Genomic DNA, 50,982 nt, shown 5'->3' with positions numbered 1-50,982 from the left:
TAGCGAAACAACGATGAGGTTAACAGAGCGTGCAGCGGGTTAACAGCCCTCGTAACTCTTTTTGTTAGAGCTTTTTAGTGGCCGAAGAACACCGACGAACGGTCGTTGGCGGCCGGCGCGACCACGCGCTCGCCCGATTGCGACGTCGCGGCAGCGTTCGAGCCGTAGCCCGTCGCATCGCCCTGCGCGGCGGCGATCTTGGCCTGTGCGGCCTGGATGTTTTCCGGGTAGTTCAGCCAGTCGTTCGGGTTGTAGCCGGCCTTTTCGAGCTGGACCAGTTCGGCACGCACTTGAGCGCGCGTCAGCGGCTGCTGGTTCGACTGGGCGAACGACACGACCGGGGCGGCCACCAGAGCGGCCAGCGCAACTGCCTTGATCAGCGATTTCATGATGCATTACCTCCAGATTTGTTTTGTCAGGCGCTTCGGACACGTGGGTCGTTGCGCATGAGTTGAATTCTAGGAGGCGCGACTATCAGGGTAAATACCTAAAACGCGAATTCACTGTTGACGGAATCCATACAATCGCCGCCGATTTGGCCGAATCATCAGATGATTATGGTCGCGAGCAAATCGAATCCCGTCTGGTCTGCTGCGTCGGCGCATCGCCGTCAGCGCCCGCCGTCCGCGTCGGCCGACGCCATCAGCCGGTCGAACAGCAACGCCTTCAGCCGGATCGCGGCGTCGGCGTCGATCTCGCCGAAGGCCGCGTGGTGCAGCGTCAGCGCCGGCGCGGCCGGATCGGCATGAACCGCGCGCACCGTGCCGTCGAGCGCCAGCAGCGCAACGCGCCCGCCCGCCGCATACGGCAGCTGCACGCGCAGCGCTTCGCCGACGCGCGCGATCGTCCGGTCGACGGCGATCGACAGTCCGCTCAGGCTGAGGTCGCGCACGATGCCGATGCCTTGCACACCGTCCGTGCCGTCCGCGCAGCACGCAGCGATCCGCACCGGCACGCGCGGTTCCGCACGGGTGCGCAGCCGGTCGACGAAACCGGGCGGCGACAGCGTGATGAACGGCGTCGTGCCGGTTGCCTGCACCGATTCGACCGTCGCCGCGAAGCGCGACACCGCGGCACGGCCGATCGCCACCGCCTCGACGTCGTCGCCGCGCGCGAATTCGAGCGCGACGCCCTGCTGCGGCTCGACGAACAGCGCGCCCGACGCGCCGACGCCGACCAGCCGGCAGCGCTGCAACGCGCGCGTCGCGCCGACCCGGCGGCGAATTCCGATCGCCGCGCCGGGCGACAGCCCCAGATGCGTCGCGGGCGGCATCGCACCGGCCGCGCGCGGCTCGGCTTCGGCCGCCTCGCGCCGGCGCACCGGCCGGAAATGCTCGAACAGGAACGCGTGCCGGGCCGGATCGTCCAGCGTCGCGCCGGCCGGCAGCAAGGCAGCGCCGCCGGCGTCGTAGAGGTCGAAGCCGAGCGGTGTGCCGGCGGCGAAATCGTCGCGGGCGAGCGCGACATAGTCGGATGAACTGCGCATCGGTGAGAGGCGGCGCGGCCGCGCGGGCTGTCGTGACAACTTGATTACGGCAGCCGCGCGTAAAACCTGAACGTACCCTTTTACTGCGCGCCGCTGCCGGCGCCCGTGTCGGGCGCGACCGGTGCAGGTGCCGGCGCGGGCGGCTGGGCAGGCGATGCCGGCGCGACAGGGGGCGTAAAGCTCGGCGCGGCGCCGCTGCCCGCGTTGCCGCCGCTCGACTGGCCGGTGCCGACAGCCGGCGGCGTCACCGGTTGAGGTGGCAGCTGCAGCTGCAGCTGCAGCTGCGGCTGCGAAGCCGCGCCCGACAGCGCCGCCGCCGAGGCCGCCACTTCGGACGCCGGCACCCATTCCTCGACGATGCCGCCGGACGCGGCGTCCGGTGCCGAAGCCGCTACCGCCGACGCAGCCGACGCGGCACCGGCCTCGGCCTCGTCGACCTTGCGCGGCGCCCGTTCCGCCCTGACCGCCGGCGGCGCCTTTTTCTCGTCGCGGCCGAACCACGCGTCGAACAGGTCCGTCGCGCGCTCGCGCAGCGACTCGAACCATCCCGGCGACGGCTCGGTATCGAATTTCGCTTTCGTGTCGACGAGCCGTGCGCGCTGCGCGCGCTGGAAGAAATCGCCGACGATCGGCAGCGCGCTGTGCGCGCCCTGCCCCCAGTAGTCGCTGCGCAAGGTCACGCGGCCGTCGTCGAAACCGACCCACGCGCCGGCCACGAGCCCGGGCTGCATCAGGATGAACCAGCCGTCCGCATTGTCCTGCGTCGTGCCCGTCTTGCCGGCGACGTCGCCGCGAATGCCGAAGCGCGTGCGGATGCTCGAGCCGGTGCCGCGCGTAACGACGTCGCGCATCACGCTGAGCAGCGTCTTGTCCGTTTCGGCGTCGAGTGCGCGCTCGGGCGGCGCCGGCGCGAATTCGGCGAGCACCTCGCCCTGACGGTTCTCGATGCGCGTGACCATCTGCGGCTCGACGTACAGCCCGCCGTTCGCGATGGTCGCGTACGACGCGACCATCTCCTTCAGCGTTACCGGGCTCGTGCCGAGCGCGAGCGACGGCACGCGTTCGAGCGGGCTTTCGCGCACGCCCATGTCGCGCGCGAGCCGCGCGACGGCTGCGGGACCGACCTTTTCCATCACCTGCGCGGTGATCCGGTTGCGCGACAGCGCGACCGCGTCGCGCAGCGTCATCGGCTTGCCGGTCGGCGGCACGTCGTCGTTCGGCCGCCAGATCTCGCCGCCCTTCAGCGGGATCTCGACCGGCTGGTCGATGAAGGTGTCGTCCGGCTTCATGCCGCCCGCGAACGCGGCGCCGTAGACGAACGCCTTGAACGTCGAGCCCGGCTGGCGCCGCGCCTGCACCACATGGTCGAACGGCTCGCTCGTGAAATCGCGGCTGCCGACCCACGCGCGGATCTGCCCGTCGCGCGGATCGATCGCGACGAAGCCGGCCTGCACGTCGGTCTTCGTCTTGCACAGCGCGCGCATGAAGCCGCGATCGGCCGCGAGCTGCTTCATCGCGGCCGCATCGTCCTTGCCGGCGTCCTGCGCAGCCTTGTATTCCGGCGACTCGCGCATGAAGGTGCGGAATACTTCGTTGTCGGTGCCGCAGCCGTCGCGGCCGCTCCACGCATTGTTCGCGATGCCCTGCAGCTGGTTCGCCTGCTGCATCAGCGCCTGCGTCGCCATCTGCTGCAGCCGCGCGTCGATCGTGGTGCGCACGATCAGGCCGTCCGAATAGATGTTGTAGTCGTTGCGATCGGCCCATGCGATCAGCCACTTGCGCAGTTGCTGCGCGAAATGCGGCGCGGGGCCCGGCGGCTCCTTCTGGCGCTCGAAATCGACGCGCAGCGGCCGGCGCTGCAGCTGCGCGAACTGCGCCGGCGACAGCTTGCCGTACTTCACCATCTGGCCGAGCACCGTATTGCGCCGCTGCAGCGCGCGCTCGGGGTTCAGCACCGGGTTGTAGTAGCTGTTGCCCTTCAGCATCCCGACGAGCGTCGCGCTGTCGAGCACGTCGAGTTCGTCGGCCGACTTGTCGAAGTAGGTGCGCGCGGCCATCTCGACGCCGTATGCGTTGTACAGGAACGGCACCGTGTTCAGGTAGGTCTCGAGGATCTGGTCCTTGCTGTAGACGGCCTCGATCTTCAGTGCGGTGATCGCTTCCTTCAGCTTGCGCGTCAGCGTCGGCGCGCGGCCGATCTCGTCCGGATACAGGTTGCGCGCAAGCTGCTGCGTGATCGTCGAGCCGCCCTGGCGCGTACCCGAGAACGTATGCAACGCGGCCGACGCGGTGCGCTTCCAGTCGAGGCCGTGGTGCTGGTAGAAGCGATGGTCCTCGGTCGCGATCAGCGCGTCGACCATGTGCGGCGAGATCTGCTTGAGCGGCACCCACTCGCGGTTCGACGGCTTGAATTCGGCGAGCAGCTTGCCGTCGGCGGACAGCACCTGCGCGGGCTGGTCGACGCGCGCCTTGCGAATGTCGCCGATGCTCGGCGTGAACGGCACCAGCGCCAGCACGTACAGCAGGAACAGCGACGGCACGGCGGCGACCGCGAGCAGCGCGCCGCGACGCGTCGGATGACGCAGATGGTGCCAGGCAACGGCCAGCACACGCTTGACGGGCACGGCGGCGGCAGCCGCGACGGGTTGGGCGCGCGCGACCCATTTGGCAAGAAGGTCACGCACTGACGACACGTTTCGGCGATTCACGCGGTTGGGGCAGCTTGCTGAAAAGGCTGCATCGTACCAAAACTCGCGCGGCGCACGGCCCGGCGGCGGCTCGGCGCCGGCGCTCAGCGCACGAGGAAGCCGTAGGTCAGCGGATCGCGCTCGTCGACGATCCAGTTCGCAAAGCCGCAGATATACGCGCTGCCCTCCACTTCCGGGATCACGGCCGGGATATCGCCGACGGTCGTTTCGCGCAGCACGCGCCCCTTGAAGATCGTGCCGACGATCGACTCGTTGACCAGCGTATCGCCGGCCGCGAGCAGGCCGCGCTGGTACAACTGCGCGACGCGGCCGCCGGTTCCGGAGCCGGTCGGCGAGCGGTCGACCTCGCGGTCCGCGAACACGCAGCAGTTCGCCTGCGTCGAGCCCGGGTGGCGCGGCGCATTCGCGATGATCGTCCCGTAGATGTGGTTGATTTCCGGAATCTCCGGATGCACGACCGGATACGCGGCATTCGCGGCGGCCTTCACTTCCGCGCCGAAGCGGATCAGCCGCTCGACCGACGATTCGCGCACCGGCAGGTCGAACGGCGCGCCGTCGACGTAGAAATAAAACGCGCCGCCATACGCGATATCGCCCGTCACCGTGCCGAACGACGGCGTGTCGACCGACACGTCGCGCCGCCAGATGAACGACGGCACGTTGACGAAGCGCACCGAGCCCGCGTGATCGCCGTCCCATTCGACGAACGCCTCGATGAAGCCGCACGGCGCGTCGATGCCGACCCGCGTCTCGGGCGTCGTGCGCTGCACCCAGCCGAGCGCGACCGCAGCCGTCGCGAGCGCGATCACGCCGTGCCCGCAATGGTCGCTGTAGCCCTCGTTGTGCACGAAGATCACGCCGAAATCGGCGGACGGCGAGACGGGGTCCGTCAGGTAGCCGCCGTACATGTCGGCATGGCCGCGCGGTTCGAACATCAGTGCGCGGCGGATCTCGTCGGCGTTGTCCTTGAGCCACGCGCGGCGCTGCACGATCGTGTCGCCCGGCAGGCGCGGCAGCCCGCTCGTGACGATGCGGAATGCTTCGCCGCCGGTGTGGACTTCGACGGTGGAAAGGGATCGGGAAATTTTCATCGGCGTTCGCGAGCGTGAAGACGAAGGACGGAGGCTGGTGCGTCGTGCTGCGCCAGCGGCCCATTGCGGATTACGTGGATGGCCCCGGGCACGCCCTTCGGATTGGTTCTGAACAGGACCAATGTAGGACACCTGTGGTTGTCACGCAAGCAATTTCAAAATATTTCCCGGGATTCTGGTCCCTACAGAAACCAGAGCGCGCGCCCGTCACTTCGGCGCAATGTCGCGCCGCACCCGGCGGATATGCTGCTCGACGTAAAACGCCGCGGCATCGGCGTCGCCCGACACGATCGCCTCGTAGATCAGCCGGTGCTCGGACACGTAGAGCCGCACGCGGCCCGCGTCGTAGATGCCGTCGTCCTTCAGCCGCTTCCACAGCGGCTGGTCCATCGTCCTGGCGACTTCGTCCGCGATCTTCACGATCAGCGCATCGCCGGTCATCAGCGCGAGCTGCCGGTGAAACAGCCGGTCGCTCTCGTTCCACAACGCGCGCTGCTGCGGGTCGTCGACGTCGGTGATGGTTTCCATCTGCGCGAGATAGCTTTCGGCGACGGGGTCCGCGCGGCCGTGCGAGGCCGCGAGGCGCGCGATCGCGGGCTCGAGGATCAGCCGCACGTCGAGCGTCGACGTCGGGCTGAAGTCGGCTTCGGATGCGTCGCGCATGTCGCCGCGCTGCGCAAGCACGTCGAGCGGCGCCGATACGACATAGGTGCCCGAATTGCGCTTCGTGAACACGAGGCCCTCGTTCTGCAACGCGCCGAGCGCTTCGCGCACGGCCGGCCGGCCGACCTGGAACAGCGCGGCCAGCTCGCGCTCGGACGGCAGCCGCGCATCGGCCGCATAGCGCCCCGCGCGAATCTCGTCGCGGATCCTTTCGGCGACCTGCTCGTAGATTTGCAGCGGCCTGAAGCCGCCTTCCAGTGATTCGGGACGCGCAGACATCATGCGTGGCTCCTGCCGTTCGTGGGCGTGGATTGAAACGGGTTCGCACTATACCGGAGTTGTGCCGGCGCCGGCCCGCAGGCGCGGCATTCTGGACAGATATTAGAACCAAAAGCGGCGACGCGCTTTATTTTCTGGCTTGCCGGCGAGCGGGCAACTGGTATAGATTCGATCCAGACTGCCACGTGTCGCGTAATCGGCGGTCCAGCCGCGGGCGCACGACGCGCCCGTCGTCCACGCTCACCGACGCCACCGACGCACACGATGACCGCCCTTGCCCAGACTCCCGTTTTCGATGCGGCCGACACGGCCGCGCTGCTCGACTATCGCGCGCTGCTCGTCACGCTCGGGCAAACCGTCGCCGACTACGCGGCGGGCGAGATCGTCAGCCCCGAGCGTCTGGTCGTGCCGCTGCAGGCCGGCGGCGTGATGCTGTCGATGCCGTCGAGCGCGCGCGATCTCGCGATCCACAAGCTCGTCAACGTGTGTCCCGGCAACGGCGCACGCGGGCTGCCGACGATACTCGGCCAGGTGATCGCCTGCGACGCGACCACCGGCGAGATGCGCTTCGTGCTCGACGGCCCGACCGTCACCGGCCGCCGCACCGCGGCCGTCACCGCGCTCGGCATCCAGGCGCTGCACGGCGCCGCGCCGCGCGACATCCTGCTGATCGGCACCGGCAAGCAGGCCGCCAATCACGCGGAAGCGCTCGCGACGATCTTTCCCGATGCGCGCCTGCACGTGCGCGGCGCGCGCGCCGAAAGCGCGGCCGCCTTCTGCGACGCGCATCGCGCGCACACGCCGCGGCTCGTTCCGCTCGACGGCGACGCGATTCCCGACGCGATCGACGTCGTCGTCACGCTGACGACGAGCCGCACCCCCGTCTATCGCGACGCGGCGCGCGAAGGGCGGCTGGTGGTCGGCGTCGGCGCGTTCACGGCGGACGCCGCCGAAATCGACGCGAATACCGTGCGCCAGAGCCGGCTCGTCGTCGACGACCCGGCCGGCGCGCGCCACGAGGCCGGCGACCTGATCCTCGCGCAGGTCGACTGGCAGCAGGTCGCCTCGCTCGCCGACGTGCTGAACGGCAGGTTCGTGCGCGGCGGCCCGCTGCTGTTCAAGAGCGTCGGCTGCGCGGCGTGGGACCTTGCCGCGTGCCGCACCGCGCGCGACGCGCTCGCCGCACGCCGGGCGGGTTAACGTTCACGGCGCGGCCCGCGAAACCGGCCGTTTTCGCGCACTGCACCATCGGTCCCGCCATGCGCGCGCGCCTGCGGCCCGCATGCGCCCACGCCGATTTATCGCACGCGTTGTAGGAAAACCCCTACAACGCGACGATCCGGCCTACGCAAACTTCCAATTCGGCCGATTTTCTTTTTGGCGGCGCAGCACGATACTGGCCCCATGAATGCCAGCCCGTCGCCCGCCGCACTCCGGGTGTTCCTCGTCGACCACGCCGCCCCCGTGCGGCGCAGGATCGCGCTGCTTGTCGGCGCGATCCGCGGTGTCGTGGTGGTGGGCGAAGCGGAGGACGGCCAGGGCGCGTGGGCGCATATCCACGACAGCCGGGCCGAGGTGGTGATCGTCGACCTGCGCCTTGCGGACGGCAGCGGCCTGGAGCTGATCGGGATGCTGTCGAAGGCCACGCCGCGCATCGTGACGATCGTGCTGACCAACCATTCCGCCCCGGCATTCAGAGAGGCATGCGCGACGGCCGGGGCGGACTACTTCTTCGACAAGACCGCCGAGTTCGACGCCGCATGCCGCGTGATCGAATCCCTGGTGCATGCGCGCATGCATCACCCCTGACCGTGCCGGAGTGACCCATGTCAACAGCCACCGCCAGCGTCGCAGACGCGCTCGTCGCCCCGAGGCCGCGCGCGCCGATTCACGCGGTCGCGCGCGCCGACGCGCCCACCTATCCCGCTGCGCGCTGCTCGGGCTGCGCGATGCGTTCGATATGCCTGCCGCCGCACCTGACGGCGGCCGAGTACGGCCGGCTCGACGCGATCATCTGCGCGACCCGGCACGTTCGCCAGGGCGATGCGCTGTTCCGCACCGACGATCCGTTCCACAGCATCTACGCGGTGCGGGCCGGTTCGTTCAAGACGGTGATGATGCATCGCGACGGCCGCGAGCACGTGACCGGCTTCCAGATCGCCGGCGAAACGCTCGGGATGGACGGCATCGGCAGCGGCCAGCACTGCTGCGACGCGATCGCGCTCGAGGACAGCGTCGTGTGCATCATCCCGTTCGGCGCGCTCGAAGCGGCCTGCCGCGAGATCAAGCCGATGCAGCACTTCCTGTATCAGATGCTGAGCAGCGAGATCGTCCGCGAGTCGAGCCAGATGCTGCTGCTCGGCACGATGTCGGCCGAGCAGCGCGTCGCGCATTTCCTGCTGAATCTGTCGTCGCGCTTCGAGGCGCGCGGCTATTCGGCATCGGAATTCAACCTGCGGATGACGCGCGAGGAAATCGGCTGCTACCTCGGGATGAAGCTCGAAACCGTCAGCCGGATGTTCTCGCGGTTCCACCGCGATGCGCTCGTCGAAACGCGCGGCAAGCGCGTGCGGATCATCGACGCGCAGGCGCTCGCGCTGGTCTGACGCGATCTCGTGCGGGTGCGTGACAGGCACGCGCCCGCACGACGCCTGTTCCATCCCGTTTCCTTCAACGCATCGCGCTCACGCCGCCCGCCGCACCGCCGGCCGGCGCCGCGCGTGTCGGCGCGCTCGCGCCTTCGTGCGCCTGCCATTCGATCAGTTCGCGTTCCGCGGCCGCGAACGCGCGCCGCACCGTTTCGCACGCGTCGTCGCCGCTGCAATGCGGCAGCGGCTTCAGTTCGTCGCTGCGCGTGATCAGATCGAGCCGCACGTCGTAGGCGCGCGTGCCGCCGGGCATCCTGCGCGCCTCGATCGCCAGATGGCATCCGCTGATCAGCGCGCGAAACCGCTCGATGCCGACCAGCCGGGTCGCCGCCTCGGCTTCCAGCTCGGCCGAGCCGGCGAATCCGAGATAGACGATCTGCATGCCCACGCCCATGTTGTGTCTCTCCTGACGGGGCCGCCATCGCGTCGACCACCTTCTGTCCATCCCCGCCTGACGGCGTAGCCGATCATCGCGTCCCGCCGCGGCGCCGCGCCCGCTCGCCCACTACCGTCGCGGGCGCTTCGTGCCGCCCTTCAGACGTTGAACGCCTGCGACATCTTCAGCTCGATCCACGTCATCCCGGCCCGCAAGCCTTCGATCATCGCCTCGTGCTCGGTCGGATAGGCGTGGCTGTGCTCGAACGTATGGTGGAAGCGCGCCGCGCCCGTGCCATGTTCGACCGACACGCGGCAGCGGAACTCGCCCGATTCGCACGGCCGCGTCTCGACTTCGACCGACCAGTCGCGCTCGTGTATGTTGCCCTGCAGTGTCATGCGTCCTCCTGCGGTATCAGCCGCCGAGCCGGAAGTGGCCGCTGTGCAGCAGCACCGGCCGGCCGCCGATTTCCTCGAGCATGCGTCGCGCCATCGCCTCGATCGCCGGCCGGTGCGCGGTGAACGCATTCAGCAGGTCCCGTTCGAGCAGCGACGCCGCGCCGAAATGATCCTCGAGCGCTTCTGCCGTGACCGCGCACTGCACGCAGCGATCGTCGACCAGCGCCGAAAAGGCGACGACCAGATCGCGCGCGCAGTACTCGGGCGGCTCCGGTGGAAATAAAATCTGCATCTGTGCGCCTGTCAGCGTAGTGACTCAGCCATGACGAGAGCATAGTGGCGCGCGCCGCCGCACGCTTGACCCACGTCAACCGGGTCGCCGTGCCGACGCCGGATCCGGCAACGGGCCGCCATCAGCCCGCGTCCGGCTCGATCGTCGCGCCGCGTTCCGCGAGCAGTTCGCGCAGCACGCTGCGATGACAGCGGCTCTCGTCGTCGCAGTAGCAGCCGACCGACAGCGCAGTCGTGGCCGACAGCGCCGCCAGCAGGTCGAGCACCTTCGCCGCGTCGCCCTGCGCCATCTCCGCGCGGAAATGACGCTTGAACGCGCGCCATTCGGCGTCGGTTTCGGCGGCCTGCGCCTGGGCGACCAGTTCGGCGCTCGGCGACAGCGTCGGCAGCCACACGTCGTAGTAGTCGCGCGATGCGAATTCGGCTTTCGGCACGCCGCGCGGCGGCCGCCGCACCGTGCCGATCCGCAGCCCCTCGCCGGCCTTGCGCGGCGAACCGAGGCGGACGATTCGTATGCTCATGCGGCTCCTTCAGCGTGTATGCGATCTTCTTATCGTACTGCTGCGCGGCTGCGGCGTGCGGGGCCCGCGAAAAGAAAAAACCGGCTGCCCCCATCGGGAACAGCCGGTTCCGGCGATGCCGTCGCGCGCCTGCGCGGATCAGACGCCGCTCTTCAGCACCTTGCCGATCGCGTCCGCGACGATGCCGACGTTCGAATCGTTCAGGCCCGCGACGCACATCCGACCCGAGCGCAGGATATACACGCCGTGCACTTCGCGCAGCGCGTCGACCTGCGACTCCGTCAGCCCCGTGTACGTGAACATGCCGCGCTGCTTCACGTAGCGCGTGAGCGCTTCGCCGCTGACGTGGTCGCGCAGGCCGTCGTGGATCGCCTGGCGCATCCGCGCGATGCGGCGGCACATCGCCGACAGCTCTTCTTCCCACTGCTTGCGCAGCGCGGGCGTATTGAGCACGGCCGCCACGACCTTTGCGCCGTAGGTCTGCGGATTGCTGTAGTTCGAGCGCACCGCGCCGGCCAGCTGGCCGAGCACGCGATCGACCGCGGCCGCATCCTCGCAGACGACGCTCAGGCCGCCGACGCGCTCGCCGTACAGCGAGAAGTTCTTCGAGAACGAGTTCGCGACCAGCGCCGGTACACCGCGACGGGCCAGTTCGCGCACCGCGAACGCGTCCGCGTCGAGGCCTGCGCCGAAGCCCTGGTACGCCATGTCGACGAACGGCAGCAGCCCGCGCGCCTCGATCACGTCGATCAGCTTTTCCCACTGACCTTCGTCGAGATCGACGCCGGTCGGGTTGTGGCAGCACGCGTGCAGCAGCACGATGCTGCGCGCCGGCAGCGCGTCGATCGCCGCGAGCATCGCGTCGAACTTCAAGCCGCCCGTCTTCTCGTCGTAATACGGGTACGTATTCACGGTGAAGCCTGCGCGCTCGAAGATGAAGCGGTGGTTTTCCCAGCTCGGATCGCTGAGCCACACCTGCGAATCCGGGAAGTAGCGCTTCAGGAAATCGGCGCCGACCTTCAGCGCGCCCGAGCCGCCGAGCGTCTGCACGGTCGCGATGCGGCCGGCCGCGCGCGCCGGGTGATCCGCGCCGAACACGAGCGCCTGCACGGCGTCGCGATACGCGGCCAGGCCGATCATCGGCAGGTACGGCTTCGGGCCGAGGTCGCGCTGCAGCGCCGTTTCGGCTTCACGGACGGCGCCCATCACGGGAATCCGGCCTTCGGCGTCGAAATAGATGCCGATGCTCAGGTTGACCTTCTGATCGCGCGGATCTTTCTGGAAGTTCTCGTTGAGCGTCAGGATCGGGTCGCCCGGGTACGCATCGATATGTTCGAACATGGCTATGTCGGTCTCGGTTGGAATAGATGATTGCTGGCAGCCAGCGTCAGCGCGCGGATGCGCCGCCGCCCATCGCGTAGCCGGCATTCCTCTGACGGAAGCGATACCCGATCGCGAGCACCGCGAGCCAAACGGGGATCAGGTACACCGACAGGCGGAGATCCGGCGTCAGGTACATCACGACGAGAATGCCGGCCATGAACGCCAGACACAGGTAATTCGTGAAAGGATAGCCCAGACTGCGGAAGGAAGTCTCCTCCCCCGCTGCACGCTTGGCCTGGCGGAATTTCAGGTGGATCAGGCTGATCATCGCCCAGTTGATGATCAGCGCCGACACGACGAGGCCCATCAGCACCTCGAACGCCTTGCCCGGCATGAAGTAGTTGACCAGCACGCACACGCCGGTCGCGAGCGCCGACGCGCCGAGCGCGGCGAGCGGAATGCCGCGCTTGTTGACCGAGCACAGCACCTTCGGCGCGTTGCCCTGCTGCGCGAGGCCGAACAGCATCCGGCTGTTGCAGTACACGCCGCTGTTGTACACCGACAGCGCGGCCGTCAGCACCACGACGTTCAGCACGTTCGCGACGAGGTTGCTGCTCAGTGCGTGGAAGATCAGCACGAACGGGCTGCCGCCGGACACGACCTTCTCCCACGGGTACAGCGACAGCAGCACGGCGAGCGCGCCGATATAGAAAATCAGGATCCGGTAGATCACCTGGTTGGTCGCGCGCGGGATGCTGCGCTTCGGATCGTCGGCCTCGGCCGCCGTGATGCCGACCAGCTCCAGCCCGCCGAACGAGAACATGATCGCCGCCATCGACATCACGAGGCCCGACACGCCGTTCGGGAAGAAGCCGCCGTGCTGCCACAGGTTCGCGACGCTGGCGTCCGGCCCCGCATGGCCGCTCGCGAGCAGCCAGCCGCCGAAGCCGATCATCCCGACGATCGCCGCGACCTTGACGATCGAGAACCAGAATTCCGTCTCGCCGTACGACTTCACGCTGGTCAGGTTGATCAGGTTGATGACGACGAAGAACACGAGCGCCGACACCCAGGTCGGCACGCCCGGCCACCAGTACTGCACGTAGATCCCGACGGCCGACAGCTCGGCCATGCTGACGAGGATGTACAGCACCCAGTAGTTCCAGCCGGACAGGAAGCCGGTGAAATGGCCGAAGTATTTGTCGGCGAAATAGCTGAACGAGCCCGCGACCGGCTCGTCGACGACCATCTCGCCGAGCTGGCGCATGATGAAGAACGCGACGATGCCGGCCACCGCATAGCCGAGCAGCACCGACGGGCCGGCCATCTTGATCGTCTGCGCGATGCCGAGGAACAGCCCCGTGCCGAGCGCGCCGCCCAGCGCAATCAGCTGGATGTGCCGGTTCTTCAGCCCGCGCTTCAGGCCGTCGCCGCCCTTCTCGTTTCCAGAAACCATGTCTTCTCCACTCTGTCCGCCTCCGCCGCCGGAAGCGGTGCGCCTTCGGTGTGCCGGGCGCTGTTTTGCTGTGCCGGCAGCCGTTCGTGGAGCCGCCGGGTTGGGGACTGCAATCTTCGCGTGGCGGCGCCCGATTCCTGCCGGCATGCCCGCCAGACCGGCCGCCGACCGTCGCCCGCAGCCGCGTTGCTGCGGTCGCACACGAAAATCCGGCGTCAGTTTAGCGTCGCGACGACGAAATCGGGTTTCGTAACCCGTTCATGCAAACCCTACATTATGAGATAAGATTGCACCCAGGAGACAGATGAGGAAACAAAAATGCCTGAACCGGTTCTCGACCGCATCGATCGGAGCTTACTGGCCCTGCTGCAGGAGAACGGCCGCGCGTCGAACCTCGAACTGGCGAAGGCTGTCGGCCTGTCGCCGGCGCAGACGCTGCGACGCCACCGCCGGCTCGAGGAAATCGGCGCGATCCGCCGCTATGAAACGCGGTTGTGCCCCGACACGCTCGGCTTCGGCGTCACCGCCTTCGTGCACGTGACGATGGAGCGCGGGCATATCCGCGACCTGTCGAAATTCCAGAAACTCGTGTCGGATCTCGCGCAGATCCAGGAGTGCTTTTCGGTGACGGGCGACATCGACTATGTGCTGAAGGTCGTCGCGCACGATCTGAAAGGGCTGTCGAAATTCCTGCTCGAAACGCTGATGCGCATTCCCGGCGTGAGCGGCGTGCATTCGAGCGTATGTCTCGACGAGATCAAGTGCACGAGTGCGATGCCGGTTGCGGAGTGATTCGTCGGCTCGCCGATCCCGCGTGAGGCTGCGAGCGCGTAGATGGCAGGCAAGCGCCGCACTGGGGGCCTGTGCATTGCTGCGTACCGGTTACGGGCACGCGCCTGCGCGCCGCCGCCGATATCCGTCGTTGCCTAGCGCGCCTCGAACGCGCTGATCAACAACGCCCCCGCCGCGATCACCGCACAGCCGGCCGCGCGGCGCGGCGTCAGCCGCTCGCCGAGATACACGCGCGCGATCAGCGCCGCGAACACGACGCTCGTTTCGCGCAGCGCCGACACCGGCCCCATCGGCGCGCGGCCCATCGCCCAGATCACGATCCCGTATGCGAGCGCCGCGAAGACGCCGCCGCACGCGGCCTTCGCCGTTTCCCCGAAGTCCTGCGTCAGCCGCAGCGGCCCCGCGCGCAGCCGGTAATACGCGGCCATCAGCACGCCGGTGAGCACGAACATCCACGCGGTGTAGCCGACCGTATCGCCGCTCTCCCGAACGCCGATCCCGTCGACCACGCTGTAGGCCGCGATCGACACGCCGGTCGCGAACGCGGTCGGCAGCACCTGCGTCATCCGGTGCGCTGCGCCGCGCCCGCGTTCCAGCCCGATCGCGAGGATGCCCGCGCAGATCAGCATCAGCCCGGCCTGCGCACCGAGATTCAGCCGCTCGCCCGCGAACGCCGCCGCACCGAGCGTAACCAGCAGCGGCGCACTCCCGCGCGCGACCGGATACGCGACGCTCAGGTCGCCGTGCTCGTACGCGCGCACCAGCAACAACGTATAGACGACGTGCAGCACCGCCGACGCAACCGCGTACGGCCAGCTCGCCGGCGCGATCGGCGCGGCGGCCGGCAGGAACAGCAGCGCGAACAGCCCGATCGCGATCTGCAGCACCGTGGCCGAACGCAGCCGGTCGCCGCTGCTGCGGACCAGCGCGTTCCACGACGCATGCAGGAACGCCGCGCACAGCACGGCAAACAGAACGGGGATCGGCACGCTGAACACTCCCTGACGGTCGAAGGCCGCGCAATCCGCACGACGGGCGTTCATCGTAGGAATGCGTCACGCAATTGTCAAAAAAGCGCCGTGCACCGCGCCGTCCGCGCACCGGCTCGCCGCGCGCCGACGCCCGCCCGGTAGCGAATGCAGCGCAATGAACGGACGCAGCGCGCAATGTGTCGCTGCGATGGCATCCGGGTCATTTCTTTCCATAGCCTTTCATGCGAAAAGACCCCGTAATGAAATCGATACCGCGGCGCAATGACCGCGAAACCACTCCGTCCCCATATCTTCATACCAGGCTGTTTCAATGCGCGTGCTTTCTGTCGAGCCCGCGCCGAACCGACACGGCGACGAGGCCGGTCCCCACCATCGAAATCCAACCTGGAGTGTTGCGATGTTCCGTCAAGCCTTGCTCGTCACCGCCTGTGCCGGCGCAGCCCTCGCGCTGTTCGCCTGCGGCGGCAGCGACGATCCCACGCCGACGCCCACGGTGTCCTCGCAGGACGCGCTGCAGACCGCCACGCCGATCAAGCACGTCGTCGTGATCTACGGCGAGAACGTGTCGTTCGACCACTACTTCGGCACCTATCCGAATGCGACGAACCCGTCGGGCGAACCGGCGTTCACCGCCAAGTCCGGCACGCCGACGGTCAACGGCCTGACGGGCACGCTGCTCACCGCGAACCCGAACTTCACGAACACGGCCAACGGCACCGACGCCGCGAACCCGTTCCGCCTCGACCGCACGCAGGCCGCGACGGCCGACCAGAACCACGCGTACACGGCCGAACAGCAGGCCGAGGACAACGGCCTCGCCGACCTGTTCCCGAAATACACCGGCAAGGGCTCGTCCGGCGGCGCCGGCGCGTTCGGCACGAAGGGCCAGGTGATGGGCTACTTCGACGGCAACACCGTGACCGCGCTGTGGAATTACGCGCAGCGCTTCGCGATGAGCGACAACGCATACACGACGGTCTACGGCCCGTCGACGCCGGGCGCGCTGAACGTCGTGTCGGGCCAGACCAACGGGATGCAGATCGTCAAGACGTCCGCGCAGCCGTCGACGCTCGCGAAGAGCTCGTACTACATCAACGACGGCCAGGGCGGCTACACGATGATCAACGACGTCGACCCCGGCTACGACGTCTGTTCGAGCACGACCGACCAGGCGATGATGAGCGGCAAGAACATCGGCGACCTGCTGAACAGCGCGAAGATCACGTGGGGCGGCTTCATGGGCGGCTTCAACCTGTCGACGACGAACAGCAACGGCACGACGGGCTGCAGCCGCAGCACGGTCGCGACCGCCGTGAATGCCGCGACGGCCGACTACATCCCGCACCACAACTGGTTCCAGTACTACGCGTCGACCGCGAACCCGCAGCACACGCGCCCGAGCTCGACCGCGGCGATCGGCTCGAGCTTCGAGGCCGACGGCAAGACCGCCGAGCCCGCGAACCACCAGTACGACACCGACGACTTCTTCGCGGCCGTGAAGGCCGGCAACTTCCCGTCGGTCAGCTTCCTGAAGGCGCCGGCCGCACAGGACGCGCACGCGGGCTATTCGGATCCGCTCGACGAGCAGGCGTTCGTGACGAAGGTCGTCAACTTCCTGCAGCAGCAGCCGGATTGGCAGAACACGGCCGTGATCGTCACCTATGACGACTCGGACGGCTGGTACGACCACGCGTACACGACGCCGACCCGCGCGTCGTCCGACGCGGTCGACCAGGTGAACGGCAACGGCAAGTGCGGTTCGGGCGGCACCACCGGCGTGAACGGCGCGACCGTCAACGGCCGCTGCGGCCCCGGCGTGCGCATTCCGCTCGTCGTGATCTCGCCGTACGCGAAGCAGAACTACGTCGACCATACGCTGGTCGACCAGGCGTCCGTCGTGCGCTTCATCGAGGACAACTGGCTCGGCGGCCAGCGCATCGGCGGCGGTTCGTTCGATGCGACCGCAGGCGACCTGCGCGGCTTGTTCGACTTCTCGTCGAAGCCGAACACGACGCCGCTGTATCTCGATCCGACGCAGGGCACCGTGCTGAGCTCGGCGCCGTCGATCTGACCGGCAACACGTAACGACAGGCCGGCGCGGCGTGCGCCGGCCGTTTCCATTTCAACGCGCCGCTTCGCGCGGCACCCGATTTCCGAGCGACGACAGCATGACAGCCCGCCCCGCGTTCCCGTCCCCCGATGCCTCCGGCCGCATCGCGCCGCGTTCCCCTGCCCGCTTCGTGCGCCGTGCGGCGTTCGTCGCCGGCGCCGCGGTGCTCGGCTACGGCGCGTTCGCGATCGCGTTTCCCGCGCGCACGCCGGCGGCGATCGGCGACGTCGTCGCCGACTGGACCGGCGCAAACGCGCATCCGGTCGTGTTGCAGCGGCCGGCCGCGCAGCCGCTGTCCGCGGTCGCGCAGCTCGGGCGCGCGCTGTTCGACGATCCGTCGCTGTCGGCATCGGGCCGGCAGTCGTGCGCGTCGTGCCACAGCCCCACCCACGCGTACGGGCCGCCGAACGCGCTCGACGTGCAGCCGGGCGGCCTCGCGATGACGCAGCAGGGTTACCGCCCGCCGCCGTCGCTGATGTACCTGTACCGCCAGCCGAACTTCAGCATCGGCCCCGACGCCGGCGAAAACGACGCGGCGCCGAGCATCGCGCAGCAGGCCGCGTCGGCGGCCGGCGTCGTGAAGGCGCAGAAGGTGGCCGGCACGGCCGCCGCGCCGCAACTCGTGCCGCAGGGCGGGATGTTCTGGGACGGTCGCGCCGACACGCTGCAGCAGCAGGCGTTCGGCCCGCTGCTGAATCCGGTCGAGATGGCGAACACGAGCATCGACGCGGTCGCGCGCAAGCTGTCGCAATCGGCGCATCGCGCGCAGTTCATCCAGCTGTTCGGGCCGCGCGTGTTCGACAGCCCGCAGCTCGCGGTGTCGGAGGCGATGTTCGCGATCGCGCGTTATCAGGTCGAGGACACGTCGTTTCATCCGTACAACAGCAAGTACGATCGCTGGCTCGAAGGCCGCGCGCGCCTGACGCAGGCCGAGCTGCGCGGGCTGCGGCTCTTCAACGATCCGGACAAGGCGAATTGCGCGGGCTGCCACCTGTCGAAGCCCGGCAAGGACGGCCTGCCGCCGATGTTTACCGATTATCAGTACGAGGCGCTCGGCGCGCCGCGCAACCGGCAGCTCGCGCAGAACCGCAACCCGGCGTTCTACGATCTCGGCGTGTGCGGACCGTTCCGGCAGGATCTGAAGGACCAGACGCAGTATTGCGGGATGTTCCTCACGCCGACGCTGCGCAACGCGGCGACGCGCCACGCGTTCTTCCACAACGGCGTGTTCCATACGCTCGACCAGGTGATGGCGTTCTACAACGAGCGCAATACCGCGCCGCAGAAGTTCTATCCGCGCGGGCCGGACGGCAGGATCGACGCATACGACGACATTCCGGCGAAGTATCGCGCGAACGTCGACACGACCGATGCGCCGTTCGATCGCAAGCCCGGCGATGCACCCGCGATGTCGGCGCAGGACATCAAGGATATCGAAGCGTTCCTGAACACGCTGACCGACGAGCCCGTGCACTGAGCGTCGCACCGCCCGCCGCGCGATGCGCGCGGGCGGCTGCGCACGCGGATGCGGAGCAACGGCGGTGACGGCTCCGCGCGCGGGCGCAAGGAACCGGACCGCCGCCTCCCCCTCGTTTTCCCTGATCCCTTTCACCTTGACGCCTTCGCGCCGATGGATAAAACTTCGCCCATCGCAAGTGTGATCACAGATCGCAGATCAAACCCAGGAGACTCCCGCCTTGGCGCCTCGTATCGTCCCGCCCGCATTGAAAGCCATCGAACAGGAAACGATGGCCGACAAGGTCTACCAGCAATTGCGCGAAGCACTGATGAGCGGCCGTTTCGCGCCCGGCCAGGCGCTGAGCCTGCGCAGCGTCGCGGAAGCCGTCGGCTCGTCGACGATGCCCGTGCGCGCCGCCCTCACCCGGCTGCGCGCCGAGCGTGCGCTCGTGGACGGCCCGAACCGCGCGCTCGTCGTGCCGCCGATGACGCTCGACACGCTCGACGAACTGCGCGAGGTGCGCATCGCACTCGAAGGCTGCATCGCCGAGCGGGCGTGCGCGCGGATGACCGAAGCGCAGATCGCCGCCGTACGCAAGACCTGCGAAACGATGCAGGCACACGCTGAAGCGGGCCGGTCCCGCGCCTATCTGCAAAGCAACTTCGCGTTTCACAGCGCGATCTATGCGCACGGCGCAAGCGAAAGCACGCTGGCGATCGTCGAGAACCTGTGGATGCGCGTCGGGCCGTTCCTGAACATGGTCGCGCTCGACGTGCCGCACATGCGGCGCTCGATGGACGCGCACCGCGCCATCGTCGACGCGCTCGAACGGCGCGACGGCGCGGGCGTGCGCGCCGGCATCGCGCTCGACATCGGCGGCGCCGCGCACGATCTCGCCGAAACGCTGCGGGCCGAACAGACGCCGCGCCGCGCGAACGCGAAACCGTAGCGCACGGCCCGCGCGCGTGCGCGAACGACGCCGAATCCGACCACATCAACGATGGAGACAACCCGGCATGACCGCTTCCGATCTGCTCAAACCCTATAACGGCCTGCGCGTCCTCGTGACGGGCGGCGCATCGGGCATCGGCCTCGAAATCGCCGACGCGTTCGCGCAATGCGATGCGCGCGTGCATGTCTGCGACGCGTCGCCAGCGGCGATCGCCGCGCTGGCCGACCGGCCGTCGCGTGCGGCCATCGGCGCGACGCTGGCCGACGTATCCGATCCGGCCGCCGTCGAACGCGTGTTCTCGGACGTCGCCGCGACGCTCGGCGGGCTCGACGTGCTGGTCAACAACGCGGGCATCGCAGGCCCGACCGGCGGCATCGACGAGATCGATCCGGTGCAGTGGGAACAGACGGTCGCAATCAACCTCAACGCGCAATTCCAGTTCGCGCGGCGCGCGGTGCCGCTGCTGCGCGAGTCGAAGCCCGGCGGCGCGATCATCGCGCTGTCGTCGGTCGCGGGCCGGCTCGGCTATGCGTACCGCACGCCGTATGCGGCAACCAAATGGGCCGTCGTCGGCCTCGTGAAAAGCCTGGCGATCGAACTGGGCCCGCTCGGCATCCGCGTGAATGCGATCCAGCCCGGCATCGTGCGCGGCCCGCGCATGCGCCGCGTGATCGAGGCGCGCGCACAGCAGCTCGGCATCGGCTACGACGAGATGGAGAAGCGCTATCTCGAGAAGATCTCGCTGCGCCGCATGACCGATCCCGCCGAGATCGCGGCGACCGCGTTGTTCCTGTGCTCGCCGGGCGGGCATGGCATCACCGGGCAGGCGATTTCCGTGTGCGGCAACGTCGAAGTGCTGTGACGCGTCCCGCGTCGTTCATCGAAAGGAACTCCTCCGTGGCAAACGTTCGCAAAGTCATCATCACCTGCGCGCCGACCGGCGCGATCCACACGCCGTCGATGTCGCCGTACCTGCCCGTGACGCCGCACCAGATCGAGACGGCCGCCGTCGCGGCCGCGCAGGCCGGCGCCGCGATCCTGCACCTGCACGCGCGCAATCCGTCGGACGGCAAGCCGACGCAGGATCCGGCCGTGTTCGCCGAATTCCTGCCGCGCATCAAGGCGCAGACCGACGCGGTGATCAACCTGACGTCGGGCGGCAGTCCGCACATGAGCGTCGACGAACGGCTGCAGCCCGCACTGCATTTCCAGCCGGAAATCGCGTCGCTGAACATGGGCTCGATGAATTTCGGGCTCTACCCGATGCTCGAGCGCTTTCGCGAACTGAAGCATCCGTGGGAACGCGAGCATCTCGAGAAGAGCCGCGACCTCGTGTTCAAGAACACCTTCGCGGACATCGAGACGATCCTCACGCGCTGCGGTGCGAACGGCACGCGTTTCGAGTTCGAGTGCTACGACATTTCGCATCTGTACAACCTTGCGCATTTCGTCGATCGCGGGCTCGCGAAGCCGCCGTTCTTCGTGCAAAGCGTGTTCGGCCTGCTCGGCGGGATCGGCGCGCATCCGGAAGACCTGATGCACATGCGTCGCACGGCCGACCGCCTGTTCGGCGACGACTACGTGTGGTCGATCCTCGGCGCGGGCCGCAACCAGATTCCGCTGGCGACGATCGGCGCCGCGCAGGGCGCGAACGTGCGCGTCGGGCTCGAGGATTCGCTGTGGATCGCGCCCGGCCGGCTCGCCGAATCGAGCGCCGCACAGGTGCTGAAGATGCGGCAGGTGCTCGAAGGCCTGTCGCTGGAGATCGCGACGCCGGCCGAGGCCCGCGCGATGCTCGCGCTCAAGGGCGGCGACGCGGTGAATTTCTGAGCGCCGGGATACGCCCCCACACCCGAACCGCAAGCGCAGAGACACGGCGCCGGCCCGAGCCGGCCGGCGCCAGGACGCCCATCATCGCCCCGCTCCCGTCGAGCGCCGCCGGCGCGCGGCTCCGTCGTCTGCCCATCCGCTGCGCGTGGCGCGGCGGCATTTGTCGAACGCGGCGCACCGTGCTTGCCGTGCGCGCCGGTTCGCCCTTACCGGAGTCGTCCGCATGTCCACTCATCACGCCCAGGCCTTGCCTTCCGCCGTCGGCGACGCGAGCGCGTCGCTGAACCGGCTGCTGTTCCGCAAACTCATGCCGCTGCTGATCGCCGCCTATGTGATCAGCTTCCTCGACCGCACCAATATCGCGTTCGCGAAGCACTCGATGGGCGTCGATCTCGGCATCTCGTCGGCCGCATACGGGCTCGGCGCGGGGCTGTTCTTCCTGACCTATGCGCTGTGCGAAATCCCGAGCAACCTGATCATGCACCGCGTCGGCGCGCGCTTCTGGATCACGCGGATCATGATCACGTGGGGCGCGCTGTCGGTCGCGATGGCGTTCGTGCGCGGCGAGACCTCGTTCTACGTGATGCGCCTGCTGCTCGGCGTCGCCGAAGCCGGCCTGTTTCCGGGCGTGATGCTGTACCTGACCTACTGGTTCGGCCGCGAGGAGCGCGCGCGGGCGACCGGCTATTTCCTGCTCGGCGTGTGCATCGCGAACATCGTCGGCGGGCCGCTGGCCGGCGCACTGATCGAACTCGACGGCACGCTCGGCTTCCACGGCTGGCAATGGCTGTTCGTCGTCGAAGGGATTCCCGCCATCCTGCTCGCGTTCGTCGTGTGGACGCGCCTGCCCGACCGGCCGAGCGCCGCGCCGTGGCTCGCGCCCGAGACCGGGCGCGCGCTCGAGCGCACGCTGGCCGCCGAGCAGGACGCGGGTATCGCCGCGCACGGCGGACACGCGTTCGGCGCGGCACTGCGCGATCCGCAGATCTGGCTCGCAATCTTCGTGTACTTCTGCCATCAACTGACGATCTATACGGTGATCTTCTTCCTGCCCGGCATCATCGGCGCGTCGGGGCGCGTGTCGCCGTTCGCCGTCGGGCTGCTGACCGCGCTGCCGTGGCTGGCCGCCGCACTCGGCGCCGCGACGCTGCCGCGCTTCGCGCGCGCGTCGCGCCATGCGCGCCGGCTGCTGTGCGCGGGGCTCGTCGTGATGGCGGCCGGGATGGTCGGCGCCGCGCATGCGTCGCCGGTGGCGGGCCTCGTCTGCGTATGCGCGGCCGCGTCGATGTTCTTCGTCGTGCAATCGATCGTGTTCACGTTTCCCGCGTCGCGTCTGGCGGGCAGCGCGCTGGCCGGCGGCCTCGGTCTCGTGAATACCTGCGGCCTGCTCGGCGGCTTCGTCGGTCCGACCGTCGTCGGCGCGATCGAGCAGGCGACCGGCAATGCGAAGAACGGGCTGACGCTGCTCGCGGCGGCGCTGCTGGTGGCCGCGTTCGCGAGCCTCGCGCTGCGTCACGGCCACGAGCGAGTCGAGGCACGGGCGCGCGGCTGACGCCCGCGTGCGCCGCTCCGGCGCGATGCAGGCACTGAACCGGCCTGCATCGCGCCGGTTGCGTCAGAACAGGTACATCCCCGCGACGAACACGACGCCGGAGAACAACAGCGTCGTCACGCAGTACCCCATGATGTCGCGCACGCCGAGCCCCGCGATCGCGAGCGCGGGCAGCGCCCAGAACGGTTGCGCCATGTTGGTCCACGCCTCGCCGTAGGCGATCGCCATCGCGGCCTTGCCGAGATCCGCGCCGAGCGCCTGCGCAGCCGGCATCACGAACGGCCCCTGCACGACCCAGTGACCGCCGCCCGACGGCACCGCGAAATTGATCACGGCCGAGCTGAGGAACGCGAGCAGCGGAAACGTGTGGACGTTCGCGATATCGACGAACCATTTCGTGATCACGCCCGCCAGTCCCGAGTGATCCATCAGCGCCTGGATACCCGCGTAGAACGGAAACTGGATCATGATTCCCGACGCGCCGCGCGCCGCGCCGGCCACCGCGCGCGCATAGGCCATCGGCGTGCGATGCAGCAGGATGCCGGCCGCGAGGAACGCGAGGTTCACGGTATCGATGTCGAGTGCGAAGCCCTTCTGCACGAACTTCAGCACGAGGAATGCCGCGCACAGCACCGCGACGAGGATCGACAGCAGGCGGCTCTCCTCCATCCGCTCCGCGAGCGTCGCGTCGGGCCCGAGCTTGCGCTCGACGCTCGGCGGCTCGGCCAGCAGCGCCGGATCGACGCTGACGACATCGCCGGGCTTCGGCATCATCATCCGCGCCAGAAACGGCAGCATCACGATCAGGCCGATCGTGATGAACGCGTTGTAGCCGGTGAAGATCGTCTCCGACACGGGAATCAGGCCGATGGTCTTCTCCATCGGGTTGCCCTTGGTCGCCGCGACAAGCGGCACCGAACCGGACAGGCCGCCGTGCCAGCTCAGGAAGCCCATGTACGCGGAGGCGACGAGCAGGCGGTAGTCGCTGCCCGCGACACGGCGCGCGACCTCGCGCGCGAGCATCGCGCCGAGCACGAGGCCGAAGCCCCAGTTGATCGCGCACGCGAGCGCACCGACGAACGCGACCAGCATCACGCCCTGCGCCGGCGTGCGTGCCGCGCTTGCCAGCGCGACCAACAGACGCTTGACGGGCGGCGAACTCGCGAGCGCATGGCCCGTGACCAGAATCATCACCATCTGCATCGAGAACGCGAGCAGGTTCCAGAAGCCCGAGCCCCACATCGTCGTGAGCTGCACGGGCGTGTTCGGCGTCAGGCCGAACGCCAGCGCGAACGTCACGATCGTCAGCAGGATCGCGAAAATCAACGGGTCGGGCAGCACGCGGTGGACCACCTGCGTGAAAAAGCCGGAAATTCTCTGAATCAACTTGTGCTCCTCGTTTCCTGATAGGGACGTCCGCGCGTGTCGTTGTGGATGGAAGCGCGGGTCGCGCGGATTCTTGCACAGAACCGGCAAATCCGCTTCGGCGGGAACGAGGAGACATTGGGAAGGCGACCGCGCAGTCTTGCGCGCTGCCGTATGCGCGTGTGTCGCGTCGGCCCGCGCGACGTGCCGCGTGTGACGACGCTGCGGCCGGCCTCGCGCACTGCGTGTCCGAGCCGGCCTGCACGCCGCGCTACCGCGTCGCCGCGGCGTGCTCGCCTATCACTCCGATCGCCTGCGCGCGGCGCCGGCGCTCCGCCAGCCGCTCCGCCCACCGGTACGCGACGAGCGACCCGGCCACCGCCAGCAGCATCGGCACGAGGCAGTCGTGATTCGCGCGCGTGAATTCGAGCAGCAGCACGACGGCGGTGATCGGCATCTGCATCGACGCCGCGAGAAACGCGCTTGCACCGATCAGCGCGCAGCCGCCGATCGACGGGCCCGGCCATACGACGCTCCACAGCCCGCCGAGCACGATGCCGAGCAGCGCGCCGTTCGCGAGGCCGGGCGTCAGCAGCCCGCCCTCCGCGCCCGCGCGCAGGCTGGTCGCCTCGATCAGCACCTTCAGCGCGAGCAGCACGGCCGCGAGACCGATCGTCAGCGTGCCGTCGAAACCGAGCGATGCCGGCCCCTTGCCGTTGCCGAGCAGTTGCGGAAACCGCATCGCGAGCCAGCCGATCATCGCGAAATTGAGCAGCGCGAGCACGGGCAGCCGCCAGTCCTTCCGTGCATGTCCGCGCGCGTGGCTCGTGAGCCGCACGAAGCCGTACGCGGCGAAGCCGAACAGCGGGCCGCAGACGATCGACCACACGACGAGCGGCGTGCTCGATACGAACGGCGGCACCGTGTACTGGTGTTCGTTGCCGAGGCCGATCCACGCGACCGCCGCGGCGATCGCCGACGTCACGATCGCGACGATCAGCGCGCGCAGCTCGAAGCTGCCGAGCAGCACTTCGAGCACGAAGATCGCGCCGCCGAGCGGCACGTTGTAGACGGCCGCGAGCCCCGCACCGGCGCCGCACGCGACCATCAGCCGGCAGTCGCCGGACGTGAGCCCCGCGCGATGCGCGAAGCGGCCCGCGAGCAGCGCGCCGATCTCGCGCGGTGCGACTTCGCGGCCGAGCGGCGAGCCGAGCGCGACGGTGACGATCTGCAGCAGCGCATGCACGGTCGTGCTGACGAACGGCATGCGCGGATCGGCCGCGCGGACCGCGCGGCGAATGCTGACGAGCGGCCGTCCGTAGCGGTAGAGCAGCCACCAGCCGCCGCCGGCCACGATCCCGCAGACGACCAGCACCGCGAGCCGGCGCAGCGGATCGGCGTCGGTCACGCCGCTGAGGAAGCTTTGGTTGCCGATCACGTGCGCGACGCTGTAGCCGTACGCGACATGCTGGATCGCATGCAGCAGCAACGCCAGCAGCATGCCACCGAGGCCCGCGCCGACGCCGGTCAGGATCGTGACGGCGGCGATCCGCGCGAACGGGCTGACTGGCGGCGCAGAGGACGTGACGGCGGACGGGAGATCGGGGCGCATGGGATCGGCGGCTTCGGCATGAAAACGCGGCGTGCCACGTGCGCGCCGTCATCAGGCCCGTATCGTAGACGCCGGTCGATCATGCAACAAACGTATTTTTCGAATCGACTCATGCATTTTCAAGATAAATCGCCCCGCTTCCGCCGTCAGACCGGATATGTGACGCGTTCCGGCTCGCGCTGCATGATCACGTTCCCGCCGCGAATCGACAGCGCGGCCTTCGCCTGCCGGCGCACCGCCTCGTAGTCGCTGTCCGCGTCGAGCACGACGAGATTCGCCGGGCGCCCGACCGCGATGCCGTAGCGCTCGCCGAGATGCAGCGCCGTCGCGCTGTGGTCGGTCACGAAATCGAGGCAGCGCTGCAGGTCCTGGTAGCCCATCATGTGGCAGATATGCAGGCCCGCATCGAGCACGCGCAGGATGTTGCCGTTGCCGAGCGGATACCACGGATCCTTGATCGAATCCTGCCCGAAGCACACGTTGATGCCCGCGCGGTCGAGTTCCGCGACGCGCGTGACGCCGCGCCGCTTCGGAAACGTGTCGAAGCGCCCCTGTAGATGGATGCTCTCGGTCGGACACGAGATGAAATTCAGCCCCGCGCGCTTCAACAGCCGGAACAGCTTCGAGCAGTACGCGTTGTCGTACGAGCCCATCGCCGTCGTGTGGCTCGCCGTCACGCGCGCGCCCATCCCGCGCACGCGGGTTTCCTCCGCAAGCACTTCGAGAAAGCGCGAATGCGGATCGTCGGTCTCGTCGCAATGTACGTCGACGAGACAGCCCGTGCGCTCCGCGAGATCCATCAGGAAGCGGATCGAACTGACGCCCTGCTCGCGCGTGTTCTCGAAATGCGGAATCCCGCCGACGACGTCCGCGCCCATCTCGATCGCCTGCTCCATCAATGCGCGGCCGCCATCGAACGACTCGATGCCCTCCTGCGGAAACGCGACGATCTGCAGATCGATCAGCCCGCGCGCCTCGTCCTTCACCTCGAGCATCGCCTTCAGCGCGGCGAGCGACGGATCGGTGACGTCGACGTGCGTGCGCACGTGCTGGATGCCGTGATCGCGCAGCATCGCGATCGCCGCATGCGCGCGCGCCTTCGTGTCGTCGTGCGTGATGGTCGCCTTGCGCTCGGCCCAGCGCTCGATCCCCTCGAACAGCGTGCCGCTCATGTTCCAGGCCGGTTCGCCGGCCGTCAGCACCGCGTCGAGGTGAATGTGCGGCTCGACGAGCGGCGCGATCGCGAGACGGCCGCCTGCATCGAGATCGCCGGCGCCGACGGATGCGACCGGCGCGGGCTGCGCGTCGATCCGCGCGATCGTGCCGGCGTCGATGCCGATCGTAAACAGGCCGTCGCGGCCGCGCAGGCGTGCGTTGTACAGATTCATGCGGAAGCCCCCTCGTGACATGCGTGGCAACGGCCGCGCGCCCGGGCGGCGGCCGTTCGATTCGATGAATACGGCAGGAAAAACGGTCGGGAAATATCGGCGCGCAACGCGCGCTGCGTCACGACCAGCCTTCGAAGGTCAGGCCGGTTTCGGCCGCGGCTTCTTCGGGCGTCACGTCGCGCACATGCTGGCCGAACGTCCACACATGCAGCTCCGGATCGCGCGCGCGGTACGTGCGGTCGCCGTAGAACTGGTCGGCCGGCTCCTGCAGGATATCCGCGCCGGCCTGCCGCGCGCGCTCGCAATGCGCATCGATGTCGCTCGCGAGCTGCACGTGCACGCTCTGCGTGTTGCGGCCGCCGGCTTCCACCGGGCTCGCGACGAAGTCGGCCCAGTAGCCGCCGATCATCACGACGCCGCCCGCATGCGTGAGTTCGGCGTGCGTGACCTGCCCGTCGGCGGTGTAGACGACGATGCCGCGACCGAAGCCGAATGCGCGCTCGAGCCATTCGAGCGCGGCACGCGGATCGCGGTAATAGACGGCGGGACTGATCGGCGGAAGGGGCGCTGGCGTAGGCATCGTCTGTCTCCGGTCGTTGGGACGCACGCCCCATTCTCCGCGCGTCGGCGACGCCGGGCAACCGTCGGCCGTCGATTCGCACCTGTTGCAGCAATACGACAACGAAGCGGCGCCGATCGCGTGCGGTGACGCCCAAAACGCCGATAGTCAGCGTGCGCAACGCGACATGTCAGTTTTGTGAATGACTCTTGTTCGATCTGGAAAGGTTCGCTCGCACGCGTCCGTGGCATCCCGGACGATCCGCATTCCTATACTTGCGCCGAACTTTTCGTTTCCGGTTCCACACGCAGGAGTCTTCCCATGAAAAAAACCTTCGTTGCGGGCGCATCCATCGCCGCGCTGTTCGCCCCGCTCGCCCATGCACAAAGCTCGGTCACGCTGTACGGCCTGATCGATGCCGGCATCGTCTATACCAACAACGCCAACGGCGCGTCGCTGTGGCGCCTGAACAGCGGCACCGTCAACGGCAGCCGCATCGGCTTTCGCGGCACCGAGGATCTCGGCGGCGGCCTGAAGGCGCTGTTCGTGCTCGAGAACGGCTTCAACCTGAACAACGGCGGGCTCGGTCAGGACGGCAAGCTGTTCGGCCGCCATGCGTATGTCGGCCTGAGCCACAACGACTACGGCACGGTGACGCTCGGCCGCCAGTACGACACGATGGTCGACTTCGTCGCGCCGCTGTCCGCGACGTCGGGCGACTTCGGCGATACGAGCTTCGCGCACCCGTTCGACAACGACAACCTGAACCACTCGCTGCGCATCAACAACGCGGTCAAGTACACGAGCAACACGATCGCGGGCTTCAAGGTCGGCGCGATGTATGCGTTCTCGAACGCGACGAACTTCGGCGCCAACCGCGCATACAGCGTCGCGGCAAGCTATACGAACGGCCCGCTGAAACTGGCCGGCGCATACCTGCAGATGAACGGCACCAAGGGCACGACCAGCGCGAGCCCGGGCGCGACCGACGCGGTCGAGGCGAAAAGCCTGAACCAGGGCGGCTGGTCGATCGGCTCGGACCGCATGCGCACGTACGGCGGCGGCGCCAGCTACGTGTTCGGGCCGGCAACCGTCGGCTTCGTCTATACGCGCTCGCAGTACGACAACACGGGCTCGTTCGGCTCGACCGGCCAGATCGCGTTCAACAACTACGACGTGAACCTGCGCTATGCGGTGACGCCGGCCTTCAGCGTCGGCGCGGCCTATGTGTATACCGACGCCAGCGTGTCGAACCCCGACAGCAAGCACGGCACTGATCCGAAGTGGCATCAGGTCGACCTGCAGGCCGTCTACAAACTGTCGCGCCGCACCGACGTCTATGCGGAAGCGATCTACCAGCACGCGTCGGGACGCGGCTACCAGGCGTTCATCGACGGCTCGGGCGGCGCATCGAGCACCGCGAACCAGGTCGTCGGCACGATCGGCATGCGTACGCGCTTCTGATCCGCATCGCGCCGCGCCGGCCGGCGGCCGGCGAGCCCTCGTCTTTGCCAACGGGAACGGGGGCGCGCCGGGCGCGCGACGCGGCGCGAATGTTGTGCCATCTGGAAGGCTGCGTGCCTGGAATCGGGGTTTTTACGCGTGCCCCCGCTGCGTAGACTGGCATCGACGGTTCAGATCGCACCTCGATGGTCATCCCGGACCGCCATCCCAGTCCACAGGAGAACATCGTGAAATCGCTCGTCGTCACCGCCGCCGCTGCCGTCCTGCTTGCCGCACCGGTCCTGTCGTTCGCCCAGTCGGCGAAGTCGCCCGTCACGCGCGCGCAGGTGCTGCAGGAGCTGTACGACCTCGAATCGGTCGGCTACAACCCGTCGCTCGGCGACGCAGGCAACTACCCGGACGACATCATGGCCGCGCAGCAACGCCTTGAAGCGAAGCGCCTGGCCGAACGCAAGGCCGCGCAAGCCGCATACGGTCCGGCCGGCACGCCGGCGACCGAATCGGGCACGGCCGCGCATCCGGCGCTTTGAACGCATCGTGCGTCGCGCCGCCGCGGGCGGCGCCTGCAAAGCGATCGCCGGGCGATGCACGTCCGGCGCTTGCGTTTCCGTTGTCGGCTATTTCTGCATGCGGCGCTCGACGCGCCGCGTTCGCCGTCACGCGGCCTGCCGTTCCCGGCCGATCGTGTTCAGCATCTCGACGTCGTGCGCGATCATCGCCGGCACCTGCGCGCGCAGCAGCTCGACCCAGGTGCGCACCTTCGCGTCGATGAAGCGGCGCGACGGATACAGCGCATACACGTTCATCTTCTGCAGGATGTGTTCCGGCAGCACGCGCACGAGCGATCCGTCGCGCAGCGCGTCGATCGCCGAATACAGCGGCAGCATGCCGATCCCGATCCCGTCGCGGATCGCGAGCGCGAGCGATTCGGCCGTATTGGTCTGCACCGGCCCCGCGACATGAATCTGCTCGACGCCGCCCGGCCCTTCGAGCACCCATTCGTGCGTCGGGAACGCCGGCGTGCAGAGCGTCAGGCACGCGTGCGCGCCGAGGTCCTGCGGACGAGCCGGCGCGCCGTGCCGCTTCACATAGTCCGGCGACGCGCACAGGATGCTGAAGGTCGAGCCGAGCAGGTGCGACACGAGTTCCGAGTCGGGCAGCGACGACGCGGTCACGACCGCCGTGTCGCTGGTGCCGTCGAACAGGTCGGGCATCCGCTGCGACAGCGACAGCTCGATCGACACGTCCGGATACTGCGCGTGGTAGCGCGTCAGCGCCGGCAGCACATAGTGATGGCCGACGCTGGCGAAGCTGTGCATGCGCAGCACGCCGGCCGGCCGCTCGTGCGCACAGCTTGCCTCCTCTTCCGCGCGGTCGACGTCGGCGAGGATCTGCCGGCAGCGCCGCAGATAGCTCTCGCCGGCCGACGTCAGCGCGAGACGGCGCGTCGAACGATTCATCAGACGGGTGCGCAGGCGCGCCTCGAGTTCCGACACCGCGCGCGACATCGCGCCCGTCGTCGAATTCAGCGATTGCGCGGCCGCGGTGAAACTGCCCGTCTCGACGACGCGCGTAAACACCCGCATGTTTTGTAGGGTATCCATTCCTGTTCACGACCTGTAGCGGAGCCGCCATTTTCCTCCAACGGATGCGACAGATTGTTACCCGGCGTGCAACTATCGTTTCCCCGCAGCTGCGTTAATGCGCGCCCGCCGCACTCCTACAATCGGCGCCTCACCAGTCGAACGGGCCCGTTCGGACGGGCCGCGGCACCTGCCGGGCACCGGATGCGCCCCCTCTTTTCATGAAGCCACCCTCAGCGATCGAGCGATCTTCCATCGAACCGGCCCGATGGAGGACCTGGCTCGATCCGCTCGGCGACGCCGCGCGCGACTGGGCCGCCAGCGACGGGCTGATCTGGCTGCACCTCGCGAAAACGGTGTTCGCGGCGCTGCTCGCGATGGGCATCGCGATGCGGCTCGAGATGTCGCAGCCGCGCACCGCGATGACCACCGTGTTCGTGCTGATGCAGCCGCTGTCGGGGATGGTGTTCGCGAAGAGCTTCTATCGCGTGCTCGGCACCGCCGCCGGCCTCGTCGCCGCGCTTGCGCTCGGCGGGCTGTTCGCGCAGCAGCCCGAGCTTTACATGGCCGGCATCACGCTGTGGATCGGCTGCTGCATCGCGCTCGCGGTGCGCAACCGCCACTTCCGCTGGTACGGCTTCGTGCTGGCCGGCTACACGGCCGCGCTGATCGGCCTGCCTGCGGTGATGTCGCCGCAGACGCTGTTCCAGTCCGCGCTCACGCGCGCCGCGGAAGTCGCGCTCGGCATCGCGTGTTCGGGCGCGGTCAGCGCGCTGATCCTGCCGCTCAGTTCCGCGAAGGCGCTGATGCGCTCGCTGAGCGCGCGCCACGCGAATTTCGCGGCCTTCGCGACCGGCGCGCTCGCTGGCGATCTCGCGCGCGGCGATTTCGAGCGGCGCTTCGCCGATTTCGTCGACGAGATCGTCGGCTTCGAGGCCAATCGCGCGTTCGCGTCGTTCGAGGATCCGCACATTCGCGCGCGCAGCCGCCGGCTCGCGCGGCTGAACAGCGAATTCATGAACGCGTGCACACGGCTGCATGCGCTGCACCAGCTCGTCAAGCGACTGCGCGCCGGTCGCGCGGATGCGGTGCTCGACGCGCTCGCGCCGCATGTCGACGCACTCTCGCAGCGGCTGGCCGCGCTGCGCGACGAACGGCAGCGCGGCATCGCATCGACCACCGGCGCGCTGCTCGAACTGCGCCGCTTTCACGGCGCGTTGCCGAAGGCCGCGCGCGCGTCGCGGCGCGAGCTCGAGGCGCATGCGGCCGGCGGCGTGCTCGATTTCGACACGGCGATCGAGCTGATGTACCGCTTCATCGGCGAATACCTCGGCTATGCCGACACCTACGCGTCGCTCGACCAGGACGACCATGCGTTCGAGCGCTCGGTCACGCACTACAAGGTCAAGACCAATGCGTTCTTCGTCGGCTTCACGTTCCTGCGCACGATCGTCGCGGTCGGCGCGATGAGCTGCTTCTGGATCGCGTCCGAATGGCCGAGCGGCTCGCTCGCCGTGATCGCCGCCGCAATCGCGTGCGCGCTCAGCTCGACCTCGCCGCGCGCGCCGAAGTTCGTCGCGCAGATGGCCGTCGGCGCGGCGTTCGCGACCGCCGTCGGCTATCTCTACCTGTGCTACGTGTATCCGAACATCGACGGCTTCCCGCTGCTGTGCGCGACGCTCGCGCCGGTGCTCGGCTTCGGCGCGTTTCTCGCGATGCGGCCGGGCATGTCCGGCTACGGGATCGGCTTCGCGGTGTTCTTCTGCCTGCTCGCGGGCCCCGACAACGTGATCGCGTATACGCCCGAGGTGCTGATCAACAACGGCCTGGCGGTGGTCGTCGCGATGCTCGTGTGCGCGATCGTGTTCGCGGTGGTGTTTCCGACCCATATGCCGTGGCTGACGGGCCGCATCGCGCACGACCTGCGCCGCCAGGTGACGCTCGCCTGCGAAGACGCTCCGGAAGGCCTCGCGCAGCGCTTCCAGTCGAGCACGCACGACCTGATGGCGCAGCTGCGCACGCTGCTGGTGCGGCGCACGCGGCAGCATCGCGACGCGCTGCGCTGGATGCTCGCGACGCTCGAGGTCGGCCACGCAGTGATCGACCTGCGCGACGAGCTGCATGCGTTCAGCGAAGCGAAACCGCCGCAGACGCTGCGCTGGACCGAATCGATCGACGCGGTGCTGCATGAATTGCCGCGCTTCTTCGACGACCCGACACCGACCCGTCATGCGCGCACGCTGAAATCGGTGAACCTCGCGATCCGCGCCGCGCAGCACGCGCTGCAGGCGTGGTACGCGGTGCCCGACGCGCGCCGCCGGATGCAGCGCATCGTCGGCTGCCTGCACTTCGTGCGCAGCGCGCTGCTCGACAAGGACGCGCCGTTCAACCGGCATCGCCGTTGAGCCTCGATGCGCACGCAACGTCATCCTTGTTCCAGATGCAAATAAGCTCTCCAGCCCGGGCGATTAATCTTTAAGCAGTGCGATCCTATAGTTTCCTCACTGCCAGCAAGACTGGCGATCACCCAGGAGAAGTCAAAATGAAGCCGCTGCACCTCGCCCTCGTTGCCCTGTCGCTCACCGCCGCTGTCGCCCACGCACAGCCGGCGCAGGCCGACGCCGTCCAGCAACAGGCGAACCGTGCCGAAGCCGTGAAGGCCGCAGGCCGCGTCGATCGCTCGCAATCGAACCAGGAAGACCCGAATGCGTGCGTCGGCCCGGTCAGCTTCTGCAACGTCTACTTCGGCAGCTGAGCATGACGCCGCGTGACGGCCAGCCCGCCGCACCCGCTTCGCATGTGCGGGCGTCCGGCGGGCCGATCGAGCGCCGCCCGCATCATGCCCGTCGCGAATGCGCGCAGGATTCGCGGCATGCCGGTCGCCGTGCCCGGCCCGTTCGGCGTCCGGCACAGGCGCACCATCGATCGACGTGAGCCGACGCCGGCTCACCACGCTTTCGCATCACCCACCCCGCCCCGGCCGCCAGCCGACTTCGCGCAACGCATCCATCAAACGTGCGTGACCCAGCCCTTCGACGCGCGCACCGCGCGACACCACATCGCCGCCCGCGACGAGCGCATTCACGATCGCTTCCTCGACCGCTTCGGCCGCTGCCGCGAACAGCACGGAAATATGGTCGTTGTTGACCATCTTCACGTCGGTCGTCGGTGCGCCCTTGCTGCCGTAGTTGGCCGCCGGCAGCCCGTCGTTGCCCGTGGCGAACGCGAGAAACAGGTCGCCGCTCGAATCCTCGGTGCCGCCGCCGACCCGCGCGAGCCCGACGCTCGCCCGCTGCGCGAGCCGCGTGCATTGATGCGGCAGCAGCGGCGCATCGGTCGCGAGCGTGACGACGATCGACCCCATCCCGGCCTCGCCCTTCGCGTCCGGCGCACGGAACGGCGAATGCACGTGCCGCAGCACTTCGCCGACCGGGTAGCCGGCCACGCGCAGCATTTCGCGCACGCCGTAGTTCGCCTGCACCAGCGCGCCGACCGTCCAGCCGCCCGCGTCGGCCGCGAGCACGCGCGAGGCGGTGCCGATGCCGCCCTTGAACTCGTGGCAGATCATCCCGGTGCCGCCGCCGACGCCGCCTTCGGCGACCGGCCCCGACTGCGCGGCCGCCAGCGCCTGCCGCACGTGCGACGCATTCACGTGCTGCCCCCAGATATCGTTCAGCAGTCCGTCGTAGGTTTCCATCACGACCGGCATGCACCAGTACACGCGATCGCGCGCCGCGTCGCGTTCGGCCGCGATCAGCGCGTCGCGCACGACGCCGACGCTGTGCGTGTTCGTATAGGCGATCGGCGTCGTCAGCAGGCCGGCCTCGCGAATCCATTCGAGCCCGGTCGCATCGCCGTTGCCGTTCAGTACGTGTACGCCCGCGAAGCACGGCGCATCGTGCGCGGCGCCCGCGCGCGGCTCGATGACCGTCACGCCGGTGCGAACCGACGCGTCGCCGTTCTCGACATTCAGCGTGCAGTGTCCGACCCGCACGCCCGGGACGTCCGTGATCGCGTTGAAGCGGCCCGGCGTGCCGAGTCCGATGCGGATGCCGAGGTCTCTCGTGCGCATGATGCCAATCCTCCAGTCTTTCGGTTGTTCAATCGTGTGTCGATGCGGCCGGCGCTCAGAGCGCGCGGAACGCGTCGCTGTGGCGCGCCCACGCCGCGTACATCGCGAGCGCGGCGACCAGCAGCCCGGCGATGATGATCAGGTCGGTCGACTTGGTCGCCGTCGCCAGCGTCGTGTACAGCGTATAGGCGGCGCCCGCCACCGCGACGAGCGGCGTCACCGGCCAGAACGGCATCCGGTAATGATGCTCGACGTCGCGGCGCACGAGCCGGCTCGCGAGCGCGGCCAGCCCGACGACGAGATAGATCAGCAGCAGCAGGTCGACCGTGAACGCGGTCAGCTCGTCGAGGCTCGACACGAACACGAGGCCCGCCGACGGCACCGCGAGCGTCAGCGTCGCGAGCCACGGCGACTCGAAGCGCGGATGGATCGTCGAGAACGCGCGGTTGCAGGTGCGCGACCACAGTGCGTGGCGGCCGCTGCTGTACAGCAGGCGCCCCATCGTGATCACGATCGCGATGATCGCATTGAACACCGACAGGAAGATCCCGCCGCTGACGATGCGCGACACGACCGGATTGCTGAGCGAGCGCACCACGTAGCCGATCGGGTCCGCGCTCTTCGACATCTCCGTCAGCGACGGCGCGCCCAGCACGATCGCGGTCAGCGGCACCAGTTCGACGACGAGGATCACGAGCAGCGAATACAGGACCGCCTTTGCGACGTTGCGATTGCCGCCGCGCAGGTCTTCGGCGAGATACGCAGCCGAGCCGAAGCCGTTGTAGCAGAAGATCGCCGTGCCGATCGCGGGCACGATCGCCGCGAGCGTCGCCGGCACCAGCGCATTGCCGCTCGCGACCACCGGTGCGACCAGCACGTCGGCGCCGCGATGCGGCGAGCCGAAACCGAGCCCTGCGATCAGCATCAGCACGCCGATCTCGACGGCGAGGAATGCGCCGGTGATCCACGCATTGGTCTTGATGTTCAGCATGCCGAGCACGTAGCTGAGCAGCACGATCGTCAGCGCGACCGTCTGGTTGCCGAAGTGCGTGCCGAGCGCGTTGTTCAAATACGGTGCAGCGCCGCTCGCGAGCACGGCCGGGATGAACACGCTGACGGCCAGCACCGCGATGAAGGTCAGGTAGCCGGGCAGCGTGCCGAACACGCGCTTGGCCATCACGTATTCGCCGCCCGCGCTGCGGTGCGCGGCGCACAGTTCCGCATAGCAGAGCGCGAAGGCGAACGCGAGCACGCCGCCGAGCGCGAACGACAGCACCGCGCCGCTGCCGGCCTGCTGGATCGCGAACGGCGCGATCACGAAGATCGAGCTCGCGGGCGTCACGCCCGACACGGTGATCATCACCGCGTCGCGCACGCCGAGCGTCTGCGACAACGCGCGCGGCGCGTCCTGCGTTGCAGGCGCCGCTTGCACGGTGCCTGTCGATTCCGACATCATCGCCATTTCGTTCTCCTGTGTCCCGCTATGCTGCTTTTTTTGGAACGCCCATACTCGGGCCCGTCTGATTGCGTGGCAGTCTAGGAAGCCAATTTCAGGACCGCTATTCCCCCTTCGTGTTACGCCCTTCCGGTGGTGGTATGGATCGTCTGTTTTCCGAAGTCGCGATGCACCAGGCGCTTGGCCGCGTGATCGATCATCTTGGCCAGCCGCGCTTCTGGCGTTTCCTGGTGCTGCTGCTCAACGAAATGGTGCCGTTCGACAACGCGCTCGCGACCTCGATCGGCCGCGACGGCGTGCCGCTCGTGCTCGACGAATACGATGCGGGCGGCACCGACGATGTATCGCCGGTGCCGCTTTACCTGAACGGGTTATATCTGCTCGATCCGTTCCTGCAGGCCGCGCACGACGGGCTCGCCGACGGCTGCTACCGGCTCGAGGAAGTCGCGCCCGACCTGTTCCGGCAGAGCGAGTATTTCCTCAGCTACTTCCGCGACGCGGTCGGCGACGACGAGATCCAGATCCTGCTGCGGCCGAACCCGGACACGCTGCTGTCGCTGTCGCTCGGCGCAGGCGCCCGGTTCGACGTGGAGCCGCTCGGCAAGCTGACGGCCGCGATGCCGTGGGTGCTCGCGGCGATCCGGCAGCACTGGCGACTGACCGGCGACGCCGCGCGCGCGACGCCCGACGACGATCTCGGCGCGCGCGTCGAACGGGCGCTCGCGCGGTTCGGCGCGGGCCTGCTGACCGATCGCGAGATGGCGATCGCGCGGATGGTGCTGCGCGGCAATTCGTCGAAGGCGATTGCGGAACGGCTGGCGATTTCTCCGGAGACGGTGAAGGTGCATCGGCGGCATCTGTATGCGAAGCTCGGGATTTCTTCGCAGCCGGAGCTGTTTTCGCGATTTATCCAGGCGCTGGGGGAGGATGCGGCGGGATAGGCGCGTGCGTGTCGCCGCGCGGTTTCGGCGTGCGGTCGCGCGCGGCGCAACCGGGCGGATCGTGCGGGTCGGTCGATGCCGGCCGGCGTTCGCCGGCCCGCGTTCCGCTCACTTCGCGAGCAGCCGCGCTTCGAGGTAGTCGACCACCCGCTGCTGCGCGTCCTCGCGCGCGGCCGGCTCGGTGCCCTCGATCGGGATCACGCCCGCCCGCGTCGTGAACGTCGGCACCGCATGCACCGGCATGTTCGGCCAGTCGAAGTCGTGATACGCGCCCGGATACGCATGGAACGTCGCGTCCGTGCCCGGCGCGACCGAATCGAACAGCGTCTTGCATGCGGCGAACGGCGACCATACGTCGTCCTCGCCGATCAGCACCAGCAGCGGCACCGTGCTCTGCCACACCGCGCCCTGCGCCTTCACGTTGCAGCTTCCCGGGTAGAACGCGACCGCCGCGCGGAAATCGCCGTCCGGCAGCGACCCGGGCCGCGCCGGACTCGACGCGCGGATCGTGTTCAGCACCGTGCCGCCGCCCTGCGACCAGCCGACGATGCCGATGCGATCGGGCTGCACGGTATCGAGCGATTGCAGATAGCGCAGCGCGCCATAGGCGTCGAACGGCCGCGCGCGATAGATCGCACCGACGAAATGCGCAGGCGCGCACATCTCGCCGTGATGACGCGGATTGAAGCTGTCGACCTCCAGCACCGTGATGCCGATCGCATTGAAACGCTCGGCCCAGTCGCGCTCGCGGGAATAGACCTTACCCGACTTGGCGAACATGCCCGAGCAGCCGTGCAGGAACACGAGCGCCGGATGACGGCCGGCGCCGGGCGCGGGAAACAGGTAGCCGTCTAGCGTCGTCGCCGGCGGGCCGTCGGTCGACGGGAAATGGACCAGCGTCTGCGCGCCCGCCATCGCGGACAGACAAGCCAGCATGACGGACATCAGCAGTTTGCGCATCGGCGACTCCCGTTTCGTCGGATGGAGCGAGAACGGAAACCGGCCCGCGCCGGTTGACACGCCAGGCGAGGTGGCCCTGCGCGGGCCGTTCGCGACAGCCAACTGTCAGGTCGGGCAATGCGGCGGCGGATCTGGCGGCTGGCGCGGCCGGGTCGAACGCCTCGCACTGCGCGACGCGCATCCATCGTTGCGCGTGCACGTGTCGGCCGGCATGTCGGCCGAACTCGCGAACCGCGTCGCGGCCGGCGAACTCGCCGCAGCACCAGCCGTGTTCCGCTGACGACGCGCGCCTCGCCCTCCGTTCGGCCGAACGCGCTCCAACAGTTTCTGCCGCGAAAACCGTCCCGCCGTTGCGTGACGGTCACGCATGGCCGATACGCCCCCGTTGCGCTCGCAGCCCTGCGAAAAACCGCCTATCGTGAATGAAGCGCCCCCGTGCGCCGCCATCCGACCCCGCGTCGCTCGCACCGGCGGCCACGGCGCCGCGTTCCGGCACCATTCGTCGCGATCCTCGCGCAGGCTCCGCCTGGCGCGCGATCCCGATCGCCCACCGGACTACAAGGAGGCAACCATGAAAGCCGCGCTGCTCGTCAGTTCCGCCCTGCTCGCCATCGCGTCCGCTTCGGCTTCGGCCCAAGGCTCGATCACCAAAGTCGAAAACGGCGCACTCGTCGCCGCGAACGGGATGACCGTCTATACGTTCGACAAGGACAAGGCCAATGCCGGCACCAGCGCATGCACCGGCCAGTGCGAAACCTTCTGGCCGCCCTACAAGGCCAGCGCGACCGACGTGCCCGTCGGGCCCTACACGATCGTCAAGCGCGACGACGGCAGCCCGCAATGGGCGTACAAGGGCAAGCCGCTGTATTTCTTCTCGAAGGACATGAAGCAAGGCGATCGCAACGGCGACAACTTCAAGGAGATGTGGCACGTGGTCGCGCCGTAAGCGCACATTCGATGCGCCGGATGTAAAAAAGCCCGCCCCGATCGAAAATCGGGACGGGCCTTCGCGCCGGCCGCCGCGCACGCGCCGCCGCCGGCGCGGCGGGCATGGCATGCGGCCAGGGTTCGCGGCAGTGGTGCGCGTCAGCGATTCGACGGGAAGCTGAACACCGTGCCTTCGCGCACGCCGGCCGACGGCCAGCGCTGCGTGATCGTCTTGCGCTTCGTGTAGAAACGCACCGCGTCCGGGCCGTACGCGTGCAGGTCGCCGAACAGCGAGCGCTTCCAGCCGCCGAACGAGTGGTACGCGACCGGCACCGGCAGCGGCACGTTGATGCCGACCATGCCGATCTGGATGTTGTCGCTGAAGTAGCGCGCGGCCTCGCCGTCGCGCGTGAACAGGCACGTGCCGTTGCCGTACTCGTGCGCGTCGATCAGCGCCATCGCCTCGTCGAGCGACTTCAGGCGGATCACGCCGAGCACCGGCCCGAAGATCTCGTGCTGATAGATCGGCATGCCGGGCTTCACGTTGTCGAACAGGCACGGGCCGAGGTAGTAGCCGTCCTCGTGACCGTCGACCTTCACGCTGCGGCCGTCGACGACCAGCGATGCACCCGCCTCGACACCCGCCTCGACGAAGCTCGTGACCTTCTCGAAATGCTGCTTCGTGACGAGCGGGCCCATGTCGACGCCTTCGCCGGTGCCCGGGCCGACCTTCATCTTGTCGATCTCCGCCTTCAGGCCCGCGACGACCTTGTCGCCCGTCTCGTCGCCGATCGCGACGACCAGCGGAATCGCCATGCAGCGCTCGCCGCACGAACCGTAGGCGGCGCCCATCAGCGCGTTCACCGCGTTGCCGATGTCGGCGTCCGGCATCACGACCGCGAAGTTCTTCGCGCCGCCGAGCGCCTGCACGCGCTTGCCGTGCGCACAGCCGGTCGAGTAGATGTATTCGGCGATCGGCGTCGAGCCGACGAAGCTGACGGCCTTCACGCGCGGGTCGGTCAGGATCGTGTCGACCGCTTCCTTGTCGCCGTTCACGACGTTCAGCACGCCCGGCGGCAGGCCGGCTTCGAGCGCGAGCTCGGCCATGCGCAGCGTCGACGACGGCGTGCGCTCGGACGGCTTCAGCACGAAGGTGTTGCCGCATGCAACCGCCATCGGCCACATCCACAGCGGCACCATCACCGGGAAGTTGAACGGCGTGATGCCGGACACGACGCCGAGCGCCTGGAACTCGCTCCATGAATCGATCGCGGGGCCGACGTTCTTGCTGTGCTCGCCCTTCAGCAGCTCGGGCACGTAGGTCGCGTATTCGACGTTCTCGATCCCGCGCTGCAGTTCGCCCATCGCGTCGGCGAGCACCTTGCCGTGCTCGGCCGTGATCAGCGCGCACAGTTCGTCCGCATGCTCCTCGAGCAGCGTCTTGAAGCGGCTCATCACGCGTGCGCGCTTCAGCGGCGGCGTGTTGCGCCATGCCGGGAATGCGGCCTGCGCGGACGCGATCGCGGCTTCGACGGTCTGCTTGTCGGCCAGCGCGACGCTCTTGTTCGACGCGCCGGTGGCCGGGTCGAACACCGGCTGCACGCGGCTGCCGCCGTCGACGCGCTTGCCGTCGATCAGGTGGCCGAGGGTGGAAGTGACGTTGCTATCGTGTTTCATCGTTCGGGCTCTTTCGTGAATTCGGTAATCGCAGTGGTGCGTAGTGACGCGTTTCGGACGGCTCGCCGCTCAGTCCACTTCGTTCAACGCGTCGGACAGCGCATTGATCATGTTGTCGATCTCGCGCTTCTCGGCGATGAACGGCGGCGCGAGCTGGATCGTGTCGCCGCCGTAGCGCACGTAGAAGCCCTTTGCCCAGCAGCGCATCGCGATCTCGTACGGACGGCGCGCGGGCTCGCCCGGCAGCGCGGCGATCGTCAGGCCGGCCGCGAGGCCGTAGTTGCGGATGTCCGCAATATGGCGCTGGCCCTTCAGCCCGTGCACGGCCGCCTCGAAATGCGGCGCGAGGTCGCGCACGCGCCCCACCGCGTCCTCCTTCGCCAGCAGGTCGAGCGCCGCGACGCCGGCCGCGCAGGCGACCGGGTGCGCCGAGTACGTATAGCCGTGCGGAAACTCGAGCATGTACTCGGGGCCGCCCGCGGCCATGAAGGTGTCGTAGATTTCCTTCGACGCGACCACGCCGCCGAGCGGCTGCACGCCGTTGGTCACCTGCTTCGCGAAGTTCATGATGTCCGGCGTCACGCCGAACGCTTCGGCGCCCGTCATCGCGCCGGCGCGGCCGAAGCCCGTGATGACTTCGTCGAAGATCAGCAGGATGTCGTGCGCGGTGCAGATCTCGCGCAGGCGTTGCAGATAGCCCTGCGGCGGAATGATCACGCCGGCCGAACCGGCGAACGGCTCGACGATCACCGCGGCGATGTTCGACGCGTCGTGCAGCGCGATCAGGTCGAGCAGGCGGTCGGCGAGGTCGGCGCCGCGCTCGGGCATGCCGCGCGTGAACTTGTTCTCGGCCAGTTGCGTGTGCGGCAGGAAATCGGCGTCGAGGCCCTGGCCGAACAGCTTGCGGTTCGGCCCGATCCCGCCGACCGAGATGCCGCCGAAGTTCACGCCGTGGTAGCCCTTCTCGCGGCCGATCAGGCGCGTCTTCGTGCCCTTGCCCTTCGCGCGCCAGTAGGCGCGCGCCATCTTCAGCGACGTGTCGGCCGCTTCCGAGCCCGAGCCGGTGAAGAACACGTAGTCGAGGCCGGCCGGCGTCAGGTCCTTGATCCGGTTCGCGAGCTCGAACGATTTCGGATGGCCGAACTGGAATGCCGGCGCGTAGTCGAGCTGCGCGACCTGGCGGCTCACCGCTTCGACGATTTCGGTGCGGCCGTGACCGAGGCCCGTGCACCAGAGACCCGACAGGCCGTCGAAGATCTTGCGGCCTTCGGCGTCGGTGTAATAAGCGCCCTTGCCCGACACGATCATGCGCGGGTCGGACTTGAACTGGCGGTTGGCGGTGAACGGCATCCAGTGCGCGTCGAGCCACGCGGCGTCGGTGCGAACGGTCGTCTCTTCCTGTTTCGGAGCGGTGATGCTGTCGGTCATGTCGGTCGGCGCGGCGCGCCCCTCCTCCTGGTGATGATGTTGCGCATTGTCGGGAAGCCAATTAGTCTTTTGAATATCGCAATATCAATATTCACTTGCGCAATTATGCAAGCAAAGAAACCGAAGAGCCGCGCGCTGCTCGGGCAGCTCAGCGACATGGATCTGCGGTTGCTGCGGGTCTTCAAGGGCGTCGTGCAATGCGGCGGGATGGCGGCGGCCGAACTGGAGCTGAATATCGGCATCTCGACCATCAGCCGGCACGTGAAGGATCTGGAGACGCGCCTCGGTCTGGTGCTGTGCCGGCGCGGCCGCGCGGGCTTCACGCTGACGCCCGAGGGGCAGACGGTGTACGAGGAGACGCTGCGGCTGCTCGCGTCGATGGAGGCGTTCCGCAGCCGGGTCGACGGCATTCACGACCGGATGGGCGGCGAGCTGCACATCGCGGTGTTCGACAAGACCGCGACCAATCCGCAGGCGCGGCTCGGCGACGCGATCCGCCAGTTCGCGGACGAAGCGCCCGACGTCGCGCTGAACCTGCACGTCGCGTCGATCAACGAAGTGGAGCGCGGGATCATCGACGGCAGCTATCAGGTCGGGATCATTCCCGCGCACCGCAGCTCGGGCAGCCTCGTGTATTCGGAGCTGTTCGACGAGCGGATGCTGCTCTACTGCGGCCGCCAGCACCCGCTGTACGACGCGCCGCACGGCAAGCTCACCTGGACGACGATCCGCAACCATGCGTTCGCGGGGCTCGGCTTCCATTCGCCGAACATGGAACTGAGCCACCGCGCGAAGCTCACGCGCGGCGCGACGGCGTCCGACCAGGAGTCGATCGCGACGCTGATCCTGTCCGGCCGCTTTCTCGGCTTCCTGCCCGACCACTACGCGGAAAGTTTCGAGAACAAGGGACTGATGCAGCCGATCGCGCCGCACCGGTTCAACTACCGGTGCCGGTTCGTGAGCCTGCTGCGGCGCTCGCCGCGGCCGTCGCGGGCCGCACTGCTGTTCCAGTCGTGCCTGGAAGCCGCCCATGCCGCGCATGCGGCGCCCCGGCCCGACGACAGCGCCTGATCGGAGCGATCGCGCCGGCCGGTCACGCGTCGTACCGGTCGATCGTCTCGTCCGGGGCCGGCGGCGGCCGCTTGCGCGTGACGAAATACACGGCGACGAGCGCCGCTGCGAAGCCGGACGCCGCGCCGACGCCGAGCGCCCAGCGCGGACCGAGATGGTTCGCGACCCAGCCCGCGACCGGCGCGCCGATCGGCGTGCCGCCGAACGCGACCGCGAGGCGCAGCGCCATCACGCGCCCGCGCATCGCCGGCTCGGTCGACAACTGCATCAGCGCGTTGGTCGAATTGGTGAAGGTCATCGCGGCGATCCCGGTCATCACGAGCGCCGCCGCGAACAGCCAGTAGCTCGGCGCGAGTGCGCCCAGCGTGCAGCCGACGCCGAACATCGCCGCGCCGGCCCACAGATGCCGGAATTGCGGCCGTTCGCGACGGGCCGCGAGCAGCGCGCCCGAGATCGTGCCGACCGCCATCATCGACGACAGGATGCCGAAGCCGCGCGCGTCGACATGGAACACGCCGGCCGCCATCGTCGAGATGAACAGCGGGAAATTCAGCCCGAAGGTGCCGATCAGGAACAGCATCGCGAGCGTCGCCTTCAGGTCCGGGCGATGCCACACGTAACGAAACCCTTCCAGCAGGCTGCCGCGCCGGTGGCCGGCCCGTGCGTTTTCGCGCAGCTCGTCGACGCGCAGCCGCGACAGCGACGCGAGCACCGCGACGAAGCTGAGCCCGTTGATCAGGAACGCCCAGCCCGTGCCGACCGACGCGATGATGAAGCCGGCCGCCGCCGGCCCGATCATCCGCGCCGCGTTGAACGACGTCGAATTGAGCGCGACTGCGTTCGCGAGCTCGCGATCGGCGACCAGCTCCGCGACGAAGGTCTGCCGCACCGGCGCATCGAACGCCGACGCGCAGCCGAACAGGAACGCGAACAGATACACGTGCCATAGCTGCACGACGCCCGTGACCGTCAGCACGCCCAGCACGAGCGCGAGCGCGCCCATCAGCGCCTGCGTCGCCATCAGCAGCCGGCGCTGGTTGAAGCGGTCGGCCGCGTAGCCCGTCCACGGCAGCAGCAGCAGTTGCGGGCCGAACTGCAGCGACATCACGATGCCGACCGCCGACGCGTCGTGGTGCGTCAGCTGTGTCAGCACGAGCCAGTCCTGCGCGGTGCGCTGGATCCACGTGCCGATGTTCGACACCAACGCGCCCGCCGCCCACACGCGATAGTTGAAGCTGCGAAGCGAGCGGAACACGCCGCCCGCGGCCGGCACGCTCATGGCCGCTCCGGAGCACGGCCGCCGTGCAGCGCGCGAACGGGATGCGCGACGGCACTCGCGACGCACGCGCCGCCGATGCGGTACGACTTCAAATACGGAATGTCCATGTTCAGGCTTTCCTTCCGCCGCGCGGGTCGATGCAGTTCACGGGCGCGCCGGTTCGTCGAATTCGGCAAGCCGCTGCAGCAGCTTCACGGCGGATGCGAGCTCGGCCTGTTCCTGCTCCGACAGTTGCGCATGCAGCGCGCGGAACAGCCAGTCGTCCTTGGCGGCCCGGTCGGCCTGCAGCACGTCGCGGAAACCGGGCGTCAGCGCGATCAGCGTCTGCCGGCCGTCGGTCGGATCGGGTTCGCCGCCGACGGCGCCCATCGCTTCCAGCGTCGCAACCGTCACGCGCATCGACTGCGGGCGCACGCTTTCCGCGCGCGCCAGCGCGGACACGGTCGCGGGGCCGTCGCGGTCGAGCCGCAGCAGCACCGATTTCTGCGAGGACGTGAGATCGTTCGGGTGGGTTTGCTCGCGCATCCGGCGCATCAGCTTGCCGACGGAGATGCGGAGTTCGCCGGCGAGACCGGCCAGCGGAGGCGTTGCGGGGGACGAGGATCGCGGGTTCATGGCCTCGACGATAGCATATATGCAGTAAAACTGTACAGTTTTACTGCATATATCGCCGGACGGCCTGCCTTGGGTGCGTCCCCGTCGGCGATAGCCGGCCGCGCCGAGCTTAGTCGTGCGACAGGCGCTCTGCGATAATGCGCGCTCGTTCCCTCCGCTTCCGCCTTCTCGCCATGACGCAGCCGCCCGCCCCGCTCCCGACCGACCTGCCGCCGATCTCGTGCCTGCCCGGCGACGCGTTGCCGTGGCTGCCGATGAGCGCGGACCTGCCGGGGCTCGCAATCAAGTATCTGCACATCGACGCGGCCGAGGACACGCTGACCGCGCTGCTGAAGATGCCGGCCGGCGGCACGCTGCCGCGCCATCGCCACGACGGACGGGTGTTCGTCCATACGTTGCAGGGCGCGTGGCGCTACCGCGAGTACGACTGGATCGCGCAGGCCGGCTCGACCGTGCTCGAACCGGCCGGCTCGGTGCATACGCCGGAAACGCTCGGCGCGCCGGGCGAGGACGTGATCACGTTAAACGTGATGCGCGGCGACCTGGTGCTGCTCGACGACGACGGCCGCGAAACCGCGCGCGAGAACTGCCGCGTCGCACTGCTGCGGCAGCGCAAGCATGCGCGCACGGCGCCCGGCGACGTCGCGCCGTTCGTCACGCGCTGAGCGGCGGGCGACCGGGTCTCGTCACTCCGACACACCCGCCTCCGCCGCGCCGCGCGGCGCCGCCTGCACGCCGACCAGCATCGCCACCGCGCACGCGGCCAGCAGCGCGGCGATCATCAGCATCGCCGGATCCATGCTGCCGGTTTGGGTGCGGATCACGCCGACGATCCACGGCGTGATCATCCCGCTCGACACGCCGATGCTGCTGATCAGCGCGATCCCGCCCGCCGCGCCGGCGCCCGAGAAATACGCGGACGGCACCGCCCAGAACACCGGATGCGCGGCGAAGATCAGCATCGCGGCGACCGACAGCAGCGCCATCATCGCGACGATGCTCGGCAGGTGCAGCGTCAGCAGCGCGAGCGCGGCCGCGCCGCCGAGTGCGCACGCGGCAAAGTGCCAGCGCCGCTCGCGGCGGCGGTCCGAACGCCGCGCGATCGCGATCAGGCCCGCCGCGCCAATCGCGTTCGGCACGATCGACAGCAGGCTGATCTGCACGACGTCGTGGATGCCGAATTCGCGGATCATCAGCGGCATCCAGAACAGCAGCATCAGCAGCGCGGTGGTCAGCGAGAAGTAGATGAACGCGAACAGGTAGGTGCGCGGCTGCACGAGTACCTGCCGCAGCGACCGTGCCGCCTGCGCGGGCGCATCGGCGCGGTCGGCGGCCAGGTCGGCCGCGAGCCGCTGCCGGTCGTCGTCGGACAGCCAGCGCGCGTGTTCGGGACGATCGCAGAGCCAGAACCACGCGATCACGCCGAGCAGGATCGCCGGCGCGCCCTCGATCGCGAACATCCATTGCCAGCCGTGCAGGCCGAGCAAACCCGACATGCCGCGCATGATCCAGCCCGACAGCAGGCCGCCGATCATCCCCGCGACCGCGACGCCCGCATAGAAGATCGACAGCACCGACGCGCGCCGCCGCGCCGGATACCAGTACGTCAGGTAGAACACGACGCCCGGGAAGAAGCCGGCCTCGAACACGCCGAGCAGGAAGCGCAGCGCATAGAAGTGCCGCGCGCTGTCGACGGTGATCATCGCGACCGACACGGCGCCCCACAGGAACATGATCCGCGCGAAGGTGCGGCGCGCGCCGAAACGGCGCAGCAGCGCATTGCTCGGCACCTCGAACAGCACGTAGCCGACGAAGAACAGCACCGCGCCGAGGCTGTACATCGCGTCGGTCAGGCCGAGATCCTGCCGCATCTGCAACTGCGCGAAGCCGATGTTGCTGCGGTCGAGGATCGACACGATGTAGCAGATGAACAGGAACGGCACGATCCGCGCGCCGATGCGGCGATACAGCGCGTGATTGTCCGTCGCGCTCGCGCCGGACGCGACGGTGCGCGCGACGTCGGCTCGAAGGGGGGATGACATCGATGGTCTCCTCGATGAATGCGTGTGCAGGTACGCGGGCGTCGACGTGGCATGCCGGCCGCCGCCGCCCGCGCGCAGCGTCCGGCCTGCGTTCAGTTGCGTTGCGCCGCGCGCTCGTCCTTCACGCCGAGCATCAGCGCCGCGCCGCTGACCACCAGCAGCGCGGCCAGCAGGTACACGGCGAGGTCCATGCTGCCGGTGCGCGTGCGGATCAGCCCGATCACCCACGGGCTGACGATGCCGCTCGTAATGCCGATGCTGCTGATCAGCGCGATCCCGGCGGCGGCCGCATTGCCCGACAGATAGCGGGTCGGCACGGCCCAGAAGATCGGCAGCGCGGCGAAGATCAGCGTCGCGGCGATCGACAGGCAGGCGAGCATCGCGGCAAAGCTGTGCAGATGCAGCGTCAGCGCCGCGAGCGCGAGGCCGCCGCCGATCGTGCAGGCCGCGAAGTGCCGGCGGCGTTCGCCGGTGCGGTCCGAGCGGCGCGCGATCAGGATCAGCCCGACCGCGCCGACCGCGTTCGGCACGACCGTGTAGAGGCTCACCGCCACGACGTCGGTCACGCCGAAGTCGCGAATCATCAGCGGCATCCAGAAGTTGAGCGTCAGCGACGCGCAGGTCAGCGAGAAATAGATGAACGCGAACAGGTACACGCGCGGGTTCGTCAGCGCGGCGGCCAGGCTGCGCCGGTCGTGCGCGTCGTGCGCGTCGTGCGCCGTGCCGCGCCCGTCCGCGCACAGCGCGGCGACGCGCGCCTTTTCGTCGGACGTGAGCCACGCAGCGTCCTGCGGACGATCGACGAGCAGCATGAACGCGACGAACGCGAGCAGGATCGCCGGCGCGCCTTCGATCGCGAACATCCACTGCCAACCGTGCAGCCCGAGCACGCCGCTCATGTCGCGCATGATCCAGCCCGACATCAGGCCGCCCAGCACGCCCGCGACCGCGACGCCCGCGAAGAACACCGAGATCGCCGCCGCGCGCCGGTTGGCCGGAAACCAGTAGGTCAGGTACAGCACGATGCCGGGGAAGAAGCCGGCCTCGAACACGCCGAGCAGGAAGCGCAGCACGTAGAAATGCGACGGCTGCGACACGAACATCATCCCGGTCGACGCGATGCCCCACAGCAGCATGATCCGCGTGAAGGTGCGGCGCGCGCCGAAACGCGCGAGCAGCATGTTGCTCGGCACCTCGCAAAACACGTAGCCGACGTAGAACACCGCGGCGCCGAGGCCGTACATCGCATCGCTGAAGCCGAGGTCGTGCTTCATCTGCAACTGTGCGAAGCCGATGTTGATGCGGTCGAGGAACGACACGACGTAGCAGAGGAACAGGAACGGCACGATCCGCCATGCGATTCTGCGGAACAGCAGCGCGTCGTCCGTTGCTGAGGAAACCGAAGCGCCCGCGTGCGCGAGCGTCGCTTCGGCGGGAAGCGATTGGGGCATGTCTGTCTCCAAACCGGCCGCGCGAATCGGGCGCGCAGCCGTCACCGAGGGCGTGCGTGCGCCCTGCTTTCTAATTGGATCGGATACGGGCGGGCCGGCCGCGGCAGGCAGCCGGTCGCCGCTTCAGAAAAAAGGCGGAGCGCCCTGCCGGGTGCTCCGCCGTCGTGTGCCGGTCAGCTCTGCAGCGCGGTCCACATTTCCTTGTCGCGCTCCGCCGTCCAGATGCGCGGATGGGTAATGCCGCTCGCCTCGTCGAATGCGCGCGACACGTCGAACGGCAGGCAGTGCTCGTAGATGAACACGTGGCCGAACTTCGGATCCATCGCCTCGCGCGTGAGCGCCATCGCGGCCTTCAGGTCGAGCTTCTGCTCGACGGCCTTGCGGCCCTGCGCGAGCAGCGTCGTCACGAAATCCTTCGTGTAGTCGAGGCCCTGGTTCACCTCGGCCGGATTCAGCAGCGCGGGGCCGCGGCCCGGCACCAGCTTCTCGGCGCCGAGCGCGCGCAGCGCCTCGAGCGTGGCCGGCCACTGTTCGAGCTGCGCGTCGCCGCAGTAGCACGCGGCGTCGTATTCGACCAGGTCGCCCGAGAACAGCACCTTCTGCGACGGCAGCCAGACGATCGTGTCGCCCTTCGTATGGCCCGAGCCGACGTGCATGATCTTCACTTCGAGCTTGCCGAGGAACAGCGTGATCTCGCGCTCGAACACGAGCGTCGGCCAGGTCAGGCCCGGCACCGTCTCGACGCCCGCGAACAGGCGCGGGAAGCGCTCGATCTCCGACTTCATGTCGGCCTCGCCGCGCTCGACGATCATCTCGTACGTGCCGCGGCTCGCGATCACCTGCTGCGCGCCTTCGGCGAAATACGCGGACGCGCCCAGCACGCGCACCGCGTGGTAGTGCGACAGCACGACGTGCTTGATCGGCTTGTCGGTCACGCTGCGGATCTTCGCGATCAGGTCCTGCGCCATCGCCGGCGTCGCGGTCGTGTCGACGATCAGCACGCTGTCGTCGCCGATGATCACGCCGGAGTTCGGGTCGCCTTCGGCGGTGTACGCGTACGCGTTCTCGGACAGCTGCGTCCAGGTGACTTTCTTCTCTTCCAGATCGGCTTGGGAGGCGAATGCTTTGGCCATGTTGCGTTCCGTGGCTGCGAGCCATGTGTTGAGGGGAGTGAGCGGATCATCGGCCTGCGCCTGATATTTGTCAATGACAAATTGACTTGCTATTGTCTAATACGGGTAAACCTGCGGGCTGGCGCGCTAAATGGCGTCGGATACCATGCGGGGTTTCGTCATCGGAACAATCATCGCGTGCAGAACCACGAAGACAGCGCAGACGACGCGCCGCAAAAGGCGCAGCGCGGGATCCAGAGCGTCGAGGTCGGCGGGCGGCTGCTCGACGCGCTCGCGCGCCGGCGCAAGCCGCTCGGGCTGTCGGAGCTGGCGGCGGCAGCCGAGCTGTCGACCGCGCAGGCCCACACCTATCTCGTCAGCCTGACGCGGCTCGCGCTCGTGAAGCGCGACGCGATCACCGGCAACTACGAGCCGGGGCCGCTGTCGCTGCGGCTCGGGCTGATGTCGATCGAGCGCCAGCCGGCCTATCGCGCGGCGCTGCCTCATGCGACACGGCTCGCTGAAACGGTGGGCCTGAGCGTCGCGCTGTCGGTGCCGGCCGTGCTCGGGCCGACGATCGTGCGCATCGAGCACGGCGGTTATCCGCTGCATGTGAACCTGCATGTCGGCTCGGTGATGTCGCTCGACACGACGGCCACCGGCCGCGTGTTTCGCGCCTTCGGCGACCCGGCGCAGCTCGACGCGATGGCGGCCAGCCAGGCGGGCGCGGGCAGCACGCTGGCGGGCGCCGACGGCACGCCGCCCGCGCCGGATGCGCGCGAGCGTCAAGCCGAACTCGACGCGATCCGTGTGCGCGGCATCGAGCGCAGCGTCGATCTGCCGAGCCCGGGCGTCAGCGCGATGTGCGTGCCGGTGCTCGACGCCGACGGGCGCCTGCAGCTCGCGCTGACGGTCATCGGTTCGTCGGGGTCGATCGACGTCGCGTGGGACGGCCCGATCGCGACCGCGTTGCGCGACGCGGCGCGGCAGGCGACCGCCTCGCTCGGCGCGGCGCCCGGCGCGCTGCCGGCCCCGGCCGCGCCCGCCTCGCCG

At 68.5% G+C, this 50,982-nt stretch carries 46 protein-coding genes and 1 pseudogene; 20 read left to right on the top strand and 27 right to left on the bottom strand.

Going from position 1 to position 50,982, the window contains the following annotated elements:
• Nucleotides 1-74: 74 nt before the first annotated feature.
• The 5 genes from BST28156_RS27410 to BST28156_RS27390 all read right to left on the bottom strand — a co-directional run bounded on the left by BST28156_RS27410 (nt 75) and on the right by BST28156_RS27390 (nt 6,230).
• Nucleotides 75-389: a DUF4148 domain-containing protein gene (locus BST28156_RS27410; protein ID WP_009695266.1), complete on the bottom strand. Its 315-nt coding sequence runs from the start codon at nt 387-389 to the stop codon at nt 75-77.
• Between the two features lie 221 nt (nt 390-610).
• Nucleotides 611-1,486, bottom strand: a complete 876-nt coding sequence (locus BST28156_RS27405; protein ID WP_174903852.1) for a PilZ domain-containing protein — start codon at nt 1,484-1,486, stop codon at nt 611-613.
• Nucleotides 1,487-1,566: 80 nt separating this feature from the next.
• Nucleotides 1,567-4,170: a penicillin-binding protein 1A gene (locus BST28156_RS27400; protein WP_174903851.1), complete on the bottom strand. Its 2,604-nt coding sequence runs from the start codon at nt 4,168-4,170 to the stop codon at nt 1,567-1,569.
• Nucleotides 4,171-4,277: 107 nt separating this feature from the next.
• Nucleotides 4,278-5,285, bottom strand: coding sequence for a trans-3-hydroxy-L-proline dehydratase (lhpH, locus tag BST28156_RS27395; RefSeq protein WP_174903850.1), 1,008 nt, complete (start codon nt 5,283-5,285; stop codon nt 4,278-4,280).
• A gap of 207 nt (nt 5,286-5,492) precedes the next feature.
• Entirely contained in the window at nt 5,493-6,230 is a 738-nt protein-coding gene (locus tag BST28156_RS27390; RefSeq protein ID WP_059515545.1) for a FadR/GntR family transcriptional regulator, read from the bottom strand.
• A gap of 261 nt (nt 6,231-6,491) precedes the next feature.
• Here BST28156_RS27390 and lhpI point away from each other — a divergent pair, with 261 nt between their 5' ends.
• From lhpI to BST28156_RS27375, 3 genes are all read left to right on the top strand, one after another.
• Nucleotides 6,492-7,427, top strand: a complete 936-nt coding sequence (lhpI, locus tag BST28156_RS27385) for a bifunctional Delta(1)-pyrroline-2-carboxylate/Delta(1)-piperideine-2-carboxylate reductase (RefSeq protein WP_174903849.1) — start codon at nt 6,492-6,494, stop codon at nt 7,425-7,427.
• A gap of 204 nt (nt 7,428-7,631) precedes the next feature.
• Nucleotides 7,632-8,036, top strand: coding sequence for a response regulator (locus tag BST28156_RS27380; protein WP_040129267.1), 405 nt, complete (start codon nt 7,632-7,634; stop codon nt 8,034-8,036).
• 17 nt (nt 8,037-8,053) lie between these two features.
• Nucleotides 8,054-8,833: a helix-turn-helix domain-containing protein gene (locus BST28156_RS27375; RefSeq protein WP_174903848.1), complete on the top strand. Its 780-nt coding sequence runs from the start codon at nt 8,054-8,056 to the stop codon at nt 8,831-8,833.
• A 64-nt stretch (nt 8,834-8,897) separates the two neighbouring features.
• Here BST28156_RS27375 and BST28156_RS27370 read toward each other — a convergent pair whose 3' ends face one another.
• The 6 genes from BST28156_RS27370 to BST28156_RS27345 form a co-directional block, all read right to left on the bottom strand.
• A complete protein-coding gene (locus BST28156_RS27370) occupies nt 8,898-9,269 on the bottom strand; it encodes a hypothetical protein (protein WP_060238073.1) in 372 nt (123 codons plus the stop codon).
• Nucleotides 9,270-9,409: 140 nt separating this feature from the next.
• The gene (locus BST28156_RS27365) at nt 9,410-9,649 is read right to left on the bottom strand and encodes a hypothetical protein (protein WP_060238075.1); all 240 of its coding nucleotides are present in this window, start codon (nt 9,647-9,649) and stop codon (nt 9,410-9,412) included.
• Between the two features lie 16 nt (nt 9,650-9,665).
• Complete coding sequence (locus BST28156_RS27360; RefSeq protein WP_174903853.1) at nt 9,666-9,956, bottom strand: DUF1488 family protein; 291 nt, start codon at nt 9,954-9,956, stop codon at nt 9,666-9,668.
• A 106-nt stretch (nt 9,957-10,062) separates the two neighbouring features.
• Nucleotides 10,063-10,461 carry a DUF488 domain-containing protein gene (locus BST28156_RS27355; protein ID WP_060238080.1) on the bottom strand — a complete coding sequence of 133 codons (399 nt, stop codon included), beginning with the start codon at nt 10,459-10,461 and terminating at the stop codon, nt 10,063-10,065.
• 138 nt (nt 10,462-10,599) lie between these two features.
• Complete coding sequence (locus BST28156_RS27350) at nt 10,600-11,802, bottom strand: amino acid aminotransferase (RefSeq protein WP_060238082.1); 1,203 nt, start codon at nt 11,800-11,802, stop codon at nt 10,600-10,602.
• A 46-nt stretch (nt 11,803-11,848) separates the two neighbouring features.
• Nucleotides 11,849-13,240, bottom strand: coding sequence for an amino acid permease (locus BST28156_RS27345; protein WP_174903847.1), 1,392 nt, complete (start codon nt 13,238-13,240; stop codon nt 11,849-11,851).
• 318 nt (nt 13,241-13,558) lie between these two features.
• On the opposite strand from BST28156_RS27345, the gene BST28156_RS27340 reads away from it, so the two are divergent.
• Entirely contained in the window at nt 13,559-14,032 is a 474-nt protein-coding gene (locus tag BST28156_RS27340) for an Lrp/AsnC family transcriptional regulator (RefSeq protein ID WP_009694400.1), read from the top strand.
• Between the two features lie 134 nt (nt 14,033-14,166).
• On the opposite strand, the gene BST28156_RS27335 is transcribed toward BST28156_RS27340, so the two are convergent.
• Complete coding sequence (locus BST28156_RS27335) at nt 14,167-15,075, bottom strand: EamA family transporter (RefSeq protein ID WP_174903846.1); 909 nt, start codon at nt 15,073-15,075, stop codon at nt 14,167-14,169.
• Between the two features lie 346 nt (nt 15,076-15,421).
• On the opposite strand from BST28156_RS27335, the gene BST28156_RS27330 reads away from it, so the two are divergent.
• From BST28156_RS27330 to BST28156_RS27305, 6 genes are all read left to right on the top strand, one after another.
• The gene (locus BST28156_RS27330) at nt 15,422-17,095 is read left to right on the top strand and encodes a phospholipase C (protein WP_174903845.1); all 1,674 of its coding nucleotides are present in this window, start codon (nt 15,422-15,424) and stop codon (nt 17,093-17,095) included.
• Nucleotides 17,096-17,192: 97 nt separating this feature from the next.
• Nucleotides 17,193-18,611, top strand: a complete 1,419-nt coding sequence (locus BST28156_RS27325; protein WP_174903844.1) for a cytochrome-c peroxidase — start codon at nt 17,193-17,195, stop codon at nt 18,609-18,611.
• Between the two features lie 220 nt (nt 18,612-18,831).
• Nucleotides 18,832-19,542 (top strand): GntR family transcriptional regulator, encoded by a 711-nt coding sequence (locus BST28156_RS27320; protein WP_060238101.1) that lies wholly within the window; start codon nt 18,832-18,834, stop codon nt 19,540-19,542.
• A gap of 67 nt (nt 19,543-19,609) precedes the next feature.
• A complete protein-coding gene (locus BST28156_RS27315) occupies nt 19,610-20,407 on the top strand; it encodes an SDR family oxidoreductase (RefSeq protein WP_060238104.1) in 798 nt (265 codons plus the stop codon).
• Between the two features lie 35 nt (nt 20,408-20,442).
• On the top strand, nt 20,443-21,375 hold the full coding sequence (gene kce / locus BST28156_RS27310) for a 3,5-dioxohexanoate:acetyl-CoA acetone transferase (protein ID WP_174903843.1): 933 nt from the start codon (nt 20,443-20,445) through the stop codon (nt 21,373-21,375).
• Nucleotides 21,376-21,598: 223 nt separating this feature from the next.
• Entirely contained in the window at nt 21,599-22,927 is a 1,329-nt protein-coding gene (locus BST28156_RS27305; RefSeq protein ID WP_174903842.1) for an MFS transporter, read from the top strand.
• A gap of 63 nt (nt 22,928-22,990) precedes the next feature.
• Here BST28156_RS27305 and BST28156_RS27300 read toward each other — a convergent pair whose 3' ends face one another.
• The 4 genes from BST28156_RS27300 to BST28156_RS27285 form a co-directional block, all read right to left on the bottom strand.
• Nucleotides 22,991-24,313, bottom strand: coding sequence for a TIGR00366 family protein (locus tag BST28156_RS27300; RefSeq protein ID WP_174903841.1), 1,323 nt, complete (start codon nt 24,311-24,313; stop codon nt 22,991-22,993).
• 250 nt (nt 24,314-24,563) lie between these two features.
• Complete coding sequence (locus BST28156_RS27295) at nt 24,564-25,904, bottom strand: chloride channel protein (RefSeq protein ID WP_174903840.1); 1,341 nt, start codon at nt 25,902-25,904, stop codon at nt 24,564-24,566.
• 146 nt (nt 25,905-26,050) lie between these two features.
• Nucleotides 26,051-27,292, bottom strand: a complete 1,242-nt coding sequence (codA, locus tag BST28156_RS27290) for a cytosine deaminase (protein ID WP_174903839.1) — start codon at nt 27,290-27,292, stop codon at nt 26,051-26,053.
• A gap of 118 nt (nt 27,293-27,410) precedes the next feature.
• The gene (locus BST28156_RS27285) at nt 27,411-27,872 is read right to left on the bottom strand and encodes a VOC family protein (protein ID WP_060238122.1); all 462 of its coding nucleotides are present in this window, start codon (nt 27,870-27,872) and stop codon (nt 27,411-27,413) included.
• 300 nt (nt 27,873-28,172) lie between these two features.
• Between BST28156_RS27285 and BST28156_RS27280 the strand changes: the two genes are divergently transcribed.
• Nucleotides 28,173-29,315, top strand: coding sequence for a porin (locus BST28156_RS27280; protein WP_060238126.1), 1,143 nt, complete (start codon nt 28,173-28,175; stop codon nt 29,313-29,315).
• Nucleotides 29,316-29,542: 227 nt separating this feature from the next.
• The gene (locus BST28156_RS27275; RefSeq protein WP_174903838.1) at nt 29,543-29,845 is read left to right on the top strand and encodes a DUF4148 domain-containing protein; all 303 of its coding nucleotides are present in this window, start codon (nt 29,543-29,545) and stop codon (nt 29,843-29,845) included.
• Nucleotides 29,846-29,971: 126 nt separating this feature from the next.
• Here BST28156_RS27275 and BST28156_RS27270 read toward each other — a convergent pair whose 3' ends face one another.
• The gene (locus BST28156_RS27270) at nt 29,972-30,919 is read right to left on the bottom strand and encodes a LysR family transcriptional regulator (protein WP_060238129.1); all 948 of its coding nucleotides are present in this window, start codon (nt 30,917-30,919) and stop codon (nt 29,972-29,974) included.
• Nucleotides 30,920-31,119: 200 nt separating this feature from the next.
• On the opposite strand from BST28156_RS27270, the gene BST28156_RS27265 reads away from it, so the two are divergent.
• On the top strand, nt 31,120-33,303 hold the full coding sequence (locus BST28156_RS27265) for an FUSC family protein (RefSeq protein WP_174903837.1): 2,184 nt from the start codon (nt 31,120-31,122) through the stop codon (nt 33,301-33,303).
• A gap of 137 nt (nt 33,304-33,440) precedes the next feature.
• The gene (locus tag BST28156_RS27260) at nt 33,441-33,653 is read left to right on the top strand and encodes a hypothetical protein (protein WP_009690746.1); all 213 of its coding nucleotides are present in this window, start codon (nt 33,441-33,443) and stop codon (nt 33,651-33,653) included.
• A gap of 207 nt (nt 33,654-33,860) precedes the next feature.
• On the opposite strand, the gene BST28156_RS27255 is transcribed toward BST28156_RS27260, so the two are convergent.
• Both BST28156_RS27255 and BST28156_RS27250 read right to left on the bottom strand, forming a co-directional pair.
• Nucleotides 33,861-34,970 (bottom strand): DmpA family aminopeptidase, encoded by a 1,110-nt coding sequence (locus BST28156_RS27255; RefSeq protein ID WP_174903836.1) that lies wholly within the window; start codon nt 34,968-34,970, stop codon nt 33,861-33,863.
• A 55-nt stretch (nt 34,971-35,025) separates the two neighbouring features.
• A complete protein-coding gene (locus tag BST28156_RS27250) occupies nt 35,026-36,432 on the bottom strand; it encodes an APC family permease (RefSeq protein WP_059602908.1) in 1,407 nt (468 codons plus the stop codon).
• Between the two features lie 134 nt (nt 36,433-36,566).
• On the opposite strand from BST28156_RS27250, the gene BST28156_RS27245 reads away from it, so the two are divergent.
• Complete coding sequence (locus tag BST28156_RS27245; RefSeq protein WP_059602911.1) at nt 36,567-37,367, top strand: helix-turn-helix transcriptional regulator; 801 nt, start codon at nt 36,567-36,569, stop codon at nt 37,365-37,367.
• Nucleotides 37,368-37,475: 108 nt separating this feature from the next.
• On the opposite strand, the gene BST28156_RS27240 is transcribed toward BST28156_RS27245, so the two are convergent.
• Nucleotides 37,476-38,327, bottom strand: coding sequence for a dienelactone hydrolase family protein (locus BST28156_RS27240; protein ID WP_009690740.1), 852 nt, complete (start codon nt 38,325-38,327; stop codon nt 37,476-37,478).
• Between the two features lie 160 nt (nt 38,328-38,487).
• Here BST28156_RS27240 and BST28156_RS27235 point away from each other — a divergent pair.
• Nucleotides 38,488-38,589 (top strand): annotated as a pseudogene (locus tag BST28156_RS27235) (LysR family transcriptional regulator); the annotation flags it as partial.
• A 309-nt stretch (nt 38,590-38,898) separates the two neighbouring features.
• Nucleotides 38,899-39,273 carry a COG4315 family predicted lipoprotein gene (locus BST28156_RS27230; RefSeq protein ID WP_059602914.1) on the top strand — a complete coding sequence of 125 codons (375 nt, stop codon included), beginning with the start codon at nt 38,899-38,901 and terminating at the stop codon, nt 39,271-39,273.
• Nucleotides 39,274-39,413: 140 nt separating this feature from the next.
• Here BST28156_RS27230 and BST28156_RS27225 read toward each other — a convergent pair whose 3' ends face one another.
• Complete coding sequence (locus BST28156_RS27225) at nt 39,414-40,931, bottom strand: CoA-acylating methylmalonate-semialdehyde dehydrogenase (protein WP_174903835.1); 1,518 nt, start codon at nt 40,929-40,931, stop codon at nt 39,414-39,416.
• A 69-nt stretch (nt 40,932-41,000) separates the two neighbouring features.
• The gene (gene aptA / locus BST28156_RS27220) at nt 41,001-42,359 is read right to left on the bottom strand and encodes an omega-aminotransferase AptA (protein WP_174903834.1); all 1,359 of its coding nucleotides are present in this window, start codon (nt 42,357-42,359) and stop codon (nt 41,001-41,003) included.
• A gap of 105 nt (nt 42,360-42,464) precedes the next feature.
• On the opposite strand from aptA, the gene BST28156_RS27215 reads away from it, so the two are divergent.
• Nucleotides 42,465-43,430 (top strand): LysR family transcriptional regulator, encoded by a 966-nt coding sequence (locus tag BST28156_RS27215; protein WP_174903833.1) that lies wholly within the window; start codon nt 42,465-42,467, stop codon nt 43,428-43,430.
• A 22-nt stretch (nt 43,431-43,452) separates the two neighbouring features.
• Here BST28156_RS27215 and BST28156_RS27210 read toward each other — a convergent pair whose 3' ends face one another.
• Nucleotides 43,453-44,709, bottom strand: a complete 1,257-nt coding sequence (locus tag BST28156_RS27210; RefSeq protein ID WP_174903832.1) for an MFS transporter — start codon at nt 44,707-44,709, stop codon at nt 43,453-43,455.
• A 144-nt stretch (nt 44,710-44,853) separates the two neighbouring features.
• Nucleotides 44,854-45,324 (bottom strand): MarR family winged helix-turn-helix transcriptional regulator, encoded by a 471-nt coding sequence (locus BST28156_RS27205; RefSeq protein WP_060238158.1) that lies wholly within the window; start codon nt 45,322-45,324, stop codon nt 44,854-44,856.
• A 173-nt stretch (nt 45,325-45,497) separates the two neighbouring features.
• On the opposite strand from BST28156_RS27205, the gene BST28156_RS27200 reads away from it, so the two are divergent.
• Nucleotides 45,498-45,989: a 2,4'-dihydroxyacetophenone dioxygenase family protein gene (locus tag BST28156_RS27200; protein WP_174903831.1), complete on the top strand. Its 492-nt coding sequence runs from the start codon at nt 45,498-45,500 to the stop codon at nt 45,987-45,989.
• Nucleotides 45,990-46,010: 21 nt separating this feature from the next.
• Here the strand turns inward: BST28156_RS27200 and BST28156_RS27195 are convergent, their stop codons facing one another.
• From BST28156_RS27195 to BST28156_RS27185, 3 genes are all read right to left on the bottom strand, one after another.
• On the bottom strand, nt 46,011-47,366 hold the full coding sequence (locus BST28156_RS27195; protein WP_174903830.1) for an MFS transporter: 1,356 nt from the start codon (nt 47,364-47,366) through the stop codon (nt 46,011-46,013).
• Nucleotides 47,367-47,458: 92 nt separating this feature from the next.
• Complete coding sequence (locus tag BST28156_RS27190) at nt 47,459-48,817, bottom strand: MFS transporter (protein ID WP_174903829.1); 1,359 nt, start codon at nt 48,815-48,817, stop codon at nt 47,459-47,461.
• Between the two features lie 173 nt (nt 48,818-48,990).
• Nucleotides 48,991-49,950, bottom strand: a complete 960-nt coding sequence (locus BST28156_RS27185; RefSeq protein WP_060238174.1) for an MBL fold metallo-hydrolase — start codon at nt 49,948-49,950, stop codon at nt 48,991-48,993.
• A gap of 177 nt (nt 49,951-50,127) precedes the next feature.
• Here BST28156_RS27185 and BST28156_RS27180 point away from each other — a divergent pair.
• On the top strand, nt 50,128-50,982 hold an 855-nt coding region (locus BST28156_RS27180; RefSeq protein WP_174903828.1), incomplete at its 3' end, for an IclR family transcriptional regulator.

The sequence above is a fragment of the Burkholderia pseudomultivorans genome, assembly GCF_902499075.1.
GTDB classification, from domain to species: Bacteria; Pseudomonadota; Gammaproteobacteria; order Burkholderiales; family Burkholderiaceae; genus Burkholderia; species Burkholderia pseudomultivorans.
Note: the sequence above shows the minus strand (reverse complement) of the source record. Positions and strands in the feature narration are given on the sequence as shown.

Coding starts and splice junctions, on each gene's coding strand:
- BST28156_RS27240 (WP_009690740.1), bottom strand. CDS start 38,327: ATGCGCAAACTGCTGATGTCCGTCATGCTGGCTTGTCTGTCCGCGATG.
- BST28156_RS27245 (WP_059602911.1), top strand. CDS start 36,567: ATGGATCGTCTGTTTTCCGAAGTCGCGATGCACCAGGCGCTTGGCCGC.
- lhpI (WP_174903849.1), top strand. CDS start 6,492: ATGACCGCCCTTGCCCAGACTCCCGTTTTCGATGCGGCCGACACGGCC.
- BST28156_RS27350 (WP_060238082.1), bottom strand. CDS start 11,802: ATGTTCGAACATATCGATGCGTACCCGGGCGACCCGATCCTGACGCTC.
- BST28156_RS27210 (WP_174903832.1), bottom strand. CDS start 44,709: ATGAGCGTGCCGGCCGCGGGCGGCGTGTTCCGCTCGCTTCGCAGCTTC.
- BST28156_RS27195 (WP_174903830.1), bottom strand. CDS start 47,366: ATGTCATCCCCCCTTCGAGCCGACGTCGCGCGCACCGTCGCGTCCGGC.
- lhpH (WP_174903850.1), bottom strand. CDS start 5,285: ATGAAAATTTCCCGATCCCTTTCCACCGTCGAAGTCCACACCGGCGGC.
- BST28156_RS27230 (WP_059602914.1), top strand. CDS start 38,899: ATGAAAGCCGCGCTGCTCGTCAGTTCCGCCCTGCTCGCCATCGCGTCC.
- BST28156_RS27185 (WP_060238174.1), bottom strand. CDS start 49,950: ATGGCCAAAGCATTCGCCTCCCAAGCCGATCTGGAAGAGAAGAAAGTC.
- BST28156_RS27380 (WP_040129267.1), top strand. CDS start 7,632: ATGAATGCCAGCCCGTCGCCCGCCGCACTCCGGGTGTTCCTCGTCGAC.
- BST28156_RS27225 (WP_174903835.1), bottom strand. CDS start 40,931: ATGAAACACGATAGCAACGTCACTTCCACCCTCGGCCACCTGATCGAC.
- BST28156_RS27200 (WP_174903831.1), top strand. CDS start 45,498: ATGACGCAGCCGCCCGCCCCGCTCCCGACCGACCTGCCGCCGATCTCG.
- BST28156_RS27270 (WP_060238129.1), bottom strand. CDS start 30,919: ATGGATACCCTACAAAACATGCGGGTGTTTACGCGCGTCGTCGAGACG.
- BST28156_RS27325 (WP_174903844.1), top strand. CDS start 17,193: ATGACAGCCCGCCCCGCGTTCCCGTCCCCCGATGCCTCCGGCCGCATC.
- BST28156_RS27330 (WP_174903845.1), top strand. CDS start 15,422: ATGTTCCGTCAAGCCTTGCTCGTCACCGCCTGTGCCGGCGCAGCCCTC.
- BST28156_RS27265 (WP_174903837.1), top strand. CDS start 31,120: ATGAAGCCACCCTCAGCGATCGAGCGATCTTCCATCGAACCGGCCCGA.
- BST28156_RS27190 (WP_174903829.1), bottom strand. CDS start 48,817: ATGCCCCAATCGCTTCCCGCCGAAGCGACGCTCGCGCACGCGGGCGCT.
- BST28156_RS27410 (WP_009695266.1), bottom strand. CDS start 389: ATGAAATCGCTGATCAAGGCAGTTGCGCTGGCCGCTCTGGTGGCCGCC.
- BST28156_RS27340 (WP_009694400.1), top strand. CDS start 13,559: ATGCCTGAACCGGTTCTCGACCGCATCGATCGGAGCTTACTGGCCCTG.
- BST28156_RS27335 (WP_174903846.1), bottom strand. CDS start 15,075: ATGAACGCCCGTCGTGCGGATTGCGCGGCCTTCGACCGTCAGGGAGTG.
- BST28156_RS27390 (WP_059515545.1), bottom strand. CDS start 6,230: ATGATGTCTGCGCGTCCCGAATCACTGGAAGGCGGCTTCAGGCCGCTG.
- BST28156_RS27285 (WP_060238122.1), bottom strand. CDS start 27,872: ATGCCTACGCCAGCGCCCCTTCCGCCGATCAGTCCCGCCGTCTATTAC.
- BST28156_RS27405 (WP_174903852.1), bottom strand. CDS start 1,486: ATGCGCAGTTCATCCGACTATGTCGCGCTCGCCCGCGACGATTTCGCC.
- BST28156_RS27205 (WP_060238158.1), bottom strand. CDS start 45,324: ATGAACCCGCGATCCTCGTCCCCCGCAACGCCTCCGCTGGCCGGTCTC.
- BST28156_RS27370 (WP_060238073.1), bottom strand. CDS start 9,269: ATGGGCGTGGGCATGCAGATCGTCTATCTCGGATTCGCCGGCTCGGCC.
- BST28156_RS27315 (WP_060238104.1), top strand. CDS start 19,610: ATGACCGCTTCCGATCTGCTCAAACCCTATAACGGCCTGCGCGTCCTC.
- BST28156_RS27280 (WP_060238126.1), top strand. CDS start 28,173: ATGAAAAAAACCTTCGTTGCGGGCGCATCCATCGCCGCGCTGTTCGCC.
- BST28156_RS27365 (WP_060238075.1), bottom strand. CDS start 9,649: ATGACACTGCAGGGCAACATACACGAGCGCGACTGGTCGGTCGAAGTC.
- aptA (WP_174903834.1), bottom strand. CDS start 42,359: ATGACCGACAGCATCACCGCTCCGAAACAGGAAGAGACGACCGTTCGC.
- codA (WP_174903839.1), bottom strand. CDS start 27,292: ATGAATCTGTACAACGCACGCCTGCGCGGCCGCGACGGCCTGTTTACG.
- BST28156_RS27355 (WP_060238080.1), bottom strand. CDS start 10,461: ATGAGCATACGAATCGTCCGCCTCGGTTCGCCGCGCAAGGCCGGCGAG.
- BST28156_RS27255 (WP_174903836.1), bottom strand. CDS start 34,970: ATGCGCACGAGAGACCTCGGCATCCGCATCGGACTCGGCACGCCGGGC.
- BST28156_RS27305 (WP_174903842.1), top strand. CDS start 21,599: ATGTCCACTCATCACGCCCAGGCCTTGCCTTCCGCCGTCGGCGACGCG.
- BST28156_RS27215 (WP_174903833.1), top strand. CDS start 42,465: ATGCAAGCAAAGAAACCGAAGAGCCGCGCGCTGCTCGGGCAGCTCAGC.
- BST28156_RS27375 (WP_174903848.1), top strand. CDS start 8,054: ATGTCAACAGCCACCGCCAGCGTCGCAGACGCGCTCGTCGCCCCGAGG.
- BST28156_RS27345 (WP_174903847.1), bottom strand. CDS start 13,240: ATGGTTTCTGGAAACGAGAAGGGCGGCGACGGCCTGAAGCGCGGGCTG.
- BST28156_RS27250 (WP_059602908.1), bottom strand. CDS start 36,432: ATGGCGATGATGTCGGAATCGACAGGCACCGTGCAAGCGGCGCCTGCA.
- BST28156_RS27260 (WP_009690746.1), top strand. CDS start 33,441: ATGAAGCCGCTGCACCTCGCCCTCGTTGCCCTGTCGCTCACCGCCGCT.
- BST28156_RS27295 (WP_174903840.1), bottom strand. CDS start 25,904: ATGCGCCCCGATCTCCCGTCCGCCGTCACGTCCTCTGCGCCGCCAGTC.